General features: G+C 60.5%; 53 protein-coding genes (1 of these 53 running past the window's edge). 25 read left to right on the top strand and 28 right to left on the bottom strand.

Annotation, left to right across the window (positions count from 1 at the left end):
- On the top strand, positions 1 to 740 hold the 3' portion of the coding sequence (locus HYX42_RS18245; RefSeq protein WP_293405761.1) for a class I SAM-dependent methyltransferase. 190 nt of this gene lie to the left of the window's left edge; the window shows 740 of its 930 coding nt (coding positions 191-930); its start codon lies off the left edge, out of view; it ends in the stop codon at positions 738 to 740.
- 277 nt (positions 741 to 1,017) lie between these two features.
- Here HYX42_RS18245 and HYX42_RS18240 read toward each other — a convergent pair whose 3' ends face one another.
- Positions 1,018 to 2,205, bottom strand: coding sequence for an acyl-CoA dehydrogenase (locus HYX42_RS18240; RefSeq protein WP_293405759.1), 1,188 nt, complete (start codon positions 2,203 to 2,205; stop codon positions 1,018 to 1,020).
- 465 nt (positions 2,206 to 2,670) lie between these two features.
- Here HYX42_RS18240 and HYX42_RS18235 point away from each other — a divergent pair, with 465 nt between their 5' ends.
- From HYX42_RS18235 to HYX42_RS18220, 4 genes are all read left to right on the top strand, one after another.
- Positions 2,671 to 3,573 carry a LysR substrate-binding domain-containing protein gene (locus HYX42_RS18235; protein ID WP_293405756.1) on the top strand — a complete coding sequence of 301 codons (903 nt, stop codon included), beginning with the start codon at positions 2,671 to 2,673 and terminating at the stop codon, positions 3,571 to 3,573.
- A gap of 155 nt (positions 3,574 to 3,728) precedes the next feature.
- The gene (locus HYX42_RS18230; RefSeq protein WP_293405754.1) at positions 3,729 to 4,694 is read left to right on the top strand and encodes a tripartite tricarboxylate transporter substrate binding protein; all 966 of its coding nucleotides are present in this window, start codon (positions 3,729 to 3,731) and stop codon (positions 4,692 to 4,694) included.
- 192 nt (positions 4,695 to 4,886) lie between these two features.
- Entirely contained in the window at positions 4,887 to 5,048 is a 162-nt protein-coding gene (locus HYX42_RS18225) for a hypothetical protein (protein WP_293405752.1), read from the top strand.
- Positions 5,049 to 5,169: 121 nt separating this feature from the next.
- Positions 5,170 to 5,295, top strand: a complete 126-nt coding sequence (locus tag HYX42_RS18220; protein WP_293405750.1) for a hypothetical protein — start codon at positions 5,170 to 5,172, stop codon at positions 5,293 to 5,295.
- Positions 5,296 to 5,348: 53 nt separating this feature from the next.
- Here the strand turns inward: HYX42_RS18220 and HYX42_RS18215 are convergent, their stop codons facing one another.
- Both HYX42_RS18215 and HYX42_RS18210 read right to left on the bottom strand, forming a co-directional pair.
- Positions 5,349 to 6,152: a helix-turn-helix domain-containing protein gene (locus HYX42_RS18215; protein ID WP_293405748.1), complete on the bottom strand. Its 804-nt coding sequence runs from the start codon at positions 6,150 to 6,152 to the stop codon at positions 5,349 to 5,351.
- On the bottom strand, positions 6,152 to 6,982 hold the full coding sequence (locus HYX42_RS18210; protein WP_293405746.1) for an IclR family transcriptional regulator: 831 nt from the start codon (positions 6,980 to 6,982) through the stop codon (positions 6,152 to 6,154). Before HYX42_RS18210 ends, HYX42_RS18215 begins: the two co-directional genes overlap by 1 nt.
- Positions 6,983 to 7,243: 261 nt before the next feature.
- On the opposite strand from HYX42_RS18210, the gene HYX42_RS18205 reads away from it, so the two are divergent.
- The 8 genes from HYX42_RS18205 to HYX42_RS18170 all read left to right on the top strand — a co-directional run bounded on the left by HYX42_RS18205 (position 7,244) and on the right by HYX42_RS18170 (position 15,700).
- Entirely contained in the window at positions 7,244 to 7,726 is a 483-nt protein-coding gene (locus HYX42_RS18205) for a MaoC/PaaZ C-terminal domain-containing protein (protein WP_293405744.1), read from the top strand.
- A complete protein-coding gene (locus tag HYX42_RS18200; protein ID WP_293405742.1) occupies positions 7,723 to 8,862 on the top strand; it encodes an acyl-CoA dehydrogenase family protein in 1,140 nt (379 codons plus the stop codon). The genes HYX42_RS18205 and HYX42_RS18200 overlap by 4 nt, the downstream gene beginning before the upstream one ends.
- Entirely contained in the window at positions 8,862 to 10,109 is a 1,248-nt protein-coding gene (locus HYX42_RS18195) for a CaiB/BaiF CoA-transferase family protein (protein WP_293405739.1), read from the top strand. Before HYX42_RS18200 ends, HYX42_RS18195 begins: the two co-directional genes overlap by 1 nt.
- A 77-nt stretch (positions 10,110 to 10,186) precedes the next feature.
- Entirely contained in the window at positions 10,187 to 11,158 is a 972-nt protein-coding gene (locus tag HYX42_RS18190) for a tripartite tricarboxylate transporter substrate binding protein (RefSeq protein ID WP_293405736.1), read from the top strand.
- A gap of 10 nt (positions 11,159 to 11,168) precedes the next feature.
- The gene (locus tag HYX42_RS18185; protein ID WP_293405734.1) at positions 11,169 to 12,371 is read left to right on the top strand and encodes a thiolase; all 1,203 of its coding nucleotides are present in this window, start codon (positions 11,169 to 11,171) and stop codon (positions 12,369 to 12,371) included.
- Entirely contained in the window at positions 12,368 to 12,793 is a 426-nt protein-coding gene (locus HYX42_RS18180; protein ID WP_293405732.1) for a Zn-ribbon domain-containing OB-fold protein, read from the top strand. Before HYX42_RS18185 ends, HYX42_RS18180 begins: the two co-directional genes overlap by 4 nt.
- A 66-nt stretch (positions 12,794 to 12,859) precedes the next feature.
- Positions 12,860 to 13,663, top strand: coding sequence for an enoyl-CoA hydratase/isomerase family protein (locus HYX42_RS18175; RefSeq protein ID WP_293405730.1), 804 nt, complete (start codon positions 12,860 to 12,862; stop codon positions 13,661 to 13,663).
- A gap of 69 nt (positions 13,664 to 13,732) precedes the next feature.
- Positions 13,733 to 15,700, top strand: a complete 1,968-nt coding sequence (locus HYX42_RS18170) for an AMP-binding protein (RefSeq protein ID WP_293405728.1) — start codon at positions 13,733 to 13,735, stop codon at positions 15,698 to 15,700.
- Positions 15,701 to 15,882: 182 nt separating this feature from the next.
- Here HYX42_RS18170 and HYX42_RS18165 read toward each other — a convergent pair whose 3' ends face one another.
- Entirely contained in the window at positions 15,883 to 16,368 is a 486-nt protein-coding gene (locus tag HYX42_RS18165; RefSeq protein WP_293405726.1) for a ribonuclease HI family protein, read from the bottom strand.
- Between the two features lie 126 nt (positions 16,369 to 16,494).
- Between HYX42_RS18165 and HYX42_RS18160 the strand changes: the two genes are divergently transcribed.
- On the top strand, positions 16,495 to 16,974 hold the full coding sequence (locus tag HYX42_RS18160; RefSeq protein WP_293405724.1) for a toxin-activating lysine-acyltransferase: 480 nt from the start codon (positions 16,495 to 16,497) through the stop codon (positions 16,972 to 16,974).
- Positions 16,975 to 17,045: 71 nt separating this feature from the next.
- On the opposite strand, the gene icmF is transcribed toward HYX42_RS18160, so the two are convergent.
- From icmF to HYX42_RS18135, 5 genes are all read right to left on the bottom strand, one after another.
- Positions 17,046 to 20,369 (bottom strand): fused isobutyryl-CoA mutase/GTPase IcmF, encoded by a 3,324-nt coding sequence (icmF, locus tag HYX42_RS18155; protein ID WP_293405721.1) that lies wholly within the window; start codon positions 20,367 to 20,369, stop codon positions 17,046 to 17,048.
- Between the two features lie 166 nt (positions 20,370 to 20,535).
- Entirely contained in the window at positions 20,536 to 22,509 is a 1,974-nt protein-coding gene (locus HYX42_RS18150; protein WP_293405719.1) for a TRAP transporter large permease subunit, read from the bottom strand.
- Positions 22,506 to 23,132: a TRAP transporter small permease subunit gene (locus HYX42_RS18145; RefSeq protein WP_293405717.1), complete on the bottom strand. Its 627-nt coding sequence runs from the start codon at positions 23,130 to 23,132 to the stop codon at positions 22,506 to 22,508. The genes HYX42_RS18150 and HYX42_RS18145 overlap by 4 nt, the downstream gene beginning before the upstream one ends.
- Before the next feature lie 93 nt (positions 23,133 to 23,225).
- Positions 23,226 to 24,335 carry a TRAP transporter substrate-binding protein gene (locus HYX42_RS18140; RefSeq protein WP_293405715.1) on the bottom strand — a complete coding sequence of 370 codons (1,110 nt, stop codon included), beginning with the start codon at positions 24,333 to 24,335 and terminating at the stop codon, positions 23,226 to 23,228.
- 141 nt (positions 24,336 to 24,476) lie between these two features.
- The gene (locus HYX42_RS18135) at positions 24,477 to 25,337 is read right to left on the bottom strand and encodes a PPK2 family polyphosphate kinase (RefSeq protein ID WP_293405974.1); all 861 of its coding nucleotides are present in this window, start codon (positions 25,335 to 25,337) and stop codon (positions 24,477 to 24,479) included.
- 190 nt (positions 25,338 to 25,527) lie between these two features.
- On the opposite strand from HYX42_RS18135, the gene HYX42_RS18130 reads away from it, so the two are divergent.
- Both HYX42_RS18130 and cqsA read left to right on the top strand, forming a co-directional pair.
- Complete coding sequence (locus HYX42_RS18130) at positions 25,528 to 25,953, top strand: rhodanese-like domain-containing protein (protein WP_293405713.1); 426 nt, start codon at positions 25,528 to 25,530, stop codon at positions 25,951 to 25,953.
- Positions 25,954 to 26,148: 195 nt separating this feature from the next.
- Positions 26,149 to 27,408: an alpha-hydroxyketone-type quorum-sensing autoinducer synthase gene (gene cqsA, locus HYX42_RS18125; protein WP_293405711.1), complete on the top strand. Its 1,260-nt coding sequence runs from the start codon at positions 26,149 to 26,151 to the stop codon at positions 27,406 to 27,408.
- 12 nt (positions 27,409 to 27,420) lie between these two features.
- Here cqsA and HYX42_RS18120 read toward each other — a convergent pair whose 3' ends face one another.
- Positions 27,421 to 28,410 carry a response regulator gene (locus HYX42_RS18120; protein ID WP_293405709.1) on the bottom strand — a complete coding sequence of 330 codons (990 nt, stop codon included), beginning with the start codon at positions 28,408 to 28,410 and terminating at the stop codon, positions 27,421 to 27,423.
- A gap of 19 nt (positions 28,411 to 28,429) precedes the next feature.
- Positions 28,430 to 29,758 carry a HAMP domain-containing sensor histidine kinase gene (locus HYX42_RS18115; protein WP_293405707.1) on the bottom strand — a complete coding sequence of 443 codons (1,329 nt, stop codon included), beginning with the start codon at positions 29,756 to 29,758 and terminating at the stop codon, positions 28,430 to 28,432.
- An 89-nt stretch (positions 29,759 to 29,847) separates the two neighbouring features.
- On the opposite strand from HYX42_RS18115, the gene HYX42_RS18110 reads away from it, so the two are divergent.
- Together HYX42_RS18110 and HYX42_RS18105 are read left to right on the top strand one after the other, a co-directional pair.
- On the top strand, positions 29,848 to 30,516 hold the full coding sequence (locus tag HYX42_RS18110; RefSeq protein WP_293405705.1) for a helix-turn-helix transcriptional regulator: 669 nt from the start codon (positions 29,848 to 29,850) through the stop codon (positions 30,514 to 30,516).
- Positions 30,517 to 30,621: 105 nt separating this feature from the next.
- A complete protein-coding gene (locus HYX42_RS18105; protein WP_293405702.1) occupies positions 30,622 to 31,389 on the top strand; it encodes a type III pantothenate kinase in 768 nt (255 codons plus the stop codon).
- Positions 31,390 to 31,520: 131 nt separating this feature from the next.
- Here the strand turns inward: HYX42_RS18105 and HYX42_RS18100 are convergent, their stop codons facing one another.
- Complete coding sequence (locus tag HYX42_RS18100) at positions 31,521 to 33,071, bottom strand: wax ester/triacylglycerol synthase family O-acyltransferase (RefSeq protein WP_293405700.1); 1,551 nt, start codon at positions 33,069 to 33,071, stop codon at positions 31,521 to 31,523.
- 126 nt (positions 33,072 to 33,197) lie between these two features.
- Here HYX42_RS18100 and HYX42_RS18095 point away from each other — a divergent pair, with 126 nt between their 5' ends.
- Positions 33,198 to 33,452, top strand: coding sequence for an acyl-CoA-binding protein (locus HYX42_RS18095; protein ID WP_293405698.1), 255 nt, complete (start codon positions 33,198 to 33,200; stop codon positions 33,450 to 33,452).
- A 261-nt stretch (positions 33,453 to 33,713) separates the two neighbouring features.
- On the opposite strand, the gene HYX42_RS18090 is transcribed toward HYX42_RS18095, so the two are convergent.
- The 6 genes from HYX42_RS18090 to HYX42_RS18065 all read right to left on the bottom strand — a co-directional run bounded on the left by HYX42_RS18090 (position 33,714) and on the right by HYX42_RS18065 (position 40,492).
- A complete protein-coding gene (locus HYX42_RS18090) occupies positions 33,714 to 34,634 on the bottom strand; it encodes a hydroxymethylglutaryl-CoA lyase (protein ID WP_293405696.1) in 921 nt (306 codons plus the stop codon).
- Complete coding sequence (locus tag HYX42_RS18085; protein WP_293405694.1) at positions 34,631 to 35,881, bottom strand: CaiB/BaiF CoA-transferase family protein; 1,251 nt, start codon at positions 35,879 to 35,881, stop codon at positions 34,631 to 34,633. Before HYX42_RS18085 ends, HYX42_RS18090 begins: the two co-directional genes overlap by 4 nt.
- A gap of 36 nt (positions 35,882 to 35,917) precedes the next feature.
- Entirely contained in the window at positions 35,918 to 36,859 is a 942-nt protein-coding gene (locus HYX42_RS18080; RefSeq protein ID WP_293405692.1) for a LysR family transcriptional regulator, read from the bottom strand.
- 18 nt (positions 36,860 to 36,877) lie between these two features.
- Positions 36,878 to 37,222 carry a polyhydroxyalkanoic acid system family protein gene (locus tag HYX42_RS18075; protein WP_293405690.1) on the bottom strand — a complete coding sequence of 115 codons (345 nt, stop codon included), beginning with the start codon at positions 37,220 to 37,222 and terminating at the stop codon, positions 36,878 to 36,880.
- A gap of 115 nt (positions 37,223 to 37,337) precedes the next feature.
- Complete coding sequence (locus tag HYX42_RS18070) at positions 37,338 to 38,423, bottom strand: aminopeptidase (protein WP_293405688.1); 1,086 nt, start codon at positions 38,421 to 38,423, stop codon at positions 37,338 to 37,340.
- Between the two features lie 14 nt (positions 38,424 to 38,437).
- Positions 38,438 to 40,492: a molybdopterin oxidoreductase family protein gene (locus tag HYX42_RS18065; RefSeq protein ID WP_293405686.1), complete on the bottom strand. Its 2,055-nt coding sequence runs from the start codon at positions 40,490 to 40,492 to the stop codon at positions 38,438 to 38,440.
- A 398-nt stretch (positions 40,493 to 40,890) separates the two neighbouring features.
- On the opposite strand from HYX42_RS18065, the gene HYX42_RS18060 reads away from it, so the two are divergent.
- On the top strand, positions 40,891 to 42,024 hold the full coding sequence (locus HYX42_RS18060) for an ABC transporter substrate-binding protein (protein WP_293405684.1): 1,134 nt from the start codon (positions 40,891 to 40,893) through the stop codon (positions 42,022 to 42,024).
- Between the two features lie 220 nt (positions 42,025 to 42,244).
- Here the strand turns inward: HYX42_RS18060 and HYX42_RS18055 are convergent, their stop codons facing one another.
- The 8 genes from HYX42_RS18055 to HYX42_RS18020 form a co-directional block, all read right to left on the bottom strand.
- Positions 42,245 to 42,901: an HAD family hydrolase gene (locus HYX42_RS18055; RefSeq protein ID WP_293405682.1), complete on the bottom strand. Its 657-nt coding sequence runs from the start codon at positions 42,899 to 42,901 to the stop codon at positions 42,245 to 42,247.
- Positions 42,901 to 44,463: a glycosyltransferase family 39 protein gene (locus HYX42_RS18050; protein ID WP_293405680.1), complete on the bottom strand. Its 1,563-nt coding sequence runs from the start codon at positions 44,461 to 44,463 to the stop codon at positions 42,901 to 42,903. The genes HYX42_RS18055 and HYX42_RS18050 overlap by 1 nt, the downstream gene beginning before the upstream one ends.
- Complete coding sequence (locus tag HYX42_RS18045; protein WP_293405679.1) at positions 44,460 to 45,413, bottom strand: lysylphosphatidylglycerol synthase transmembrane domain-containing protein; 954 nt, start codon at positions 45,411 to 45,413, stop codon at positions 44,460 to 44,462. Before HYX42_RS18045 ends, HYX42_RS18050 begins: the two co-directional genes overlap by 4 nt.
- Positions 45,410 to 46,270 carry a decaprenyl-phosphate phosphoribosyltransferase gene (locus HYX42_RS18040; protein ID WP_293405678.1) on the bottom strand — a complete coding sequence of 287 codons (861 nt, stop codon included), beginning with the start codon at positions 46,268 to 46,270 and terminating at the stop codon, positions 45,410 to 45,412. Before HYX42_RS18040 ends, HYX42_RS18045 begins: the two co-directional genes overlap by 4 nt.
- A gap of 83 nt (positions 46,271 to 46,353) precedes the next feature.
- On the bottom strand, positions 46,354 to 47,127 hold the full coding sequence (locus HYX42_RS18035; RefSeq protein ID WP_293405677.1) for a hypothetical protein: 774 nt from the start codon (positions 47,125 to 47,127) through the stop codon (positions 46,354 to 46,356).
- A gap of 59 nt (positions 47,128 to 47,186) precedes the next feature.
- Complete coding sequence (locus HYX42_RS18030) at positions 47,187 to 47,855, bottom strand: TetR/AcrR family transcriptional regulator (RefSeq protein WP_293405675.1); 669 nt, start codon at positions 47,853 to 47,855, stop codon at positions 47,187 to 47,189.
- Between the two features lie 281 nt (positions 47,856 to 48,136).
- On the bottom strand, positions 48,137 to 49,480 hold the full coding sequence (locus tag HYX42_RS18025; protein WP_293405673.1) for a patatin-like phospholipase family protein: 1,344 nt from the start codon (positions 49,478 to 49,480) through the stop codon (positions 48,137 to 48,139).
- A gap of 135 nt (positions 49,481 to 49,615) precedes the next feature.
- Positions 49,616 to 50,131, bottom strand: coding sequence for a phasin family protein (locus tag HYX42_RS18020; protein WP_293405671.1), 516 nt, complete (start codon positions 50,129 to 50,131; stop codon positions 49,616 to 49,618).
- Positions 50,132 to 50,333: 202 nt separating this feature from the next.
- Here HYX42_RS18020 and HYX42_RS18015 point away from each other — a divergent pair, with 202 nt between their 5' ends.
- The 5 genes from HYX42_RS18015 (at position 50,334) to rfbC (ending at position 55,887) form a co-directional block, all read left to right on the top strand.
- Entirely contained in the window at positions 50,334 to 52,337 is a 2,004-nt protein-coding gene (locus HYX42_RS18015) for an SDR family oxidoreductase (protein ID WP_293405669.1), read from the top strand.
- A gap of 151 nt (positions 52,338 to 52,488) precedes the next feature.
- Positions 52,489 to 53,565: a dTDP-glucose 4,6-dehydratase gene (gene rfbB / locus HYX42_RS18010; RefSeq protein ID WP_293405667.1), complete on the top strand. Its 1,077-nt coding sequence runs from the start codon at positions 52,489 to 52,491 to the stop codon at positions 53,563 to 53,565.
- Positions 53,562 to 54,455 carry a dTDP-4-dehydrorhamnose reductase gene (gene rfbD / locus HYX42_RS18005; RefSeq protein ID WP_293405665.1) on the top strand — a complete coding sequence of 298 codons (894 nt, stop codon included), beginning with the start codon at positions 53,562 to 53,564 and terminating at the stop codon, positions 54,453 to 54,455. The genes rfbB and rfbD overlap by 4 nt, the downstream gene beginning before the upstream one ends.
- 8 nt (positions 54,456 to 54,463) lie before the next feature.
- Positions 54,464 to 55,351: a glucose-1-phosphate thymidylyltransferase RfbA gene (rfbA, locus tag HYX42_RS18000; RefSeq protein WP_293405663.1), complete on the top strand. Its 888-nt coding sequence runs from the start codon at positions 54,464 to 54,466 to the stop codon at positions 55,349 to 55,351.
- Positions 55,348 to 55,887 (top strand): dTDP-4-dehydrorhamnose 3,5-epimerase, encoded by a 540-nt coding sequence (gene rfbC, locus HYX42_RS17995; RefSeq protein WP_293405661.1) that lies wholly within the window; start codon positions 55,348 to 55,350, stop codon positions 55,885 to 55,887. The genes rfbA and rfbC overlap by 4 nt, the downstream gene beginning before the upstream one ends.
- A gap of 52 nt (positions 55,888 to 55,939) precedes the next feature.
- Here rfbC and HYX42_RS17990 read toward each other — a convergent pair whose 3' ends face one another.
- A complete protein-coding gene (locus HYX42_RS17990) occupies positions 55,940 to 56,500 on the bottom strand; it encodes a sugar transferase (protein ID WP_293405659.1) in 561 nt (186 codons plus the stop codon).
- Positions 56,501 to 56,588: 88 nt separating this feature from the next.
- The coding region (locus HYX42_RS23275) for an IS3 family transposase (protein ID WP_366931151.1) at positions 56,589 to 56,699 on the bottom strand (111 nt) is incomplete at its 5' end.

The following is a 56,699-nucleotide window of genomic DNA, read 5'->3' as shown; positions in this document are numbered from 1 at the left end:
GCATTGCCATGGCCCACCTTGGTGCTTCGGCGGTTGATGGAATCGACCTCAGCGAGTTGGGCATTGCTGACGCGAAACGCCGGGCCAACGACCTGGGCGCAGCTCACGTTAACTTCCAGGTGGGCTCGGTGGCCGCACTTCCCTATGCTGACTCCACCTTCGATTGCGTCATTGCCAGTGGTGTCCTCATGCACACCACGGATCCGGTAAAGGTCCTGTCTGAGCTTTGTCGGGTGATAAAACCCGGTGGCATTCTGTACATGTTGGTGTACGCCACCGAGGGTTTGCGCTGGCCCTTGGTTCAGATGCTGAGACCCATCGCCCAGTACATCGGTTTTGAAACCATCGATGCCGCAGTCGCAAAGGCGGGCATGCTCGCGCCGCGCCGCCGCACCTACCTTGACGATCTGTTTGTTCCCTGCATTGACTTCTACACATGGCAATGCCTCGAAGGCATGCTGAAAGCGAATGGCCTTGAAAATGCCACGCGGTGGACAAGAGGTCGACTGGATCAGGAGGAGACGCTGGGTACATATGTCAAAGACCTGAGCGGATTTCTTGAGGTGTTCCAGGCGGTGCCCGGGGACGCCGCGCGCACGGCGGCGGCCATCTGCCAGAGCGTTGGAGATCACGCGACCCGGATTGCCACGGATGTGAGCGCTGGCAGGCTGAGCGAGGCTGACGGGCGGACGCAAGCGATTGGGCAGGGCCATCATCGGTTTACGGCATCCAAGGCTTGAAGGCATTGATCAGTTCAGTTCTGCAAAAGCGTGGCGCGTGTCTGATCGATAACTTTCGACTTAATGCATCGCATACGATGCATTAAAGCCCTAACGCTTCATTTGTGATGCATTACGAATTTGATCGGCCCCGCAGGAGCAAATTTCAGCATCAAAAAACGAAAAATGACCCGAAAAAGGCCATTTTTGGGCATCATTTCGGGCTACAGCCCTTTAGATACGAGCGTGAGTAGCTACTGATTTAATAGCAATTAAGTGCCGGGACACCGCCGCAGGTTCAGGAGAAAGCCGCAATCCCGGTGATCGCACGCCCAAGGATGAGTGCATGCACATCGTGCGTGCCTTCATAGGTGTTGACCACTTCCAGGTTGACCAGGTGGCGGGCCACGCCAAACTCGTCGCTGATGCCGTTGCCGCCCAGCATGTCGCGCGCCATGCGGGCGATGTCCAGCGCCTTGCCGCAGGAGTTGCGTTTCATGATGGAGGTGACTTCAACCGCCGCCGTGCCTTCGTCCTTCATGCGGCCCAGGCGCAGGCAACCCTGCAGGCCGAGTGCGATTTCGGTTTCCATGTCGGCCAGCTTTTTCTGGATCAGCTGGTTGGCGGCCAGCGGGCGGCCGAACTGCTTGCGGTCCAGCGTGTACTGGCGCGCCTTGTGAAAGCAGTCTTCCGCCGCGCCCAGTGCACCCCAGGCGATGCCGTAGCGGGCAGAGTTCAGGCAGGTGAACGGGCCCTTGAGGCCGCGCACGTCGGGGAAGGCGTTTTCTTCGGGGCAGAAAACGGCGTCCATGACGATCTCGCCGGTAATCGACGCGCGCAGGCCGACCTTGCTGTGGATGGCCGGGGCGGAAAGGCCCTTGCTGCCTTTGTCGAGGATGAAGCCGCGAATCGCGCCTTCGTCGTCCTTGGCCCAGACCACAAACACATCGGCGATCGGGCTGTTGGTGATCCACATCTTGGCGCCGGTCAGTTCATAGCCGCCGGCGACCTTGCGGGCGCGGGTGATCATGCTGCCGGGGTCGGAGCCATGGTTGGGTTCGGTCAGGCCGAAGCAGCCTATCCATTCACCGGTGGCGAGCTTGGGCAGGTACTTCTGCTTTTGTTCTTCGGTGCCGAACTCGTTGATGGGCACCATCACCAGTGAAGATTGCACGCTCATCATCGAGCGGTAGCCGGAATCCACCCGCTCAACCTCGCGCGCCACCAGGCCGTAGCAGACGTAGTTCAGGCCGGCGCCGCCGTAGGCTTCGGGGATGGTCGCACCCAGCAGGCCGAGCGCGCCCATTTCGCGAAAGATCGCGGTGTCGGTTTTTTCATGGCGAAAGGCTTCGAGCACGCGCGGCGCGAGCTGCTCCTGGCAGTAGGCGGCAGCGCTTTCGCGCACCATGCGCTCGTCGTCAGTCAGCTGCTGGTCCAGCAAAAGAGGGTCGTCCCAGTGAAAGCTGGCTTTGGATTTGGTGCTCATTGAAGTCTCCGAATAATCTGGATGGGTGAACAGGGAGGTTACAGCCGGGAAGGTGTGCATAAATCGCAATTCATGCAAGGCGGTGCTGTAACGGAATGCTGGCAAGCATAAGGTGAAAGCGGCTTGCGGACAAACGCAGATTTGGCACATGACTGTGCAAAAATGGAACTCCGTCAACGCCGTGGAGGTTAGAACTTGTCCGTGAGTAATTTGGGGTCGCGTTGGGGGTGCAATCGGGATGAGTTGGCTGCCAACATCTCGCCACATGGGCTCATGCCCATGCAAGAGATTTGGTGGCCAAATCGCCCGATTTCACCCCAACCCGCAGGGCAAGCCGATTTTCCGGCGATCTGCGTTGTTGCAAAATCGGGCAATGCATGAGCATTGCCCTGGATTTTGCGCCTAGCAGCTCATCCCGAAAATCGATTTGCGCGACCCCAAATTACTCACGGACAAGTTCTTAACATGCGCCGCAAAATACCGTCCACCACCGCGCTGGCGCTGTTCGAATCGGCCGCCCGCCACCAGAGTTTTACCCATGCCGCGCAGGAGCACGCCGTCACGCAAAGTGCCGTCTGCCGGCAGATCGCGGGCCTGGAGGACTTTCTCGACGTCAAGCTTTTCAGGCGCACCAAGCGCGGCGTGCTGCTGACTGAAGCGGGCACCAACTACGCGCGCAATGTTCGGGCAAGGCTGGATGACGTCGAGCGCGACACGCTGGAGATGATGGCCAAAGGCGGCGCTGGCGGCGCGCTTGAGGTGGGCGTGGTGCCCACCTTTGCTGCGAAATGGCTGGTGCCGCGGCTGGGCAGCTTCCAGAAGCAGCACCCCGATATCGCAGTGCACCTGTCGTCGCGCACCCGGCCCTTTTTGTTTGCAGACACGGCGCTGGACGCCGCCATCCACGCCGGCGAGGCCAACTGGCCGGGCACCGAATCGGTCTTTCTGATGGATGAAAGCATAGTCGCCGTCGGCAGCCCGGAACTTGTCACGACCCGGCGGAAACTGAAGGCCGAAGACTTCGCCAACCTCCCGCTGCTGCAGATGAGCACGCGGCCTTATGCCTGGCGGCAGTGGTTTGCCTCGCTGGGGCTGGAGGTCGCCAACGACTTGGCTGGCGCGCGCATGGAATTGTTTTCAATGACGGCAGAAGCAGCCATCCACGGCCAGGGGCTGGCGCTGATCCCGCGCTTTCTGATTGAAGAAGACCTGGCCGCCGGCCGGCTGGTGCCCCTCGTCAAACACGAGTTTTTGAGTGACAGGCGTTATTACCTGATCTACCCCGAGCAGAAGTCGGGCAACGCCGCGCTGGCGCTGTTCAGGGCCTGGCTTGAAGCCGAGGCCGCGCTGTATCGTCTGAATGCCTGAGCGGCTCCGCTTGCCCCGCAAACGAGGCCGGGCATCTTGCAAGACGAGGGCCTGAAAACACCGGGCGAATAAAATGAAGGGCTTTCCCTTTCACGCCTGCCCTTTTCAGGACTGCCGCCAGAGCAGCTCCCGACCCGACATCCACTGGAGACAACATGTTCAAGAAAATCATCACTGCCAGCCTGATGGCGCTGGCCCTGGTCACGGCCGCGCAGGCCCAGCCTTACCCCAACAAGCCGATCCGCCTGGTCATTCCCTTCCCACCCGGCGGCGGCACCGACATCCTGTCGCGCCTGGTGGCCCAGAAGCTGACCGAAGCCAACAAGTGGAATGTTGTGCCCGACAACCGCGGCGGCGCCGGCGGCACCATAGGCATTGCAGAAGCTGCACGCGCAGCGCCCACCGGCTATGACATGGTCATGGGCCAGAAAGACAACCTCGTCGTCGCGCCCTGGCTCTACAAAAACCTCAGCTACGACCCGACCAAAGACCTGGTCGCTGTCGCCCATGTGGCTTACACGCCCGTTGTCATCGTCACCGGCGTGCAGTCGCGCTTCAAGACCCTGGCCGATGTGGTGGCTGCCGCCAAAGGCAAGCCCGACACCGTCACCTATGGCTCGCCCGGCAACGGCACCACCATTCACCTGGCAGGTGAAATCTTCAACACCGCCGCAGGCATCAAGCTGCGCCACATTCCGTACAAGGGTTCCAACCCCGCCATGATGGACGTGCTGGCCGGCAATGTCGATTTGATGGTTTCGTCGCTGCCATCAGCCATCAGCCAGATCAAGGCCGGCAAGCTGCGCGCGCTGGCCGTCACCTCGGCCAAACGCAGCACCTCCATGCCCGACATCCCGACCGTCGCCGAGCTCGGCTACAAGGACTTCGACGTCAGCACCTGGTATGGCCTGTTCATGCCCGCCGGCACGCCCAAAGAGATCGTCACCACCATGAACGCCGAGGTCAACAAGCTGCTGGCCACCAACGACATGAAGGCCGCCGTGCACGCCCAGGGCGCTGAAGTGCTGAACATGACGCCTGACCAGTTTTCGAACCTGTTGAAGACGGATTACGTCAAATGGAAAGACATCGTAAAGGCGTCTGGTGCAACGATTGAGTGAGCCCCCACGGTCGCTCACTTCGTGTAGCTTCCTGCCCCCCGAGGGGGCCGTCGCCTGCAGCCCGGCGAAGCCGGTTCTGCGGCTGGCTTATAGCCGCTAGCTGGGTTTTGCCCCCCCGTCTGAGGATGCCTTTGGCTCCTTTACAGGTAATAGCTTAAAATCCCCGGTTAGCCCTTTTATACGGAGTCCTCCATGTCCAAGAAAATTCGAGTCGAGGCCGACATCTGCGCCCCGAAACCAGTCCCTCCAAAGGGCTACACCATCACCACCGGCCGCGGCCAGAAGATCAGCCTTGAGCGCGGTTCACACACCCGCAGCAAGAAGAACCCAGGCAAGCGCCCCCATCAGGGTTGAGCCGGTTTGCTGATGCGGCCTGCGGGCTGCAGTCATTAGAAGAGCGCCTTTGAGGCGCTTTTTTTTGTGCCTGACCGGTTGGTTTGACCGCAGACCGGCGCGATAGTGGCTCAGTTTCGCGATGGCGGTGTTGTCGGCGATCCGCAAGGCCGGTATCAAGCCGCTGTTGCTGGCGCTGATTTTGTTTGCCTTGCTGGTGATTGGCGGGGCGGTGATGAATCGCTGGCCGTATCAGTGGCTGGGTTGAGTTGCGGGTGGTTGGCGTCGCTTGCCGAGTCTGGCCGCCTCCTTTGGAAAACGTCAGCGTCGCGTTCGTTGCATCGCATCACGGATCTCATCGGCCGCCTCGCGCAAGGCCGCGCAGCATTCTGGAGAGAAGGCTGCCTGTGCGGGTGCTGCGCCAGAAATCGTGAAACCAATCGACGCCGCTGAACCGTCGCGCATGATCAGCGGTGTGGCAATCATGGCCACGCCTCTACGCCAGTCATCCTGTGAGAAGCAGATGCCGCCTTTTTCAATGTCGTGAAAGGCTTGGTAGATTTTGGCTGCCTGTGAACTGCCCCCAGCTGCCGGCGCGTGCTGACGCAGCCGCGCTAGCCACTCGCCCTGTACTGCGGGCTGCTGGGTCCAGAGCCAGGCGCAACCCAATGCGGTTGTGGCGACAGGCAGCGACAGGCCCGCACCCAGGGGCAATGGGCTGGCCAAACTGCCCGCAGCGTGTTGCAGCACAAGCATGTCCTCTCGCTCGGAAACGCAAAGCAGCGCGTGCACCTTGAAGCGGTCGGCAATGGTCTGCAGTACCGAACCTGACCTGCGCACAAGCTGTGAGCTCCCTAGAAAGGCCTGGCCCACAAACAGGCACTCGACATCGAGGCTGAAGTCGTCAGTGCCCTGCACCCGGCGCAAAAAACCATGCATCTCCAGTGTCTGCAGCAGGCGCAGCGTGGTGTTGCGCGGCAAATCAAGTCTGGAGGCGAGTTCTCCTGCGCCCAGGATGTCTTCGCTGGGGCGGAAACAGCGCAGCGCCTCCAGCCCGCGCTGCAGTGAGTCAACTGCGGCAGCCGGGGCGGGACGCGTAGCGGCGGGACTGGTGCGGCGGCGCATCAGGCGGTATTCCCGGACGTTGTTGCCAATGCGGCCGGCTGCGAGGCGTCATCCTCAAGCTGCTGCCGCAATGCCATCAACTTTGGACCAAGCTCCGTTTCACAGCGTTCGCGCGGATATCGGAAAGCAGGCACCGCAATACCCAGCACATATAGGCCTTGCGCACGCGGGAGTTTGACAATGGTGGCGACGCCCAGCAGATCAGGTTCCAGCTCGCTGATCGTCATGCAAAAACCTGACTGGCGAATCTGGGCCGCAGCCTCCTCCATGTCTGCGAAGAAGTTCTGCCTCGGGTAATGCTGGTTGATCTCTTCAAGTACCGCCGCCCGCACCGGGGGCTCGAGCGATGCTGCCCATGCACGGCCCATGGCGGAGTAGGGCAGTGCGACGCGCGAGCCAACTTCGAGTCGGACTGTGAGCGCGCCCCGCCCACGGCAGAGCACTTGGCAGACCATGACCATGGCGTCGCGCACCGACAGCACGACCATCAGGTCTTCCTGGTCTGCAAAAAGCTGCATGCGTTCGCGTGCGCGCAGACGCACGTCCAATGTCGACAGCGTCCCGAAGCCAAGACCGAGTGCGCCGGTACCCAACTGGTACTGGGTTTTTTCGGGCAGATAGTCTAGGTAGCCAAGCCGCATGAGTGTGGCTGTGATGCGGGAAACCGTAGGTTTGGGCAGACCCGTGGATTCGGCGAGCTCGCTGTTGGTAAGTGGCGCATTGCGCGGGCAGAACGCTTTCAGCAAGGCCAGACCGCGCGACAACACCCGTACCGCATCGGCGCCTGCGGCATTGTTTTTACGGTCAATTTCAGGGTTTGCAGCGCGCATTGGGGTAAGTCCCAGTATGTGTTAATTTAAAACGAAATTAGAAAAAATAAAAAGAAATGAAATTAGAAATTTGGCAGCAGTAGTACGGCTCATGCTAGCACGAGAGCAAGTTTTCACTTGTGAAATTTCGTTGAGTTTCAAAATTTCGGCGTTGATAAATTCGAACTTACGGCGCTATTAAATGAAATTTATGTTTACAAAACGGAATAAAAGCCTAGGATGCAGGACGGATTTCAGTGTTTTTTTGGAGTGTTCACAGACATGTTTAACCTGCCATTCAATGAACTCGCGCTGGGACAGCGCACCCGCTCAAGAGGGCGCACGATCACCGAGACCGACGTGGTTAATTTCTGCAGCCTGACCGGCAACTGGCTGGATATTCATGCCGACGCCGAGTTCTCCAAAAAGAGCAAGTTCGGCCAGCGCGTGGTGCAGGGCGGGCTTGTGTTCGTTATCAGCAATGCCCTGTTCGGCTATGACGGCGGCATCATCGAAGCCTTCTACGGCGTCAACAACCTGCGGTTCCTCAAACCGACCTTTATCGGCGACACGCTTCACTCAGAGGCGGAGATCACGGGCTTGCGTGACAAGGGCGACAAACACGGCGTTGCGACGGCGTTGCTCAAGGCGGTGAACCAGCACGGTGACGTGGTGATGAGCTGCGACTTCAGCGTGCTTGTGCATCGGGAACGCGTGCCGGGCTCCATCCCCGTGACCGGTGCATTTACCGGAGTGCCAGCATGAACTTCCTGAGCGAAGAGCAGCAGTACTGGCAGGAAACGGTTGCCCGTTTCATGGAAAAGGAAATCGGGGCCGACTATGTGCTGCGCTGCGACACCGCCCGTGAGTATCCCTATGAAGCTTATGAGAAAGTGGCCAAAGCGGGCTGGCTCAAGCTCCTGATCCCGGAAGACCAGGGCGGTGATGGCGGCTCGATTTTTGAGTACGCACTGATGTGTGAAGGTCTGGCGCGCTACGGCTTTGACTTTGCAACAGCTTTCATGGTGTCGACCTTTACCGCCATGAATATCGTCAAGTTTGGAACGAAGGCGCAGCAGGAAAAATACCTGCCTGCCTACATGCGCGGCGAGATCCGTTTTTCAATTTCCATCTCCGAGCCTTCTGCCGGATCTGATGCTGCCAGTACCCGCACGCGTGCCGAACTGCGTGACGATGGCTGGGCCATCACCGGGCAGAAGCTCTGGTGTTCGGGTGCGGCAGCCAAAAATGCCGTCATCGCCATGCTTGTACGCACCGACGCAGCAGCTGCCAAACACAAGGGGTTGTCAGTGCTGCTGGTGCCCAATGACACACCCAAGGTCGACATCCGCAAGTTGCCCACGATGGCAAGGCGCGCAACGGGCACGACCGAAATTTTTCTCGATGGAGCCGTGGTGCCGGCGGGAAATATTCTTGGCGAAGCGGGCGGTGGCTGGAAGATCATCACCGACCATCTTGAGCTGGAGCGCATTGCCGTTGCCGCTGCCTATGTGGGCAACGCCCAGCAGGCCGTCAGCGATGCGCTGCGTTATGCGCACGAACGTATCCAGTTCGACCGGCCCATCTTCGAGTTCCAGTCGATACGTCACATGCTGGCCGACATGCAAACCGCCGTAGATGCGGCGCGCCTGATGGTGTACCGCGGCGCCGACATGGCCTCGCGCCATGAGCCTTGTACACGGGAAGTCAGCATGGCCAAGCTGCTGGCCTCTGAAACCCTGCAGACGGTGACCCGCCAGGGCATGCAGATTCTGGGTGGCCACAGCATGCTGCCCGAGTCACACATGGAGCGTTACTTCCGTGAAGGCATGCAGGCCACGATAGGCGGGGGCACCTCGCAGATACAGCGCACCATCATTTCCAAGGCCATGGGTATCTGATGCCTGCTGCCGCAACGACCGCTTTCACCGGTCCGCTGGCTGGCGTGCGGGTGCTCGACCTGTCCCGTGTCCTGGCCGGGCCCTGGGCCACCCAGGCGCTGGCCGACATGGGCGCCGAGATCATCAAGATCGAGCAGCCTGGCAGCGGCGACGACACGCGCCGCATGGGGCCACCGTTTATCCGTGACAAGGACTCGGGCAGGGACACGGACGCCGCCTACTTCCTTGCCTGCAATCGGGGAAAACAATCGGTCGCGATAGATATCGCCACGCCGCAAGGCCAGCAGCTGGTGCGCGCGCTTGCGGCAAAGTGTGATGTGCTGGTGGAAAACTTCAAGGTCGGGGGCCTGAAGAAGTACGGGCTCGACTATGAATCACTGAAGGCCGAGCTGCCGGGCCTCGTGTACTGCTCGATCACAGGCTTTGGCCAGACCGGCCCCTACCGTAAACGAGCCGGCTACGACTTTCTGATACAGGGCATGGGCGGCCTGATGAGTGTCACCGGTGAGCGTGACGGCCAGCCCGGCGGCGGGCCGCAAAAGGCCGGGGTTGCGCTCGCCGACATCATGTCCGGCATGTATGCGGCGCTGGCCATCGTGTCGGCACTGCGTCACCGCGACAGTGGCGGCGGCGGCCAGCAGATAGACATCGGCCTGCTTGACGTGCAGGTGGCCGTGCTTGCCAACCAGGCGATGAATTACCTGACGACGGGCGTGGCGCCCGGGCGAACCGGCAACGGCCACCCGAACATTGCGCCCTACCAGAGCTTTCCCGCATCCGACGGCCACCTGATCCTGGCGATTGGCAACGACGGGCAGTTTCGCCGCATGGCTCAGGCCATGGGCAGGCCCGACATGGCAGAAGACCCGCGCTTTCGCACCGTTGCCCTGCGGCTTGAAAACTCGGCTGCGTTGCTACCGGTACTGGAGGCTATCACGGCCACCCGCAGCATCGACGAATGGGTAGCGGTGATGGAGGCGGTTGATGTGCCCTGTGGGCCCATCAACACCATAGACCGCGTCTTTGCCGACCCCCAGGTCAAGGCCCGCGGTATACAGATGGCGTTGCCGCACCGCAGCGCCGGCAGCGTTCCGTCGGTGGCCAATCCGATACGTTTTTCAGCCACGCCCGTCACTTACCGCAATGGCCCGCCCACCCTGGGTGAGCACACCAGCGAGGTACTGGGCCGCATCCTCGGCGACGACCATGAAGCGGTACGCGCCTGGACACAGGCGCAGCCGCCCTGACCGGCCTGGCCCTGCCGTGTCGCTACCGTTTCCCCTGTCAACGATACATCCCTTCTTCATTCAGCCGAAAGAACACCATGAAAACATTGAGACAAATCGGATGCGTTTTCCTCGGGCTTGCTGCGCTGGCCTGGAACCCTGCGCACAGCCAGGCGTGGCCCGCTGCGAAGCCCATATCGATGATCGTGCCGGCGGGCGCCGGTGGCGTCACGGACGGTGTTGCGCGGGTAATCGCGCAATGGCTGACCGAGCGCCTCGGCCAGTCGGTGGTGGTTGAAAACCGCGCCGGTGCCGGTGGCATGCTGGGGGTCACCGTCGCATCCAAGGCCAAAGCCGACGGCTACACGCTCATGATTGGCACCAACACCACCATGGCTGCCAATGTGCACCTGTATAAAAGCCATCCGGTCGATCCGCTCAAGGACTTCACACCGTTGGCGCTGGTCGTCGACACCCCATTTGTTCTGTTGGTGCCGGCCAACTCTCCGTACAAAAGCGTCGGCGACCTGGTGGCTGCGGCCAAGGCTGCGCCCGGCAAGCTCAACTACGGCTCTGGTACCAGTTCGGCGCTGCTGTGCACCGAACTGCTCAAGTCCATCGCCGGCGTCGATCTCGTCAAGGTGCCTTACAAGGCATCACCGCAGGCCCTCACCGACATCATGGGAGGCCAACTCGATGTCCTGTGCGAACCCCTGGCCAGCAGCCAGGGCAATATGAGCACGGGCCGTGTGCGGGCTCTCGCGCTGACGGGTGCCAAACGTTCCGGACTGGCACCTGATCTTGAAACCGTCGCTGAAGCAGGTTTTCCCGGTATGGACTACACCGCATGGATAGGCTTCTGGGCGCCTGCCGGTTTGCCCAAGGAGATTGCCACTCGCTTGTCTGATGAAATCCTCGCTAGCCTCAAGGATCCGGAAGTGCTGAAAAAGATGCGCGCGCTGGGCTCCGACCCGCGTCCGACCGGTCCCGAGGCTTTCACCGCCTTGCAGCGTGCCGAGATGGTGAAGGTCGGCAACGTGGTCAAAGCTGCGCGCATCGCTGCCGAATAGAACTCAGGCCATGGCAGCGACACAAGCTCCGCAGGTCGGCTCCACCATCCGTGGCAAGACCGCGATCGTGGGCGCGGGCCGCTCTGATGTGGGGCGGGTGCCGGGCAAGAGCGTGATGGCGCTGGCCGCACAGGCGGCAAAGGCCGCGCTGGCCGATGCGGGCATGGTGCGCGGCAATATCGACGGTGTGCTGTGCAGTGCTGCCTTTGCAGCGTCCTTTCACCGTTTCAGTGTGGCCTTCAGCGAATACATGGGCATTGTGCCAACGTTCTCAAACACGTTGCAGGTGTCCGGCGCGACGGCGGCGACGATGTTCAATGTGGCGGCTGCAGCGATAGCCGGGGGGCTGGCCAGAAATATTCTGGTTGTCGGCGCCGATAGTCTGCTCACGGGCCTGTCGCCAGACCTCGCCCTGCGTGCGATGACCGAAAGCCGTGACCAGCAGTACGAAATGCCCTTCGGCATTCCGGTAGCCAACACTTTCGCGATGACAGCGCACCGCCACATGAAGGAGTTCGGCACGACCGCCGAACAGTTCGCAAAGGTTGCCGTCATACACCGCGAGCACGCACGCCGCACACCGGGTGCGCAGATGACGACGCCTATTACGGTCGACGACGTATTGAACTCCGGCATGGTCACAACGCCGTACCACAAGCTGGATTGCTCGCTGATCTCCGACGGGGCTGCAGCTTTTGTCATCACGTCTGCAGACCACGCCCGAAGCGGAACACTCAAGCCGCCGGTCTATATCCTGGGCGCGGGTGAATGCTACACACACGAGCATGTTTTCCTGATGCCTTCGCTGACCACCACGGGCGCGGTGCAGTCCGCGCAAAAGGCCTATGCGATGGCCGGGTACTCTGCAAGGGACATTGACGTGGCCGGCATTTACGACTGCTTTACCGGTACTGTGATCATGATGCTGGAGGACTTGGGCTTTTGCCCCAAGGGCGAGGGCGGGCGTTTTGTAGATGACGGGCAGATCACCTATGGTGGCACTATCCCCTGCAACACGCATGGTGGGCTGCTGTCCTTTGCACATCCGGGCATGCCTGGGTCGCTGTTTCACTTTCTGGAGGTCGTTCAGCAACTGCGTGGTGAGTGCGGTGAACGGCAGGTCGCCGGTGCCCGGCTGGCGCTGGTGCACAGCTTGGGCGCAGGTTTTGCCACGCAAGCCACCACGATTCTCGGAACGGAGGTAACGTTGTGAACCGTATCGATCCCGCAGATGCCCACGTCAAGTCTCTTCCCGTCCCTGACGCGGACACCGCCGCATACTGGCAGGGCCTGAAGGAAGGGCGATTATTGCTGCAGCACTGCCTGGACTGCGGCCACATCCAGTTTTACCAGCAGGCCATTTGCCGTCAGTGTGGCAGAGAGAGTCTGGAGCATAGACCCGCCAGCGGCTTGGGCAAGGTGCATTCATTCAGCGTGGTGCACCGCGCACCAGGCCCGGCCTTCAAGCAGGACGTGCCCTATGCGGTGTTGCTGGTCGAGCTTGACGAAGGTCCGCGCATGATCAGTTCCCTGGTAAAGGCGCCTGTAGACAGTGTGAACTTTGACATGCGCGTGCAATTGGTATGCGAAGACGCCGGCGGTGGCATCACGCTGCCGCGTTTCAGACCCGTATGAGGTTGCTGGACTCTTGTTGATGCCGGCTTGCCATTTTCTTAAAAGACCGACCGCCAAGGATATGCAATGACTTTTGATGATTTCCAGTTCCTGAAATTCGAGCGCAAACCCCAGGGCGTCTTGCTCATCACCATCAACCGGCCCGAGGTGTTCAATGCCACCAATGCGCGGTTGCACTGGGAGCTGACCAAGGTCTGGGCGGCCGTCACGGACGATGCCGAGACCAAGGTCGCGGTCATCACCGGCGCCGGCGATCAGGCATTTTCTGCAGGCGGCGACCTGGAGTGGGTCTCCACCATGGTTGGCAACCCGGCGGTTGTGGCCACAACGCTGACTGAGGCATCGGAAGTGGTCTACAACATGATGGCCTGCGACAAGCCCATCATCTCGGCCATCAATGGAGTCGCCGTGGGCGCAGGGCTGGCTGTTGCCTTTCTGGCTGACATCAGCATCATGGCGGAAGAGGCCAGGGTTACAGACGGCCACGTCAAGATAGGCGTTGCCGCCGGCGACCATGCCGCGATCTGCTGGCCACTGCTGTGCGGGCTTGCCAAGGCCAAGTACTACCTGCTGACCGGCGACTTCATCAATGGCAAGGAGGCTGAGCGCATTGGCCTCGTCAGCCTGTGCGTGCCGCGCGCCGAGCTGATGGACAAGGCGATGGCAGTGGCCAACAAGCTGGCCATGGGAAGCCAGCAGGCGATACGCCTGACAAAACGCTCGCTGAACGGGTGGATGAACATGGCACGCCCGATATTTGAAAGCTCGCTGGCCATGGAGATGCTGTGCTTCCTGGGTGAGGACGCGGCAGAGGGCGTGGCCGCCGTGCGCGAAAAACGCGCGCCCAACTTCCCTTCGGCCCGGCGGTGATGTACGCGCCGGCCGGCAACAAGGGTGGCAAGGAAGCGCGACAGCAATGACCAGGCAAAGAGGACATCGGTGAGCTTCACAAAACCCCCGTTTGAATGGCTGCCGTCGGCCGAAGGCATGGCTGGCTCCAACCTCGGCGCCTTCCTTGAAAAAACCGGCGAGGCAGACCTGGCGTCCCTCAGTGAACACGCCGATGCCGATCCAGCCTGGTTGATGCAGCAGGTGATGGATTTTTGCGACTTCCGTTTCTACAAACCTTGGACGCAGATGCTGGACACCTCCGCCGGCATAGAGCGGGCCAGCTGGTGCGTGGGCGGCACGACCAACATCGTGCTCAACTGCCTCGACAGGCACCGTGGAACGCCAACCTGGGACCAGACCTACCTGGTATGGGAGGGCGAAGACCCGCAGGCGCAGCGCACTCTGACTTACCGCGAATTTGACGCAGAAGTCTGCCGGCTGGCGGGAGCGCTTCAGGCCCTGGGCATAGGCAGGGGCGACCGCGTGGGCCTCTTCATGCCCAACCTGCCGGAGACCTTTATCGCCTTTTTTGCCGTGTTGAAGATAGGCGCCATCGTGATGCCGCTGTTCTCGGGCTTCGGACCGCAGCCGCTGATTGCACGCCTGAACGACGGCGAGGCCAAAGCCGTGCTGACGGTCGATGGAACCTGGCGGCGCGGCTCGCCCGCGTTGATGAAACCCGTGCTGGACGAAGCCTTGCTGTCCGTGTCTAGCGTCAGGACTGTGCTGGTGCTTCGCCACCTGGGTGATGCAGCGGAGTGCGCGATGAACGCCGGGCGCGATCATGACTGGTCCACCGCCGTGCGACCACAGCCGACCGACATGGTCACGGCCGAGATGGATGCGGAAGCGCCGTCGGTGCTGCTCTACACATCGGGCACGACCGGAAAACCCAAGGGTTGTGTGTGGACCCATGTGGGCTTTCTGGCGTCTATGGTGACGCGCGACATGCACATCTGTGCCGACTTCAGGGCCAGCGACCGCTTCTTTTTCATGAGTGACATGGGCTGGATGGTGGGCGCGATGTGCGCATGCATACCGGCCTATTTCGGCGGCAGCCTGCTGGTGGCCGAGGGCACGCCCGATTACCCCGACAGCGGCCGCTTCTGGCGCCTGCTGCAGAACCACAAGGTGACCTACGTAGGCGTTGCACCCACCCTGATACGCAGCCTGATGCGCAACGGTGACGAGGAAGTCGGGCGCTACGACCTGTCTGCCCTGCGCGTCACGGTGTCGGCCGGTGAGGTCTGGACACACGCCCCCTGGCACTGGTTTTTCGAGCATGTCTGCAAGCGCAAGCTGCCCTTCCTCAACATCGTGGGCGGCACCGAAGTCGGTGGCTGCAACTTCGTCGGCACCCTGCATGGGCCGCTACGGCCCGGCTCTTTCGACCTGCGCGGGCTGGGGGCCGGCGTGGCTATTGTCGACAGCAGCGGCAAACCGGTGGTGGACGGACAGATAGGTGAACTTGCCCTGTTCAATCCCAACATCGGAATGACCAAGAGCCTGTGGCGCGATGAAGAGCGTTACCTTGACAGCTACTGGCGCACCATTCCCGGCCTGTGGGTCCACGGTGACCTGGCCATGCGCGATGCGGACGGCCTTTATTACATCCTTGGCCGCAGCGACGACACCATCAAGATATCCGGCAAGCGCACCGGCCCTTCGGAAATAGAGACTCTGCTGACCGCCACCGGAAAGATCTCGGAAGCCGCCGTCATCGGCGTGCCGGATGAGCTCAAGGGCTCCGCCATCGTCTGCGTCTGCGTGCCCATGCCGGGCGTGCCGGCGGACGCTGCGCTGGAGCGGGAACTGGCTGAGGCGGTGGTGCAAGGCATGGGCAGTTCCTACCGGCCCCGGCAGGTCTTGCTGGTTGGCGACCTGCCCAAGACACGCAACATGAAGATCATGCGCCGTGTCGTTCGTGCGCTGGTGTGCGGCGACAGCCCCGGTGACCTCTCATCACTGTCCAATCCTGAGGCAGTCAGGGCCCTGCAGCTTGTGCTGGACAACTGACATGACGCTGGAGATGCTATCGTATTTGTAGCTGCTCATGCTCGTATTTATTGGTCTACAGCCTGTTTTGACCCATGAAAATGGTCAAAAAAGGCTTGTGACGGCTTTTTTGAAGGCCTTCGGTTACGGCGGCATCTGAAAATGTAAAGTTGACTTTACATTTGCGCTTGATCCCGCAGGGTTCAGCCCTTGCGCTTGCGGCCCTTGCCGGGTTTGGCGATGGGCCGGGGCGGCAGGCCCGCTGCGTTGCGCGCCAGCGCGTCGGCCTCGCTGTTGCGGTGCTGGGGTATCCACTTCACGGTGCTGCCGCTGAACGCTGCCAGCTGCGCGCGCATTTCCGTGAACAGGGCATCCAGCCGCTCAATCGGCTGCCCGCCATCGCCGGTGAGCTGGTCCACCACCACGCGGCTGTCGCTGTGGATGCGCACGCAGTCCGCGCCCAGGCGTTTCGCCTCATGCAGCGCCGCCATCATGGCGCGCGCTTCGGCTTCGTTATTGCAGCCCTTGCCGGTGGCTGTCTCCGACAGCGTGTGGCGTGTGCCATCAGGCCCAATCAGGATTGCACCCAAACCCATATTGCCCGGATTCGGGAACGCACTGCCGTCGCAATGCAAGAGCCAGGCGTTGCTGACGGCTGGTGCTGGCGGGTCGGGTTTGTCACTGTCCATAGTGTCGAATTGTTGCGTGACGCTGCTCCTGAGCTGAAGCAAATTCTCCGATGAGTTGTTTGGGCCAGAATTGGTTAATTCCTTACTCCCGGTTCGGATAACTCAATAACGAAATACGCAGTAAATATGACAGATAAAAACGCCGAAGCTCTGGCGGCACTAGACCAGGCCAAAGACGCATTAGCCAAGCTGCCCATTCTTGGCCCGGCCATGTGGCTATATGCCAGAGACCCTGTCAAGAAGTTCATGTTGGTCGGAGACATTGATTGGGCCTTGCTCCCGCCCGTCGTGCTGGATCAGTACCGGCTTTATACCAAGGGTGGCTTGCCCTATGCTTTTGTCACCTGGGCTTTGGTCAGTCCGGAGGTCGCACAACGGTTGCGCTCAACACAATCCAAAATAGCGCCTCACGAATGGAGGTCTGGTGAGGAAGTCTGGCTGATCGATGCAATCGCGCCTTTCGGCCAGCTTGAAGAAACGGTCAAGGAAGTGGTCGAGAAGAACTTCGCAGGCAAAACGGTCTATGCGCATTTGCCTGATCCGGCGCATCCAGGCACCTACGTGTTACGCGAGTGGCCAGCGGTGCCAGGCTCAACGCTTCATTGACGGGGAACCAGGATAACTATCTCGGCCCCTCTGAGAGTACTCCCTTGACACTACCCGGCTGCCCCACAAAGTCACATATTTCGCCGATACTGCCCACCGACTTCAAACAGCGCATTGGTGATCTGGCCCAGTGAGCAGACGCGCACCGCGTCCATCAGTACTTCAAACACGTTGAGGTTTTCAATCACGGCCTGCTGCAGGCGCTTGAGCATGGCAGGTGATTCCTTCGCATGCAGGGCGTGGAAGGCATCCAGGCGCTTGAGCTGGTTCTGTTTTTCTTCGTCGGTCGAACGGGCCAGTTCCAGCTTGTCCTGCACCGCGTCGCCGTGCGGGTTGCGGAAGGTGTTGACGCCAATGATGGGCAGTTCGCCCGTGTGTTTCAGCATCTCGTAGTGCATGGACTCGTCCTGGATGCGGCCGCGCTGGTAGCCGGTCTCCATCGCCCCCAGCACGCCGCCGCGTTCGGCAATGCGCTCGAACTCCAGCAGTACGGCTTCCTCGAGGAGTTCGGTCAGTTCTTCAATGATGAAGGCGCCCTGTGAGGGGTTTTCGTTTTTGGCCAGGCCCCATTCACGGTTGATGATGAGCTGGATGGCCATGGCGCGACGCACCGATTCTTCGGTCGGCGTGGTGATGGCTTCATCAAATGCGTTGGTGTGCAGCGAGTTGCAGTTGTCGTAAATCGCGATCAACGCCTGCAGCGTGGTGCGGATGTCGTTGAACTGGATTTCTTGCGCGTGCAGGCTGCGACCTGATGTCTGGATGTGGTATTTCAGCTTCTGGCTGCGCTCGTTGGCGCCGTATTTCTCCTTCATCGCCACGGCCCAGATGCGGCGCGCCACGCGGCCCATCACGGTGTATTCGGGGTCCATGCCGTTGCTGAAGAAGAAGGAGAGGTTGGGCGCGAAGTCGTCGATGTGCATGCCGCGCGCCAGGTAGGCTTCGACGAAGGTGAAGCCGTTGGACAGCGTGAAGGCCAGTTGCGATATCGGGTTGGCACCTGCTTCTGCAATGTGGTAACCGCTGATCGAGACGCTGTAGAAATTGCGCACCTTGTTGTGCACAAAGTACTGGGCGATGTCGCCCATCACCTTGAGGCTGAACTCGGTCGAGAAGATGCAGGTGTTCTGGCCCTGGTCTTCTTTCAGGATGTCGGCCTGCACGGTGCCGCGCACGTTCTCCTGCACCCATTCGCGGATCTTTGCGGCCTCGGTCGCCGTCGGGTCGCGGCCGTTGTCTTTTTTGAACTTGTCCAGGTTCTGGTCGATGGCAGTGTTCATGAACATCGCCAGGATGGACGGCGCCGGGCCGTTGATGGTCATGGACACCGAGGTCGACGGGTTGCACAAATCAAAACCGTCGTACAGCACCTTCATGTCGTCCAGCGTGGCGATGGACACGCCCGAGTTGCCGACCTTGCCGTAGATGTCGGGCCGCAGGTGCGGGTCGTTGCCGTAGAGCGTGACCGAGTCGAAGGCGGTGGACAGGCGCTTGGCGGCCATGCCTTCGCTGAGCAGCTTGAAGCGGGTGTTGGTGCGGAAAGGGTCGCCCTCACCGGCGAACATGCGGGTCGGGTCTTCGCCTTCGCGCTTGAAGGCGAAGGTGCCGGCGGTGTAGGGGTAGCTGCCGGGCACGTTGTCCAGCATCAGCCACTTGAGGATTTCGCCGTGGTCTTCGTACTGGGGCAGGGCCACCTTGCGTATGGTGGTGCCCGAGAGTGATTTGGTGGTCAGCGCGGTGCGGATTTCCTTGTCGCGGATCTTCACCACGTATTCATCACCGGCGTAGGCGGCCTGCATGTCGGGCCACTGGGCCAGCAGCGCTTTGGCGTCGCCGTCCATGCGGTTCTTGCGCGTGACTGCGAGGTCGAGCGTGGCCTCGGCTGCAGGGGCGCGTTCGGGCTTGTCTGCCTTGAGCATGACTGCAGCAGATTCAAGCTGTTGCACTTCGCGCGCCAGCTTGGCTTGGGCCCTGGCGCGCTTTTTGTAGCCGCGTACCGTGTCGCTGATCTCGGCCAGATAGCGGGTGCGCGCGGCGGGTACCACGGGCGTCTGGTTGGTGCTGTGGCGCACATTCACCTGTGGCAGGGCGCTGTCGCCGAGCTTGAGGCCGAGTTCTGCCAGCCGGGGCTTGAGCGCCTGGTAGAGGGCCGTCACGCCGTCGTCGTTGAAGCGTGCGGCCATGGTGCCGAAGACCGGCATTTTTTCGGTCGGCGTGGTCCAGGCTTCCTTGTTGCGCTGCACCTGCTTGGCGACATCGCGCAATGCATCGAGCGAGCCCTTGCGGTCAAATTTGTTGATGGCGATGAACTCGGCAAAGTCCAGCATGTCGATTTTTTCAAGCTGGCTGGCGGCACCGAACTCGGGCGTCATGACATACATGGGCACATCGACGTGCGGCACGATGGCGGCGTCGCCCTGGCCTATGCCTGAGGTCTCCACCACGATCAGGTCAAACGCTGCGCACTTGCAGGCGGCAATCACATCAGGCAGGGCCTGGCTGATTTCGGAGCCGAAATCGCGCGTGGCCAGCGAACGCATGAAGACGCGTTGACCAGTGTCAGCATTTTTCTTGCCTGCCTGGGGAACAGTCCATGGGTTGATGGCGTTCATGCGGATGCGGTCGCCCAGCAATGCGCCGCCGCTCTTGCGGCGTGACGGGTCTATGCTGATGATGGCGATGCGCAGCTTGTCGTTCTGGTCCAGGCGGAAGCGGCGGATCAGCTCGTCTGTAAGTGAGGACTTGCCTGCGCCGCCGGTGCCCGTGATGCCGAGCACGGGGATGTTTTTGGTGGCGGCCTGGGTGCGGATTTTTTCAACCAGCCCGGCGTCGGCTTTATCGTTTTCAAGCGCGGTGATCATCTGCGCCAGTGCGCGCCAGTTCATCTCGCCATGGCCTTCGATGGCCTTGATGTCCTTGGGTGCGAAACCGGTGAGGTCCTTGTCGCAGCGCATGACCATCTCGCCGATCATGCCGGCCAGGCCCATCTTTTGGCCGTCTTCAGGACTGAAGATGCGGGCCACGCCATAGGCCTGCAGTTCGCGTATTTCGGGCGGCACGATGACGCCGCCGCCGCCGCCAAACACCTGGATGTGCTCGCCGCCGCGGCTTTTGAGCAGGTCAACCATGTATTTGAAGTATTCGACATGCCCGCCCTGGTAGGAGCTGATGGCAATGCCCTGCGCGTCTTCCTGCAGCGCAGCCGTGACAACCTCGTCAACGCTGCGGTTGTGGCCCAGGTGAATGACCTCTGCGCCCATGCTCTGCAGTATGCGGCGCATGATGTTGATGGCGGCGTCGTGGCCGTCAAACAGGGATGCGGCGGTGACAAAACGCACCTTGTGCGTGGGGCGATAGTTGGCGAGTGCCTTGTATTCGGCGGACAGGTCGGTCATGTCTTTGTCTCCGGAGAGGGGTGCCCGGGGTGGCGGGCGCGTTTTTTGGGCGTGAATAATCCGTATCGGATCATGTTGACGTTTACGTAAACGTCAATCTTACACTTTTCGCCATAAAAAAGGGCGCTTTACGCGCCCTGAAAAGAAATAATCTTGCATACCTTGTTTATCCATACAGGTATTTTGGCAGCCACAGCGTCAGGCCCGGCCAGATGTACATGAACACCATGCACAGGATGACGATGAGCATGTAAGGCATCATCCCGGCGAATATCTGGTTGATCGTCACATGCGGCGGCGACACCCCTTTCAGGTAGAAGGCCGACATGGCCACAGGTGGTGACAGGAAGGCGGCCTGCAGGTTGACGAAGACCAGCACGCCCCACAGGATGGGGTCGATCTGGAAGTGCGCCAGCAGCGGCAGGAAGATGGGCACAAAAATCACGATGATTTCCGTCCACTCCAGTGGCCAGCCAAGAATGAAGATGATGGCTTGCGACAGCAGCAAAAACTGCAGCGGCGTGAGGTTCATGGACAGCACCCATTCCTCCACCACACGCTGCCCGCCCAGCAGGGCGAACACGGCCGAGAACAGGGCAGAGCCCACAAACAGCCAGCACACCATGGAGGTTGTTTTGGCTGTCAGGAACACGGCTTCCTTGATGCGCTGGAAGTTCAGCGTGCCGGCGTGCCATGCCATCAGGAAGGCACCTGCCGCGCCAACCGCAGCGGACTCGGTGGCCGTGGTGATGCCGAACAAAATCACCGCCAGCACCATGAAGGTCAGGATGGCCAGCGGCATGACGGACGAGATCAGCATGCGCAGGATTTCAAACTGTTCGGCGTCGAAGCGCCAGTAATACCAGGCCAGCAGCAGCAGGGCCAGACCACAGGCTATCCAGAAGCCGGTGTAGAAGACTTCAGGCACGGCCGCCGTTTGCGGACCTTTTTGCGAAGGGTCGCCCAGTTGCTCCATGGGCTCGTTCGCGGTCTGGGCTGCGGCGGGCTCCGGCACGTCGGCGGAACCTGGCGGCGCCTGCAGCCCGCCGTCAGAAGAGGGTGGTTCGCTGACCCCGGATTGAGCAGGCGGCTCCTGCAATCCTGACGCTGCGGCGGGTTCCTGCACGCCACTGGCAGGTGGTTCCTGCACACTGTTGCCCGGCGCGGCGGGCTGGGCTGCAGTTGTGCCGGGGGCGATGGTGGATTTGGCCTGCAGGCTAACCTGGGGCGCATTGTTGTCTTCCTGCGAGTGGATCACGACATACCACCAGACGGCACCGAGCGTCACGGCTGTCAGCGCCACGGGTACCAGCGAGGTTGACAGGCTGCGCAGCAGCAGGCCGCGGGTGATGGGCTTGCCGGTGGACTGACCCTGCAGGGCCCGGCCTGGTGAGGCAACTGCCATTGCCAGGGCGGGAAGCATGCGCTGTGAGTAGGCCGATGAAATGTGGGCAAGCCAGGGCGGGACCGGCACACGTTGCTGTTCTGGTGGTAGTTTCGGCGCAATTTTGGGGTTGATGAGCACCCAGCCGATGATGTAGATGAGGTAGAGCAGCGCCAGGAAGAAGCCTGGAAACATGGCCGCCGCATACAGCTTGACGACCGACTGGCCCGCGACGGCGGCGTAAACGATGATCATCACCGAGGGCGGGATGAGTATGCCCAGCGTGCCGCCAGCGGTGATCACACCTGCGGCGAGGCGCGTGTCATAGCCGGCATTGAGCATGGGGCGCATGGCAATCACGCCCATCAGCACCACCACCGCACCGACCAGGCCGCTTGCAATGCCCCAGAAGGTGCAGATGATCAGGGTGGTCACGGCGAGCGAGCCTGGCACGCTGCGGAAGGCAAGCTGAACACTGTGGAACATCTTGTCCACCAGTGCGCCTCGTTCCATGATGTAACCCATCAGGACAAAAAGCGGTATTGATAAAAGAGTCTCGTTCGTCATGGCGCCGAAAGCGCGCTGCACCATCAGGTCAAAAATCCTGTTGTCCAGCCATGGTGTGGCAGGGTCGTAAAACGCGACATAACCAAACAGCATGCCCAGGCCCATCAGCGTGAACGCCGTGGGGAAACCCATCATGATGACGACGACGATGAGGCAGAGCATCGTCATGCCGAGTGCGGCGTTGCTCATGACTTGAGGCTTTCTGATTGACGGATGGCCAGTTGCCGGGCTTCTTCATCGACAAATTCGCTGCCGGCCAGTTGCTGGGCCACGACATCCGATTCCTGTGCATCTTTCAGGCGCGGCGTCCAGGCGCCAGTGCGTATGCACACCAGGCAGCGCAGCATTTCAGACAGGCCCTGCATCAGCACGATGGCGCCGGCCACCGGGATCACGAACTTGAACGGGTAGACCGGTATCGGCTCGGCGTTGAAGGTTTGTTCATGTATGGCGAGCGAATCCTGGAAATAGGTCCAGCCCGCCCAGGTGAGTGCCGCAATACCTGGAATGAAAAACACCAGGTAGAGCACAAGGTCCAGGGTGGCCTGCGTGCGCGGCTTCATGCTGCCGTAAAAAAAGTCGCCGCGCACATGGCCGTCATGCGCCAGCGTGTAGGCACCGCCCAGCATGAAAAGGGTGCCGTAGAGCATGTTGTTGGCGTCGTAAATCCAGGCGGTCGGTGCATTCAGCGCATAGCGCTTGAAAACCTCGGCACACACAAGAAGCATCAGCGCCACGATGAGCCAGGCGGCGGCCTTGCCGACCCAGGTGCTGATCTGGTCAGCAGTGTGAAGAATTTTTTGCACGGTCATGAAAGCACCTGTTGCCCACGGCGGGCCACCCCAAAACAAAACCAGCCACCCATGAACTGGATGGCTGGTAACCAGCTGCTGCGAGGCCCTGGCTCAGGCCTTCTTGCGGTTGAAGTAGTGGTTGTAGGCCATCTTGAAATCAACGGTGTAGTCGTTGTGCCACTGGCCCGTGCGCTGTGCGAAAGCGCGCTGGGAGTCCAGCACCTTCTTGAAAAGCGGGTTCTCGCCAGCCTTCTTGGCAATGGTCGCATCCCACGCGGCCAGCTGCGCACGCAGCACGGCATCAGGCGTCTTGTAAAACTTGACGCCCTGCTTCTTCATCTCTTCATAGTCCTTGGAGTTGCGGTCTATGGCTTTCCAGCTCATGTCAGCGCTGGCTGCCTGTACGGCGTAATCAATGATGGACCGCAGCTCTGGTGCGAGGGCACTGAGCTTGGCCTTGTTGAACAGGATTTCAAACTGCTCGCCGCTCTGGTGGAAGCTTTGCAGCATGCAGTTCTTGACGACGTCGGGGAAACCCAGCACCCGGTCGCTGGAGGCATTGTTGAACTCTGCCGCATCGATCAGGCCGCGGTCCAGTGCCGGCACGATCTCGCCGCCGGGCAGCGGATTCACCGCTGTGCCCATCAGGGTGAACATGTCGACCGCCAGGCCGACGGTACGGAACTTCAGGCCCTTCATGTCCTCGACTTTGGAAACCGGTTTCTTGAACCATCCCAGTGGCTGCGTCGTCATGGGGCCGTAGAGGTATGACACCACATCCATGTTGATGGACTTGTAGATCTCTTCAAGCAGCACCTTGCCGCCGCCGTAGTTGTGCCATGACAGGACCATGTTGGCATCCATGCCGTAACCGGGGCCTGAGCCCCACAGGGCCAGTGCCGAGTTTTTGCCATAGTGGTAGGCCACCACGCCGTGGCCGCCGTCCAGCGTGCCCTTGTTGACGGCTTCGAGCAACTGGAATGCAGGCACCACGGCGCCGGCTGGCAACACCTCTATCTTGAGCTTGCCGCCTGCCATGTCGTTGACCTTTTTGGCAAAGTCATTGGCGTATTCGTGGAAGATGTCCTTGGCCGGCCAGGTACTCTGAAAGCGCAGCGAAGTGGTCTGTGCCGTGGCAATCATGGGTGCCGACATGGCGCCCGCTGCAACTGCTGCGCCCTTCAGTAAACCGCGCCTGCGTGGGCTCTTGGTCTCGATCATGCTTGTCTCCTGTGTGTAATTTTTAACCGTAAGAACACACATCATTTGACATTCCGAAGACCTCACACAGAGGGTTTTTACCGATGGGTCGCTCAGAATTACCCTTGGGTCCGGCGGCGCCCGGTTGCAGTCGCGACGGGCTCAGCTGACCTTCAGACCCTTGAGCGCAGGGTCGGGCGGCGGGTAGCGGAGGCCAAGTTTTTGCAGGGCCTGTCGGAGCAGCAGTGCAACCATCAGGTTGCGGTGTGTTTTGGAGTCGGCCGGTACCACCGTCCACGGCGCCCAGGGCGTGCTGGTGGCGTTCAGCAGGTCTTCGTAGGCCTGCTGGTACTGCTTCCATTGTTTGCGCGCGTCCAGGTCGCCCATGCTGAACTTCCAGTTTTTGGTGACATCGTCTACGCGCTCCTGCAGTCTTTCACGCTGCTCTTCGAAGCTGATGTGCAGCATGAATTTCAGGATGACCGTGCCCGTTTCGGTGAGCATGCGCTCAAAATCATTGATGTGCGCATAGCGCTGTGCGGTTTGCTCCGGCGTGATCCACCCATTGACGGGTGGCACCAGCACGTCTTCGTAGTGGCTGCGGTTGAACAGCATGATTTCGCCTGCGGCCGGCATCTGCTGGTGAATGCGCCAGAGATAGTCGTGTGCACGTTCGTTTTCGGTAGGCGCTTTCCAGCCCACGGTGTGTACGCCCAGCGGGCTCATGCGGCTGAAGACGCCGCGCAGGGTTCCGTCCTTGCCGGAAGTATCGGTGCCTTGAAGTATGACCAGGAGCTTGTAGCGCCTGTCGGCATAAAAAAGATTTTGCAGCTCGTCGAGCTCGGCAGCCAGGGTCTCTGTGGCTGCTATGTCCTTCATTTTGTCCCCGGTGGAAAAGGGTTTGGCTGAGGGGTCAAGCTTTGCCAGGTTCAGGGTATTGCGTTTTTTTTCTGTGCCTGTGGCGGGAGGACGCCAGGCCGCTGCCAGCCTGTCGAGCGCCCTGGTCTGGTCCTGCAGCAGCATGTCCCCGGTCGTTGGAGCTGCGTCGTTGGATGATTTCTGGCCAGACTGCTTTTTGGATGCCATGGGTTTACCTGCGAGGTCGTTGTGACTGCCCCATTCTGCATCCATGGCTGACAGACCGATGGCGAACGTCATAAACTGCACTTTCCAGATTTGCCTGCAAAATTTTTTAACAACAATGGAGATTGCAATGACGACATCCACGCCACCCGGCGTCAAGCCAGCCGACGGCTATGCGGGCGACGTTTCACCGGCCCTCGCATTTGAATGGGTGCAGTCGGGTGAGGCTGTACTTGTTGACGTGCGCACTGATGCAGAACGCGAATGGGTGGGCTATGTACCGGGGGCGGTGGCGCTGGCCTGGAAGCAGTGGCCTGGCATGGCCATGAACCCGTCGTTCGAAGCGGGCCTCACGGCTGCCGTGCCGGCGGGGAAAAAAGTTGTGCTCCTGTGCCGCAGCGGGGTGCGGTCTGTGGCTGCTGCCCGATGTGCGGCATTGCTGGGTTTGGCCGCTTACAACATTCTCGAAGGATTCGAGGGTGACCCTGACAACATAGGGCAGCGCGGGCATCTGGGCGGCTGGCGTTTTCATGGTCTGCCCTGGCGTCAGAACTAGTTCACCGCAGGCACTTTTAGTAACATTTTTAGCCTCGGCGGAGGCATTGCCAGGCGTCATGGCTGTGAGTCTTTAGTTTGCGTTTTCTTGAAAATATGTAATTGCTGGGCCATACCCCTGTCAGATCTAACAGGGTGGCAACTGTTCCAATTTGTACGAAAGCTTTCAATGGAGTTCCTAACACTGGAGCTCCATATGAAAGTCATAGAACGCAAATTTCCCGAAGCCCAAAAGGCTTTTTTCAATCCCGCTCTTGGCAGGACACTGTCGGCGCGTATCGCCCGCGAATTTTCGCCGCGGTGGAGCGAGCAATGGGGGGGCAAGTTCGTCCTTCACGGCCGCGCTCCCGGAAGCGGTGCTGTGCGGCTGGACGGGAACGACTACCTTGGCGTCACCGGGCATGCCGATATCGTGAGGGCGCAGGTTACAGCGCTCACGCAAAACAATGAAAGCGTGGTGCAGTCGGGGGTGTTCCTGCTTGACGCCCACCCTGCGCATCAGCTTGAAAAAAACCTCGCAAACTGGGTCGGGAAGGAAGATGGTTTCCTGTGTCAGTCGGGCTACGCCGCCAACATGGGGCTGTTGCAGATCATTGCCGATGCACAGACACCCATCTACCTTGACTCGCTCGCCCACGCATCGCTTTGGGAAGGCGCTCACGCGGCCCGTGCGCCCGCGTACGCTTTTCGCCACAACGACCCGGAGCATCTGGCGCGCATGATGAAAACACACGGACCCGGCGTCGTTGTAGTGGATTCCGTTTACAGCACGACAGGCGCGGTCTGTCGGCTGCCCGAAATACTCGACGTGACTGAAAAACATGAGAGCATGATCGTGGTTGATGAGTCGCATTCGCTGGGCTCGCATGGGCCCCAGGGAGCCGGACTCTGCGCAGCGTTGGGTGTGACAGACAGGGTGCACTTCATCACGGCCAGCCTTGCCAAGGCGGTGGCCGGACGGGCGGGGTTTTTTACTGCACCGGCAAGCATGCGGTATTACATCCTGATATCGAGTTTCCCCAATATCTTCAGTTCCTCATTGCTGCCGCACGAAATTGCCGGCCTTGCGGCTACGGTCGAGGTGCTCAAGGCCAGCGAGCTGCAAAGAAAGCAATTGCACGCGAATACACGCCGCCTGCGTGCCAGCCTCACGGACAGCGGTTTCCCGATTCACCAGGGCACCGAGCAGATCATTTCGCTGGAAGCCGGGTCGGAGCCCGCTGCGATGGTTCTGCGCGATGCGCTGGAAGCACGCGACGTGATCGGGTCCATTTTCTGCGCGCCGGCGACGAGCAAAAACAGGGCCATGGTCAGGCTCACCCTCAACTCCTCCCTGACTGACACCGAGATGAGTCATGTGGAGGCCGTGGGCAGGGAAATTGCGCCTCTGCTCAAGCCCTGGGACTGGCCTATTGCCAGGCGTGCCCGGAATGTCCGCCTGGGCGGCGCCGCCTGAGCCGCACGGCATTCAGCCCTGTACCTGGCGCTTGCCCGCGCTGGCAACGAAATGGGCGTGACCAAGCGCCGCACCCGGGCAGTCACTCTGGGGGATGGTGAACAGCGCACTGTAAAGCGGGGCCGTGCTTTCAGAGACCAGGGCGGTCGCCGCCTGCGGCATTGCCTTGCGCTCTCCGCCCAGTGCCTGCCTGAGTTCCATGTCTATCACTTTCCTGCCATCGGCAACATCTGCAACAGTGGCCGGATCCCATCCTTCTGCACTCGCCATTTCTGCGAGTTCGGCCAGTTTTTGCAGGGGCTCAAGCTGCAGCCACACGGCCTGTCCTTTGCCGTCCAGTGCCAGTACGCCAAAGGGAGCGCCTATGACAACGTGCTCTACCCAGCCATGTCTGATTGCAAGATCTTCCAGTTGCGCTGAGACCGCCGGGTCGCACAAGGTCGCATGCTGCTCGCGCGACAGGCTTGCACGCCAGATTTGTTCGCTGCGGGGGTCCGGTTTCTGCAGCATGACCTGGATGGCATTGACCAGGTGCTGCCGGATATCGGGGGACTGCTTGGGAATGAACTGATCTATAAGCCCGCGGTTGAAAGCCGATACTGCAAGTTGTTCATCGGCCCGCCCTGTGAGCAATATGCGCGAGCCGGACCATGCCGTCAATTCGCTCAATACCCTCAGCCCGCTCATCGCCGGCATTGAATAGTCGACGACACAGACTTTCGTCAGCGCAAATCGGGCCGTGCCGTCGTTGCGCCAGTACTGCAGGATTTGCGGTATCAGCGCAGCGCCCTCGCGCCAGCGGTTGATGATCTCCTGCTGCCTCCATGCATCGGTCTCCCATCCGGAGGGTTCTGCCAGCAGGGTTTCAATGCAGGATACCGGTCGCATGAAAAGCCGGACATACCATTCCTCCGGCATTACCTCCGCGAGGGTTTCGAGGTAGTCGGGGTCATCATCGAGGAAAATCACGCCGCCCGGGCGGCGATAAAGTGCAAAAGACATTTTTGTCGCCAGGTAAGTTTCAGGAAGATCCGGAAGCACTTTTGACCGCCAACGGCAGATCAATTGAAAAAATGGCGCCAGCAGCAGGCCCGGATTTCACGCGAATGTGGCCTCCCGCACTTTGCACCACCTGCTGGCAAAAAGCCAGACCAAGGCCGTGTCCGGTTCCGCGGTTGCTGGAAAAAAAGGGCTTGAAAATTTGCGCCAGCATCAGTGGCGCTATGCCTGTGCCATCGTCTTCCACGCAAATCAATCCGCGTCCTTCGCTTTTGTTCACGACTATGCGAATTGCGCCCACAGGGTAGCGCGAGTCCGCAGCCATCAGCGAGTGGAAGGCATTTTTCATGAGGTTATCCAGTACTTGCGAAAATTGGGTAAATGAAGAGTGAAACACGAATTCTTCGTGTAAAAACACGCAAACACAGTCGCGTTGCCGGGCTGATGAATAGGGGTAATTGGCCACAACGCCCTGCACCAGGGCGGTTGCCGAAATTTCTTCCGTGTGGTGCGGCAATTGAAGCAACCTGGCATTCGCAATCTGCATGTCTATCTGGTGATTCATGTTTCGTACGAGCGTATGAAGGCGGGTCGCCAGTTTGTTCAGTTGCGGCGCACGTGGATTGTCGGGCTGACGCTGCACCTCGAGTTCAATGGCGTCGCCGATCAGTGCTGCAGTCGACAACGGCGTACGCAGCTCGTGCGCCATGATCCCCATGGTCGTCAGCGTATTGTTGAGCTGCTCGCGCCGCAGGTTCGCAGCAGAAATCCCCAGCAGCAGTCCCATGCTCGCACTGAATGAAATCACCACTGCGTTGATGAGTGCCTGATGGTCTGTCAGAAGTGGGGCGGCTGGCCCTGCAAACTGGAAAAGCAGGCGGGCCAGTACCGCGCCGAGAACCAGTCCCACCGTGGCAATACGCCAGTCGGTGACGTAGTAGTAGATGGAAATCATGCTGCAGACACTCGCCAGCCAGACCATGTTGCCGCCGTTGCACAAATACATCCAGCTGAACAGGAAGGGCAATTCAAACCAGAACACCGCAGTGAAAACGTAAGCGGCCCATTCTCCGGAGGGCTGGCCGCTTACCCGTTTGCTGATCAGCAGGCAACCTAGAAGGCCTGTAAAGCAGCGCAGCCACAGATTCTCATAGGGTTGCGGCAACCATATGGCCCAGATAAAGTAAAACAGCGGATGGCCGGCCAGGGTGAATAGTCCAAGCCCCCGCATGCGCAGGGGTGAGGGGTGCAGGACGGGCGTGAGCGGCGCCGTCACCACTTCTTTCCTGACCCACTCCACGATGCCGTCCAACGCGCTCATGACGTATGCCACTTCGCGTGCGGCCAGCATGCGGTGAGAAAGGGTTTGTGTGGCATGGTCATGTGAAGAGGGTTAAGGGGCCATACTACTTACCTTTCAAATTCTGCCTCAAACGATCAATGCTTTTACCTGCCAACTTTGACAGTGTCAGCCTCGACGGGGTCCTGGAGGACTGGCTGTCTGCATTGCGGGAGTTCTCGGTGGAGGCATTGATGGTCCTCGGCCCCGACCCCTTTGGCGGTCAGGACGACCGGCTGGTGCTGGCGATTCATCCGCCCCGTCTGCTGGAAGCTGCTGAAGCTTTGGCCGAAAGCCGTGACTTTGGCGCGCCCTGGCGGGACTCCGACGCGCCGCTGGTCGCGTGGCAGGACATTTCGAAAACTGCGTTTGAAAACCTCGGGCGCTGGCGGCGGCTCTGGCTGGCGCATGGCTACCAGAGCGTCGTCCGGATTGCCTTCCCCCTGACTGTGGGACGGGCCTTCGAGTGCTATCTCTTCAGCCCTCGACAATGGCATGATCGTAGCGAAGCAGCGTTGCTGGCATGGTCGGCGCTCAATATCTGGCCTTTGCTCAAGCGTGTGCTGGCCGAAGCGCGAAGTCCGCTGAGCCCCCGGGAGCTTGAATGCCTGAGCCTCGCGTTCCAGGGAAAGACCGCGCGTGAGACGGGAGAGGTCCTTGAGTGCAGCGAGCGCACCATCAACTTTCATCTGGCCAACGCCATGAGCAAACTCAAGGTCGACAACAAACTGGCTGCAATACAGCGGGCCTGCTGGTTCGGACTGATTTGACGGCAACAGCACGCCATCCTGCAGTTTGCTGCTACTGGAAAACCTCTAGCTGCGTGTTCTGCAAACTTCGTTCCTGCACGTCAAACCTGTTCATAATGCAGCCCCATGACCTTCCTGGCTCTTGATGTGGGCAATACCCGCCTGAAGTGGGCCCAGTACGACTCTGTCGCAGCTGGCGCAAAACCGTTGGCGCATGGTGCGGTGTTTCTTGAAAACATCGACAGGCTGGCTGAAGAAGAATGGCGCAGCATTGCAGCGCCGTCCAAAATCCTGGGCTGCATCGTTGCCGGCGATGCCATCAAACGTCGGGTGGCCGAGCAGATCGAACTTTGGGATGTGGCGCCGCAGTGGGTGGTGTCCAGCCCACAGGAGGCTGGTCTTACCAATGGCTACGACCATCCAGCACGTCTGGGCGCAGACCGCTGGGTAGCCATAATCGGTGCTCGCCATCGCCTGCTGCGGCGCGGCATCAACAAGCCCTGCATTGTCGTGATGGTGGGCACAGCTGTGACCGTCGAGGCGATTGACGCGACGGGCAAATTCCTCGGCGGCATCATCCTGCCGGGCCACGGCATCATGTTGCGTGCGCTGGAGTCCGGCACGGCGGGCCTGCACGTGCCGACCGGGGAGGTGTGTGACTTCCCGACCAATACCAGCGACGCACTGACCAGCGGGGGGACATTTGCCATTGCGGGCGCCGTTCAGCGCATGGTTGAAAACCTCACTGCCCATTGTGGCGAAGCCCCTGAATGCATCATGACCGGTGGCGCCGGATGGAAGATGGCGCCCAGCATGTCAGTGAAGGTCGAGCTGGTCGAAAGCCTGATTTTTGACGGGTTGCTCGAGATCGCCTCGCGACGTTTCGCGGCCTAGTATCTGCGAGGCGCAGCACACTGGCATCCTTTCCAGCAGGGGCCGCGGAACTGGCTTCGCCAGGCCGCAGGCGCCGTCCCCTGCAAGGGGAGAGGAGGCTCACGAAGTGAGCCTCAACAGGGGTGAGCTATTCACTCTCCCCAGGGCAGCATCAGCGTGACGATGGAGAGTTTGGCGAATTCGGGCACGAACTCGCCGATGATGCGCTGCGGGTCCGGGCACAGGGTGCTGTCTGTGATGACACCGAACTGCACACCGCCGCCGTAGCTCAGAATTGATACGCCCAGGCCGACATCGCCAGACTGCGGCACCCAGAACATGCTTTGCTCCAGCGTTGATCCGCAGAACTTGAGCTTTTCACGCGGCCCCGGCACGTTGGTCATGACGGCGGTGGTCTTCCTGGCGAATAGGTTGAGCATCACATCCTGCGCCGGTTTGATCAGCAGGCCCGCTACCGCCAGCAGGCTGAATGCCAGCAGCGGCTGGTAGCTGCCCTTGAGTGCGGCCATGCGACGGCGTACTTCATACACACGTTCAATCGGGTTTTCGACGCCGATGGGCAGCACCAGCGGCACCAGGCCGAAGCGGTTGCCGAGTTTGTAGGCCTGCTCCATGGGTCGCAGGTTGACCGGCACCATGGCGCGGATTTCCTGGCCAGTGACATCGTCGCCATGCGACTTCAGGTATTCGCCCAGCGCGCCTGCCACGCAGCTCAGCAGCACGTCGTTGATGGAGCAGTTGAGCGCCTTGCCGACAGCCTTGACCTCGTCCAGCGGTATTGGCTGGCACCAGGCCACCTTTTTGGCGCCGCCTGGTTTGCCCTTGAGCCGTGTTTTTGAATCATCCGGCATCAGCGCCATGGCGGCTGTATCTGACAGCACCTGAAACAGCACCTTGGCCATGTCCATGGAGCCACTCACGCCTTTTTCCATGCCTTTTTTCGGGTCACCCAGCATGCCCAGCGAACGCGCCGCGCCCTCGCCGACGGCACCCAGCGCCTTGACTGTGATGTCGGTGAAAGGCTTGAGCAGAGTGTCTGTGATCCAGTCTTCGGCACCTGGTGCCGTCGCCGTCTTTTTGCGGCGTTCGGGCGGCGGTGCACCACCATCAACCAGCGACATCGTGACCGAAATCAATGCGATGCCATCGGCAATGCAATGATGAATGCGCACAATCATGGCGCTCCCCTTGACGCCATCAGGGCCGGTATAGTCCTCGACCAGATGAATTTGCCATAGCGGGCGTTTCGGGTCCAGCCGCTGGGTGGCCAGTGCGGCCACGCGGTCCTGCAGGGCTTCCTGCTGGTTGCCGCTGGCGGGTTTGGGCAGTTTCTCCACCACCACATGGTTGGCCAGGTCGAAATTGCGGTCAAACACCCAGGTTGCGCCTGCGGCATCTTCCATCACGCGCTGCCTGAAACGGTCGTATTTCAGCAGGCTGTTTTCAATGCGCTCGCACACTGCCGCGTGCTTGACGCCGGGCGCCAGCTGCCAGACGCCAACGATCATCATCAGGTTGGCGTCGCTGTCCATGCGCAGCCAGGCAGTGTCGACCTTGCTCATGCGTTCGCCCGAAATGCCCAGCGTGCCCGAGACGGCGCGCGCAACATTTTTCTGAACGCTTTTTGCAACTTTTTGTGCAGCCTGTTTGCCGGCTGTTTTCGCGCTGACGCGTGTGACCATGGAGTGACCCCTAAAAATTCGCCCTGACGGGTAATCTCTCTATTTTGGGGGCAAGTGTCTGGCTAAGATACCGGGCAGTTACCCCAAGCACTTTGACCGGTGCGCAACCATCAAACGGAGCATTCCATGGCAGACCTGAAAGCCGCTTTTGACAAGGCGATGGCCGATTCCAAAAACCTCAGCGAGCGTCCCGACAACGCGACCCTGCTGAAGATTTATGCCCTGTACAAGCAGGGCAGCCAGGGCGACAACACCGACAAGAAACCCGGCTTTGGCGACATGGTCGCGCGCGCCAAGTGGGACGCATGGAACAGCCTCAAGGGCACGTCGCAGGACGATGCCATGCAGCAATACATAGACCTGATCGCAGACCTCAGCTGATCAGCCAGTTTCCCAGTCAGTACTTCTCGCGCGGCTAAGCGTGAGGTGTTATTCCGGGGCGTGAACGTAGCGGTGCCTGTGCAAGCAGGGGCCGCAGAACCGGCTTCGCCGGGCTGCAGGCGCAGCGCCCCCTTGGGGGGCAGTCGGTTATTGGGGTCAGACGCCAATTTCGCCGCGGTGCTGAGCACCGTCCCTCCAGGGAAGCCGCAGGCTTGGCGAATTTGGACTCTGACCCCAAAAACCGGCCTGGGGGCTATTTTTTTAGACTGGCGCCGGATGCAGGTCGGTGATGCGTCCGGCCTTGGCCACCTGGCCCGGCACGTCGTGGCCGACGATTCCAGGCATTTGCCGCGCGACACCCAACAGCCTGTCGAGGTCAATGCCGGTGTCGTAGCCCATGGCTTCGAGCATGTGGATGGCGTCTTCGCTGCTGATATTGCCGCTGGCGCCGGGTGCGTAGGTACAGCCGCCCAGGCCCGCCAGGGAACCGTCGAACCGCACCACCCCACCCTGCACACCGGCCAGTACATTGGCCAGGCCCATGCCGCGGGTATTGTGGAAGTGCAGGGTCAGCTGCAATTCCGGACGGGTTTTCACGACTTCGTTCTGCAGCGCCTCCACCATGCGGCTGACCTGCGCGGGGTGGCCCATGCCGGTGGTGTCGCATATGCTGAGTCCACGTGCGCCCAGATCGGCGAAACGCTTAGCCCACTCGATGATGCTTTGCTGCGGAACGTCCCCCTCGATCGGGCATCCGAACGCGCATGAGAGTGACATGTTGATGGGCGTGCGCCCATCCACCAGTTTGAACACGTCCTGCAGGGCGGCAAAACTTTCCGCCATGGACATGCGCAGGTTGGCCCGATTGAGGGATTCAGAAATCGACATGACCAGGTTCAACTCGTCGGCTTTGGCTTCCAGCGCCCTTTCTGCGCCGCGCCTGTTGGGCACAAGCACGGTGTATTCGACACCCGGCACGCGGCGTATGCGGCCCATGACCTCATCAGCATCGCGCAGCATCGGGATCGCCCTGGGTGATGTGAACGATGTGACTTCGATTTTTGCGTAACCGCATTCGCTCAGTGCATCGATCAGCGCTACTTTTGTATCGGTGGGAACGAATTCCGGCTCGATCTGGAAACCGTCGCGGGTCGCGACCTCATTGAAATAAATACGTGTCATATCTGTGCTCCAGCCACAATTCCCCTGTCTTTCAATCCCTGAATCTGCGTTGCAGTCAGGCCCAGTTCCTTCAGCACGGCGTCCGTGTCCTGGCCCAGCGCGGGCGCGTTACGTCTGTGCCCGCCCGGTGTCAGCGACAGCTTGGGCACGATACCGGGCAGTGCCAGTGTGCTGCCATCGTCCATCTGCGTTTGTGCCAGCATGCCGCGCGCCTTGTAGTGGGGGTCCGCGGCGATGTCTGCTATCGAATAAATGCGACCTGCCGGCACCGAAGCCGCGTCCAGCACGGCCAGTACTTCGCCGACGGTGCGTGTGGCCGTCCACTGGCCTATGGCTTCGTCGATCTCTGCGACGCGCAGCACGCGGCCCGCGTTGTCTGACAGCGCCGGGTCGTTGCCCAGATCCTCGCGCCCTATGGCCTTCATCAGACGTTTGTATATGCTGTCGCCGTTCCCGGCAACAAGGGCGTATCCGCCATCGCTGCAGCGGTACGCATTAGTGGGGGCGATGCCGGGCAGGGCGCTGCCTGCCGCTTCGCGTACCGCGCCAAACGCGTCATATTCGGGCAGCAGGCTTTCCATGCAGTTGAAGACGGCTTCGTACAGTGCGACGTCTATGACCTGGCCCACACCCTGGGTGTTGCGGTGATGCAGCGCCATCAGGATGCCGATCACGCCGTGCAGCGAGGCCAGCGTGTCGCCTATGCTGACGCCGACCCGCACCGGCACGCGGCCGGGTTCTGCGGTCAGGTGGCGCAGGCCGCTCATGGCTTCAGCCACCACGCCGAAGCCTGGCCGGTCGCGGTAGGGGCCAGTCTGGCCGTAACCACTGATGCGCAGCATGATGAGGCGCGGGTTGAGCTTGTGCAACTCGTCCGGCCCCAGGCCCCAGCCTTCCATGGCGCCCGGCCTGAAGTTCTCTATCAGCACATCCGATTCAGTGGCCAGCTTGCGCACAATGTCCTGCGCCTCCGGCTGCCTGAGGTCCAGCGCCAGCGAGCGCTTGTTGCGCGACTGCACCTGCCACCAGACAGACGTGCCGTCTTTCAATAACCGCCATTTGCGCAGCGGGTCGCCCACGCCGGGTGGCTCTATCTTGACGACGTCAGCGCCAAAGTCTGACAGGGTTTTGGCCGCAAAGGGGCCGGCGATCAGCTGGCCAAGTTCAATGACCTTGAGCCCGACAAGAGGGCCGCCGCGATTTGATGAGGATGAGGGCAGGGAGGTCGCTTGAGCGGAAACAGTCATGCCCTGAAGTTTGCCCTGTCCCCCTGCTACCGTCCATTACTGCTTACGACCTCCAGGTTTCGCATTTTGCGAAGGCGTCACCAGAAAATCAACCAGTGATGCAATGGCGGCGTCGCGCTGGCCTTCAGCGGTAGCGACCAGCAGGCAGCGCTGTGCCCAGCTGTCAGCCAGTGGCCGTCGGCACAGTTGGCCCGATTGCTGTGTGGACAGGCCCGCACCTTTGGGCAATATGGCGATGCCCAGCCCCGAGGCCACCAGGTTGCACACCGCATCGAAACTGCGTACCTGCATGCGCAACTTGAGCGGGCGTTTGGCCGCCAGCGCGGCTTCCTGCTGTTTCTGCAGCACGGCGGCGCCTGTTGTGAGGCTGATCCATTCCTCGTCGAGCAGGTCGGCAAATAACAGCGGTTTTTTGCCTTTGGCAAGGCGATGCGTCACAGGCATGAGGACCACCAGCTCATCATGGCGAAATACCTGGGTCTGCAGGCCCGTGGTGTCGGGGCCTTCAACAAACACGGCCACATCGGCCCGGCCCTCTTTGAGGGTGGACACCACCAGGTGCGATACCTGTTCTTCCAGATCCAGCCTTATTTGCGGGTGCAGTGCGCCGTAACTCACCAGCAGGGGCGGCAAGAACTCGCTGATGGCTGCGCTGCTGGCGCACAGGCGTATATGGCGTGCAATGCCCAGTCGCAGGTCGGAAAGCTCTCCGCCCAGCTGGTCCATGGTCTGGAGCAGGTTGATGCCATGCTTGGCAAACACGCGGCCTGCCTGTGTTGGCAGAAGCCCGCGCGGATGGCGCTCAAACAGCGCATCGCCGAGCGCGCTTTCAAGTTCGCGTATGCGCCGGCTCGCGGCGGCCAGCGCCAGGTTGGAATCGTGGGCTGCCGCCGTCAGGCTGCCGGTACGTACGCAGTCCACTGCCAGCCGGATGGACACCAGGTCGAACCTGGCGAGGTTGTACGGATTCGGGGCCACTGTCGTCGCAGTGTGAAATCAGGTTTTTTTTGCCACGGGTTTATGGACGGGTGTTTTTTTGGCTGCAGGTGCTTTTTTTGCAATCAGCGCATCCAGGTTCTTGACGATCTCGCTTTCTATCTTGTCCTTGAAGGCACCGAGCAGAAAGCCGAGCTTGGCCTGCAGTTCAAAGCTGTCTTTGGTGACGGTCAGGGTGCCGTTGACACCCGAGCGGGAGAAGCTCACCTCGTCGGAGGTCTTGCCTTCTTCGTAAGTGCATTCCATGTCGAACTTCTCTTCGGCCTGCTCTGCCCATTTAAAGGCGGCCTTGCGGGCATCTGCCATGCTCATGCCGTGTTCGCGGTGGATATTGATGTCAGCCATGAAGTCTCCTTATTCCAGTTTCCATTAAAAACGATAACTGCGTTGCTTCGTCTTGCCGTGCCGCAGCACTGTCTGCGCCTTCGCGCCTTGTTCTCGCTTCCAATGGAAACTGGAACTATAAATTTGTTTTCAAAGCCTTGCGGCGTTCATCTTTTGGCAACGTGGCCAGCCGTTTGACTGCATCATAAAACCGCTGCCAGTCGCGGCCTTCGCGTTCGAACAGGGCTTCAAAACCGGGTACCAGTTCATCATAGGCGGCCTGTGCGCCCAGCGAGGCGTTGTTGGCGTTGGCTATCCAGTTGTCGTAGCCTGAATAGCCACCCCACGATATTTTGAGTTTTGCATAGTTGTCGCGAAGGCGCTGCATGGCCGCTGCCTTGGCTTCGAGTTGAAAGGCAGTTGCTGCAGGTTTGCCATTTTTTTCCCCGCTGTCGGTATCTTCCTTGTAGATAGCCTCAAGTTCGCGGCGTGTGGCCAGCGTCAGCGCCCGAAAGTCCTGACGGCGTTTTTCAAAAGCGGCGTACTCCACCCGCGCTGCATCACCGGCCCATGTCTGCAGCCAGCGCTGGCTGCCCAGGCGCTCGACGGTGGTCGCAAAGGACTCGTTGAACATGGTGTCGCCGCTGGCATAGACGACCTGGTGGGCCAGTTCATGAAAAATGAGGCGCGCCAGTTCGCCTTCGGGGTAATTGATGAAGGTGTTGAGCAGCGGGTCGCCGCCTGCCCAGTTCATCCAGCCCAGGGTGGAGTAGGCGGGAATGCCGAACACGCCGACCTCGAGACCATCGGCCTTCAGCCTGGCGCCTTCGGTCCGGGCCTCGGCTTCGTTGAAATAACCACGATAGCCCACGCAGCCGGCAACTGGAAAGCAGAAGGTTTTGAGTGTCAGCGACAGTTCAGGCGCTGCCATCACGCTCCACACCACAGCGCTGCGCTTCAGGTCGGCGTAGCGGTGGTAGCTGGCGTTGTCGGGCAGCTTCAAATCCGTCACCGCAAATTGCCGGATGCGCTGGCTCAGTGCCAGCCGCGTCTTCAGGCGTTCGGGCGTCTGTGCATCGCCTATCCACTCTTCGACCGGGCGGGCGGCGTTGACCATCTTCATATGGCCGCTGACCGATTGCCAGTAGTAGCCAACCGTCGAGCAGCCACCCAGCAGCATGATGCAGGCGCCAAGGGCCAGCAAGGTTCTCGCAACTGACATGGAAGAAGTGCGCATCACTGTGACGCTACAGCTGCCTGTGGCGCAAGTGCGACCTCCACAAGGCAGTCATAAAAGACCGGGCCGCGCCCCAGGTCGGTCAGGTGCTGGCTGGTCAACTGGTTGACGTTGGTTCCGTCCATGCCCAGCTTGCGCCACCAGATGCCCATGCCGTTGACCACGCCGGGTCTTGCGCGTGCTGACACCTCGGCCCTGACAAGGTAATCGCCGCGCTGGTTGAACACCTTCACCACGTCACCATTCACAATGCCGCGCGCAGCAGCATCGGCTGCGTGTATTTCAAGCACCGGTTCGATCTCGATGTCGCGCAGGCTTTTGACGTTGACAAAGGTCGAGTTGAGAAAGTTGCGTGCCGGTGGCGAGATCATCGCCAGCGGGAAGTCTTTCGATGTGCCAAAGGTCTCGTAATTCGGCACATGGTCTGGCAAGCCGTCCAGTCCCTGAGCGGCCAGCCGTTCGCTGAAGAACTCGCACTTGCCCGATGTCGTCGGGAAGTTGCCGTTTGCGTATGGCGCTTCGGGCAGACCCAGCGGCGCAAAGCCCTTGACCAGCAATTCATTGAAATCGACCTTGTCGCCAAAGGCCGTGCGGCACAGGCTTTCATCGCTTTCAAGAAAGCAGGGCTCATCAAAGCCCATGTGCGCCGCCAGTTCGCGAAAAATTTGCGCATTGGATTTTGATTCGCCCACAGGGGCGATGGCGGGCCGGTTAAGCAGTACATCCGTGTGCCCGTAGGCGCTGTGTACGTCCCAGTGCTCCAGCTGCGTGGTGGCAGGCAACACGTAGTCGGCATAGTCGGCGGTGTCGGTCTGGAAGTGCTCCAGCACCACGGTGAACAGGTCTTCGCGCGCAAAACCCTCCACCACCCTGCCCGATTCGGGCGCCACCGCAACGGGGTTGCTGTTGTAGACGATGAGCGCTTCTACCTTCGGTCCGAACGAATCCGAGCTTTCAGCCAGCAGGTCATTGCCGATGGTGATCATATTGATGGTGCGCGGCCATCGGCCTGCAAGCAGGTCTGGCCTGTGCAGCGCGGCCCGGTCGACGGGGAAGAGGCCTGAGCTGCTCAGCAGCACGCCGCCGGCGCGATGCCGCCATGCGCCGGTGAGCGCTGGCAGGCAGGCAATCGCACGCGCGGCATTGCCGCCGCCACGCACCCGTTGCATGCCGTAGTTCATGCGGATGGCCGCAGGTTGCCGGTCGATGAAACACTGGCCGTAGTCGCGTGCGAGGTTTTTGATCTGTTCCACCGGCACCGCGCAGATGGTTGCAGTGCGCTCGGGGCTCCACTGCAGCGCGCGTTCACGCAGTTCGGGCCAGCCCACGGTGTGGCTTGTGATGTAGTCGTGGTCCAGCCAGTTGTTTCTGATCAGCTCATGCATCACGGCCAGCGCAAGCGCAGCGTCTGTGCCCGGCAGCAGCGCGATGTGGTCGTGGCATTTCTCGGCGGTTTCGCTTCGGCGCGGGTCTATGCAGATGAGCTTCGCGCCGTTGCGTTTGGCCTGCTGTGCATAGCGCCAGAAGTGCAGGTTGCTGCCTATGGAGTTGCTGCCCCAGATGATGATGAGTTTTGACTCGGCAAAAAACTCGACCCGCATGCCGACCTTGCCGCCCAGCGTGTGCGTCAGCCCTTCACCCCCTGCGGTCGAGCAGATGGTGCGGTCAAGAAACGAGGCGCCCAGGCGGTTGAAAAATCGCGCCGCCATGCCTTCGCTTTGCACCTGGCCCATGGTGCCGGCGTAGCTGTAAGGGACTATGGCCTCGGGGTTGCGCGCTGCGATCGTCTTCAAGCGTGCGGCAATGTCTGTTAGCGCTGCATCCCAGCTGACAGCTTCAAACCGGCCAGAGCCTTTGGGCCCTGTGCGTTTGAGCGGTTGCGTCAGGCGTTCCGGATGGTAGGTGCGCTCTGTGTAATGTGAAACCTTGTTGCACAGCACGCCGCCGGTTTGCGGATGCGCGGGATTACCCTGCACTTTGGTGGCGAGGCCGTTTTCTACCGTGGTGACCAGCGAGCAGGTGTCGGGGCAGTCATGTGGACAGGCGCCGAGCACGCGAGCAGATGAAGATGGAGAAGTCGCGCCACCTTGCACCAAACTGACGATAGGGGAGATGCCGATGGTATTCAGAACTCGTCCGTGAATAATTTGGAGTCGCGCAAGTCGATTTTCAGGATGAGCTGCTAGGCGCGAAATCCAGGGCAATGCTTATGCATTGCCCGATTTTGCAACAACGCAGATCGCCTGAAAATCGGCTTGCCCTTCGGGTTGGGGTGAAATCGGGTGATTTGGCCACCAAATCTCTTGCATGGGCATGAGCCCATGTGGCGAGATATTGGCAGCCAACTCATCCCGATTGCACCCCAACGCGATGCCAAATTACTCGCGGACGAGTTCTTGGCATCGGCCAACTTTATATTGATTGGCATCAAATCAAAAACAGTGGAGACAACATGACCACCAGAACAAAAGACAAAGCGGCTTTCCTGCCCGCGCTGGCGAAAGCCTTCATGGTAGCGGTGCTTTCCCTGTCGGGTGCGGCCGTGTGGAGCCAGGACGGTGTCAGCAAGAGCGCCATCGTCATTGGGCAATCCGTTGCGTTGACCGGGCCTTCTGCCGCGCTGGGTGTGCCATTTTCGCTCGGCGCCAAACTGTTTTTTGACAGACTCAATGCCGGCGGGGGCGTCAATGGACGCAAGGTTGAGCTGGTGACGCTGGACGATGCCGGCAACCCGGCCACCGCGCTGGCCAATACCCAAAAGCTGCTGGCCCAGGGGGCGTTTTCGCTTTTTGGTTATTACGGCTCGCCGCAGGTCACTGCGGCTTATCCGGCCATCAAGGACGGCGAGGTCATCATGTTCGCGCCCATGTCGGGTGCGGACGAGTTTCGCGGTGCGGTCTACCCCAACATCTACACCATGCGGCCGGGCTACTCGGAAGAAGCCGCCGCCATCATGCGGCACGCTGAAACCCTGGGCGCCAAAAAGCTGGCCATCCTGCATGCGGCCGACAGCGAGTCGATGGCCGCGCTGGATTCGTCCGAACGCACCATGCAGGGCGGCGCCAATCTGGTGGCCAAGGCGCCGCTGGCTGACGTTGCCAAAGTCATCGCCGCCAGGCCCGAATCAGTGCTGGTGATTGCCGATGCGCGCAGTGCCGCAGCGGCAATACGCGAGTTGCGCGCCAAAAATTTCCGCGGTCCGGTGTACGGCTATTCCAACACCGGCGAAAGCCTGCTGGCCGAACAGCTCGGTGCGGCGGGCGCGGGCGTGGTGGTGATGCGTGTGGTGCCGCGCAGCGACAACCAGAAGCTGGCCGTGGTGCGCGACCTGCAGGCCGACGCCATCGAAGCCAAGGCCGGCAAACCCAATGTCTACATGCTGGAGGGCTACATCGCCGCCCGCACCTACACAGAGGCCCTGCGCCGCATCCCCAAGGAGCCCACGCGCGCCAAGCTGCGCAAGTCCATCGACGGGCTGGATGAAGTCAGCGTGGGCGGCTTCCGCGTGCACTTCGTGCAGGACCGGGTGGCTTCCAAGCTGGTGGAGCTCAGCCTGATCGACTCCCAGGGGAAGATCCGGGAGTAATTCTGCTATTTAAATCATAGCTGGTGACGTGCGTATTTAAAGGGCTACAGCCGATTTATGCCTCAAAAACGGCCTTTTTTGGGCTGTTTTCAGGTCGAAAACCTTCGGGGCAAGGCTTCAAGCGGACAAATGTTAATACCTATATTAACTTTTGCCTGATTTTTAACGTATACGTTAATTTTTTTGCTGTAGGCATTAAAAACCAGCCCAGAGCCCCCGATCAGCCGCGGGAAGAACCCTCTTTCCACGGTTTCCCCCGATACCAGGCCAAGCCCTCCCCAGCCATCCGCAGCATGGGAAAGTCCCCGGCAGTATCCCCATAGGCATAAATGGTCAGGCCATCCGTGTCCGGGCCAAAGCGCTCGGCCAGCCAGGCTTTGAGCCTGAGGACTTTCTGCTCCCCATGGCAGTTGGGTGTGTGCATCAGCCCGGTCAGGCGTCCGCCCTGAACCGCCATTTCTGTACAGAGCAGACCTTCAAAGCCCAGTTGCCGGGCGACGCGCTGCAGGTAGATGTCGGGGGATGCGCTCACCATCACGCAGCAATGGCCCTGCTCAAGATGCCAGTCCAGGCGGCTCATGGCGTCAGGTCGAAGACTGGGGGTGAAGTCCTTGTCCAGCCAGCGCGTGGTCCATTCATCCATTTCCAGCAGGCTGCGCCCCCCCAGTGTGGCCAACAGCAGGCGCTGTTTGGCGACATGGTTGGGCACCAGGCGCAGCGCGTAGCCAGCCAGCCAGGGGGCGCATTTGAGCAGGGCCGGCAACAATGGGGGCCAGCCGAGACCGCGCGCAAGAAAGGGCAGCAGGCTGTCGCCCGTGGTCAGCGTGCCGTCAAAGTCGAACGCGGCGACGACCTGGCTGTCAGGGCCTGTCATCATCAAGGGCAGCGCACCTGGCCGCAATAACGCTCGCAAAACGGGCAGCCCGTCATCGGCAGCGCCTTGGGAATTTTGAAAAAGCGCTGGAAGATTTCGCCCAGGACGCCCTGGCGGTAGGCCTGGTAGTTGAAACCCACACCCTCCACGGCATAAAAGGGCACACCGTTTTGGGTGAATGTGAGCACGCGCACCGACTCGAAGTAAGGCCTGAAATCTTCAAGCGCAGGCGGCCCGCCCGTGATGACGCGTATCGTCTTGCCCTGGTACAGCGAGAAGTCCACCAGCATGTCGTCCTGCCGCGCATGGAAGCGGCCCACACCGAAGACCGGCATGTACTGACGGCGCTCAAAGCCGTAAATCGAGGCGGCGGTGTAGGCATCGGCCATCAGCACCACGCCGGGGCTGGCAACCTGTTTGAGGATCTCTGCCGTCTTGTAGCTGCGTATGACCTGCGGATAGAGCTTTGACAGCGGCGCGGTGCTGCGCCAGGTGTCGAGGTTCGTCATGTAGAGCCCGGCAACGACCAGCACATGCAGGCCGGCAAACACGGCCAGGCCTTTGGCACAGCTTTTCAGTTTGTCTGCCGGCAGGGCAAAGGCCAGAAAGGCAAAACCAAAAGGGTAAAACGACAGCACCCAGTGCAGACCAATCACTTTTTTGGCCGACAGCAATGCAAAAAAGAGCAAAGGCACCACCACCAGGCAGGTCAGCAGCCTGAGAACGGGTGAAGCAGAGCGCGCGGTCGCCTTCAGGGCCTTGCGGTACTTGATAGCCATCCACAATGCTGCGGGCGTGATGAGGTAGGCCATCATCACCACATACAGCAGTGGCTTGCGCAGTTCAAACAGCTCCGCCTCGTTGCGGTTGTAGACGTTGAACATGATGTTGGACCAGCCGTGCGACATGTTGTAGGCGATGTTGATCGCCGGGCCGGGCAGGGCGCAGAGTACGAGCAGTGCAAGCCCCACGAGGCGGTCACGGCGGTACAGGCCGAAATACACCAGGTAGGCCAGGCCCAGCACCACCGAAAAGTATTTGGACAAAAACGCGCAGCCAATGAACACGCCCGACAGCGCATACAGCCCGTAAGTGCGGCCATCAAGCTGCGCCCGACGCTCCGCCCGCATCAGCGCCGCCACGGACAGCGCCGACCAGAAAATCAGCGGTGTGTCGGTGGTGATCAGCGTGTTCAGCCAGTTCAGCGGCGCCAGCCAGAAAAACAGCACGCCCCAGGCGGCACGGTTTCTGTCGATGTCTTTCAGGCCCCACCACAGGGCGGCACCCAGCCCTAGCGGCAGCAGCACCACAGGCAGGCGTATGGACCAGAGGCTGTCGCCGAAGGTCGCGCGCATCAGGGCGATCAACCAGCCCACCATGGGCGGATGGTCTGAATAGCCCCAGTCGGGGTACACGCCCCACCAGTAGAAGAAGGCCTCGTCACCGGTGATGGGAAAGGTCACGGCTATCCAGAAGCGAAGCAACAGCGATGCGACGCCTGCACACAGCAGCCAACGGGGCAGGGCAGGGGCGAAAGAATCGGAAGAACGGGAAGCGGGGGTCATGAAAAACTGATGTCTTTGCGAATGGCGGCACTATAAAGCAGGGCAATCACGCCTATGGCCACCGCCAGCCAGAGCGTGAGCAGCCTGGCCAGCACCGTGATGACCATGGCATAACCCGGCAGCGCGCCGTGAAGGGTCAGCAGGCCCGCCAGCACCGCTTCCATGCCGCCCAGACCTGCAGGCAAGGCCGATAGTGCGCCGGCCACCATGGCCACGGCGTAAAAGCCCATTGCGGTGAGCAGGTCCAGCTTCAGGTCAAGCAGGCCGCACAGCAGCCACAGCGCGGTACCCTGGGCTGCCCAGGCGACGAGCGTCAGCACAAACCAGTGCAGCGGCTGCACGCTCAGGCAGTGCCAGGCCTCGCCTGTCCAGGTGAATCGTCTCATCAGACGTGCGCGGTAGTGCGCAAATACCGCAGCTGCAAGGCAGAGCACCAGCACCATGGCAGCGATGGCACCCCAGAGAAGCGCGGGCCTTGCCTTGACCGCGCCGTGGGACAGTGCCCAGATGAGCGCAGGTATCGCCAGCAGCGCCAGGCACAACAGGTCAGCCAGCCGCTCGGCACCAAAAATCGCCAGGCTTTGCGCGTTGCCCAGAGGGTTTTTTGCCAGCATCAGGCCACGAACAGCTTCGCCGACATTTCCGGGGGTCGGGGTGAAGGCGTATCCCGCCAGGTAAAGCCGCAAGCCCTGCCGCCAGCCGAAATCCCGTCCGTAGTGAGCCATCCAGAGGCGCCAGCGTGTGCCGCGTAGCACATAGTTGAGCAGGCAAAGGGCAGCGGCCTGCAGGCCGGTCCAGGACCACAGCAGCGACAGGGCTGTGCGCGGGCTGCCGCTGAGCACCAGCAGGGCGACGGCGTACACAGTGGCTACCACGCCCAGCACCAGCAGCAACTGCTTGAAGGGCAGGCGGCGCGAAGGGGGGGGAGCCGGGGCGGCCTCGGGCGTCACAGCCAGCGGCTTGCAAAGATGGCCACCCAGCAGATGCCGGCGGCCAGTATCCAGGGGTCGCGCAGCAGGTCGCGGGCCACATCCTCGCCTTTGCCCTTGTGAACCTCATAGGCGTAGCGCAGCATGCCGAAAATCACCACGGGCACGGTGTACAGCAGGGTTTCGCCATGCTGCAACTGGGTTTCGGGGCTGGTGGCGTACAGGCTGTAGGTGGTCAGGGTGGCTGTGAGCGTCACGCCGATAAAGGTATCCAGCAACGCCGGCGGGTACAGCGCGAGCACCGTGCGCTGGCTGCCAGCAGCATGAAAGCTTTCGGCCTTTCGTTTTGAAAATCCCAGGAAAAGCGCTACAAAAAGGCCGGTCAGCAACAGCCAGCGTGACGGCGGTATGCCGACCGCCCAGGTCCCGGCCATCAGCCTGAGCATGAAGCCCGAGGCGATGATGGATACATCGACCACCGGCACCCGCTTGAGCCGCCATGAATAGGCCATGTTGAGCAGCACATACCAGCCCAGCAAGAACAGCAGCGCCCGGCTGTCCCTGGCAAGCCAGATGCCCCCCGCCAGTAACAGTGCCGCCAGTGCGATGCCCTGTGGCACCGGGACGGCGCCGCTGGCCAGCGGACGGCTTTTCTTGGTCGGGTGCTGGGCATCAGCCGCACGGTCGTGCCAGTCGTTGAGGATGTAGACCATGCTGGAGACGCAGCAGAACGCGGCAAACGCGATCAAAACCCGCTCCAGCACGCTGGGGTCACGCCAGCTCTGGCTGAACACCAGGCCGGCGAGGACAAAGACGTTTTTCAGCCATTGGTGCGGCCGCATGAGGCGGATCAGCGCTGGCAGGGAGATGGGCTTCATAAAGCTTGAGGGGGAGGACAGCCTTCAAGCATAACTGCTGGAGCTCTCGCGGCCAGGCCCCGCTTTACAGCCGGACGCGAACTTCAGTCTTCCAGCTCGGCTTTGGCCATTTCAACATCCAGCCGCTCGGTGGCATCGGCGGGCTTGCTGGCGGCGGCCTGTTCGTAAAGTTTGGTCGCTTCCTTCATCTTTTTATCGCCTTCCAGCATGACCATGCCATTGGCATATTCGATCATCGCAATGGCCGAGCCGGGGTTGAGCTTGATGGCTTCCCTGAACAGCGTCAGGCCGGTGTCCTTTTTGGCGCCATAGGTCATGCCGCCAATCAGCGAGCCGACCTTGTCGATCACTTCGGCATGGAAAGCTCCCAGCGCGATGTGGGCGTCGGCATGTTTAGGCTGCAGCTTGATGGCCTGCTCCAGCGAGTTCTTGACCTTGGTGCCCAGTCCCTGCGCCAGCGCCTTGGCCACGCTGATGCCCTGCCCATAGCGGCCCAGCGCATAGGCCTGCCAGTAGTACGCGTTGGCGTTTTTGGGCTGGTCTTTTTGCTGGGCTTCGGCGCGCTCGGCGACTTCCATGAACAGGTCGAGCTTGGCCTTTTCTTTTGTTTCGAGGTAATTGGCGTAAATGCACGTCGCCTTGTTGGCGACCGTGATGCCGTCGCCGCCTGCTTTCAGTCCGGCTTCTGTGGCCTTCTGGAAGTCGCCGTTGTGAAACAGCACCCAGGCGCCCAGCACGTCTGCATCCTTGGGCAGCGGCTCGCAGTCGCCCTGGTGCAGCTTGGCCCAGGCCCTCTTCAGGCTGGCGGCGTCGAATGTGTAGTCGCCCGCGTGGGGGAATGTGCTCCATTTGGCCATTTTTGTCTCCTTCGTTTTTAACTTTTCTGGTGCCCGGTACCAGGATTTTGCCTGCCCGGCTATTTTGGAGCTGACGGCGTGCTGTAAGCCCCCACCAGCGATTGCAGGTGCATGCGCTGGCCCTGTTCAAGATAGGGAATGAGCAGGTTCAGCACGTGGTGCGCACCGCGGAGCAGGGCAGCCTGTGCGTTTTCGGGCTCCAGCGCATTGCGCGGGTCACGCACGTATTCAAAACTCAGCCAGTAGGTCAGCACGACCACCATGCTGGTGGCGGTGGCTTCGACCTCGCGTGAATCAATCGCCATCGCACCTGATCGGCTCATGCCGTCAAGCAGGGCCCTGACCGAGCGGGTCTTGGTCTTCAAAACCGACTGGAAGTGGGTCTCAAGGCGGCGGTTTTTGCTCAGCAGATCGTTCAGGTCACGGTACAAAAAGCGGTACTGCCAGATCAGCTCAAACAGCGTGTGCATGAAGAACCAGGCGTCTTCAACATCACGAACGCCGTCGCTGGCGTTGAGCAGTTCGGTCAGCGCGCGTTCATAGCGGTCGAACAGCGAGTTGATCAGCTCGTCTTTGGCGGGGTAGTGGTAGTAGAGGTTGCCGGGGCTGATGCCCAGCTCGGCTGAAATCAGTGTGGTCGAGACGTTGGGCTCGCCAAAGCGGTTGAACAGGTCCAGCGTGACCTCCAGAATCCGCTCCGCCGTGCGCCTGGGCGCTTTTTTCGCCATGTTGTCTGCCCTCTGATGTGCAACTACTCTAACCGAGGGCAGGGATTTCCGGCACTAGGGAAGTCCAGCAGCGAGTCGGCTTCAGGCGAAATGCCGCGCGGCCGGGTAAGGGCCTGCTCACCTGATTTGCGGGAGATGCGTTGTGAGTCAAAAAGGCCGTGCACAAGGCGCAAAACGCAGACGGGGTAGACCCCGGCAAGGCTTTGCAACGCCGCGCACGGCCTTTTTGATCACAACCCGCAGGGAACGGGGTGAAAACAGCGCCACTCAGCGTTGCACTCCTAGGCAAGGCAGGGGCCTTGCCGTCGTCGCGCGCCTTGATTGGCACTGTTTTCACCGCGTTCGCACTCCCGAAAATCAAGTGGGCAGGCCCTGATGGCGTGGCTGAGGTCTTCCATGACTTCTTCGAGCGAGGCGATGGCCCGGCCCACGCGCGTGGGCGCCGGGCGGGCGCTGACAAGGTGGCGCCTGGGGTCGTCCAGCACCTCCATGTTCAGCGATATGCCATGCCGTGCCAGTTTGGCCGACAGTGAAGTTTTGCGTGAACGCAGCATCTGGCGTGTCTGCTGGAAGGCGTGTTCGGCCATTTCGCGGCGCTGGCCGTAACTGAAAGTGTTGGCGAGGAACATGTCGGTGTCGCGGTGGTCCGGCTCCAGCAGCACGATGTCGGTGTCGGGGTAAGCGTGTTGGTAGTGCTTCATGCCGAGCTCCAGCCGGGAGTGGATCATGGCCCGGAAGGTCTGGCTCATGACGGCTGGTAGGCCCCCGTTGACGATGCGCGGAATGCGCTGCCGGTCAGGCGGCAGTCCGCGCCGCATCACCCGCTGGGTCATGGCCAGTTCGGGCGCAAGGGTGGAATTGAACGGCACCAGCGGGTTCAGGCAGAACATCAGGTCCATGCCCTCATCCATCGCCACGCCGGCATGCATGGTCTTTTTGAGTGCGCCATCGACAAAGTACTGATTGTCGATCTCTACCGGCGGAAACAGCCCCGGTAATGCAGAGCTCGCCTGCACGGCTCTGGAAATCGGAACATGGTCCCAGCCGGGCTGGCCGAAAGGTGCGGCGTCGCCTGTGTCGAGGTTGGTGGCGACCAGGGTCAGGCGGCTGGGGAGCTCGCGGAAGTCGTTGGTGCGGCCAGGTTTTGAAAAAAGTTTTGTCAACCGGACGTCGATCTCGTCATTGCTGAAAATGCCGGTCGGCAATGCAGATCCGAGCGCCTCTATGGCGTTGAGCAGCGATTTGCCGCCCAGCGTGGCGCGCCACAGGGCCGATAACACCAGACCGGGCAGGGCAATGCCGCGGCGCAAAAATTCGCCGTAGGCGGGCACCATCAACCACGCCGGGTCGAACACCTCGGATATCTCGTGATCGTTTTCAATAAACGAGGCGCACAGTTCGCGTGGCGTCATCCCATTGGCCAGGCCGGCCGCAATAAAACCGCCTGCAGATACACCGACGTAGTGGTCCAGCTTTGTAAAAGAAAGCCCCCGCAACGATTCGTCAAGCGCGCACAGGGCGCCTATTTCATAACTGGCACCGAGCGGACCTCCCCCCGCCAGTGCCAGCCCAATGCGGGGCTGCTTGCGGGTGCGGCTGGTTTTCAGGGACTTTGCAGGGCTCATGCTCGGAGTTCAGGGTTGGGGTCAACACAGCTTTGCTGCAATGCAGCAAGGATCGCGGAAAGTTTGGGGGCGTGGCTCAGGACCGGCAGGGCGAAAAAAAGGGGACAGAAGTCCCCCTTTTACAAACACCCTGACTCAGGGGGTTTTGCGCGCTGCGGGGCGCTTGGCCGCAGCTTTTTTGGCTGCAGGCTTGGCCGCTGTTTTTGCAGGGGCTTTGGCTGCTGGCTTCGTGGGCGCTTTGGCACCCATCTTTTGCACATTGCGGTTGAGCTCATCAATGCGTGCGATCAGCGCGTCCACATCCTTGGCAGAAGGCACGCCCAGCTTGTTCAGGGCTTTGGCAACGCGGTCTTCAAAAATGGTTTCCAGCTTGTCCCACTGGTTGCCTGCCTTGGACTGGATGTCTGTGGCCATGCTCGCCATGCGGCTGGTAGCCACCGAGATTTTCTCTTCTGCAACCGCCTGGGTCTTGCGCTGTATGGACAGGCCTTCCTTGACCAGAGTCTCAAAAACCTTGCCGCCTTCTTCCTGCGCTTTTGAGAAAGCCCCCAGGCCGGCCAGCCAGATTTGCTGCGCGGATTCCTTGACGGCACCCGACAGCTGTGGGCCGGATTTTTTGTCGGCGCTCATTTTTTGCAGTTTCTTGACCATGGGTTTGCTCCTGAAGAATGGTGAAATGACATTGCGCGGCAGTGTCGCCATGCACATCCCAAAATATAAGCCCTGTGCGCGCCATCATTTAGGTGCCGGGTTCTAGAAGTGACAGGGCGCGGGTTTTTGCTGAATAGGAGGGGCAGGGCTTTCGGCAAGAATCGGGCTTTGATTTGCCCTTCAGCGGAAAGACACCATCACCATGACAACGCACTATTTCGTCACCGGGGCCACCGGCTTTATCGGTAAACGCCTGGTGAAAAAATTGCTGGACCGCAAGGGGGCCACGGTTTCTTTCCTGATTCGCAAGGAGAGCGCCGGCAAGGTTGCCGACCTGCGTGAGTATTGGGGGGTGAGCGCGACAAGGGCCATCGCCGTTCATGGCGACCTGACCAGCAAAAAACTGGGTGTAAGTGCTGAAGACATCAAAAAGCTCAAGGGGCAGGTGGATCATTTCTATCACCTGGCCGCCGTCTATGACCTGAGTGCCGATGAGGAAAGCCAGGTTGCCGTCAATATTGACGGGACGCGCAACACGGTTGAATTTGCCAAGGCCATAGAGGCGGGGCACTTCCATCACGTGTCCTCCATCGCTGCGGCCGGCCTGTATGAAGGTGTGTTCCGCGAGGACATGTTCGAGGAGGCCGAGAACTACGAGCATCCCTATTTCATGACCAAGCACGAGAGCGAAAAAATCGTGCGCAAGGAATGCAAGGTACCCTGGACGGTCTTCCGTCCGGCGATGGTGGTGGGTGACAGCACCACCGGCGAAATGGACAAGATTGACGGCCCGTATTACTTTTTCAAACTGATCCAGCGCATGCGCCAGTTGTTGCCGCCATGGATGCCGGCTGTGGGGCTGGAAGGTGGTCGCGTCAACATCGTGCCGGTCGATTTCGTCGTCGACGCGCTTGACCACATCAGCCACAAGGCTGGCATCAGCAAAAAATGCTTTCACCTGGTTGACCCGGTGGGCTATCGAGTGGGCGATGTGCTGGATATCTTCAGCCGCGCAGCCCACGCGCCCAAGATGAACCTGTTTGTGAACGCCGCCTTGTTGGGCTTCATTCCGCGCGGCGTCAAGAAGAGCCTGATGGCTCTGGCCCCGGTGCGCCGGGTGCGCAATGCCGTGCTGGCAGACCTGGGCCTGCCAGAAGACATGCTCACTTTTGTAAACTACCCGACCCGTTTTGACAGCCGGGAGATGACTGCGGCGCTCAAAGGCTCTGGTATTGCCGTGCCCAACCTCAAGGACTACGCCTGGCGCCTGTGGGATTACTGGGAGCGTCACCTGGACCCCGACCTGCACATCGACCGCTCATTGCGCGGCACGGTTAACGGCAAGGTGGTGCTGGTCACAGGCGGATCATCGGGCATCGGCCTGGCTGCAGCACACAAGTTCGCAGATGCGGGCGCCATCACCATCATTTGCGGCCGCGATCAGGACAAGCTCGACGAGGCCTGCAAGGAAGCCAAGGCCAAGGGCTACAACTTCGTGGCTTACGCGGCCGACATTGCCGACATGGCCGACTGCGACCGCTTCATCAAGGAGTTGGTCGCCAACCATGGCGGTGTCGATTTCCTGATCAATAACGCCGGCCGTTCGATTCGCCGGGCGATTGAGGCCAGCTACGACCGTTTTCACGACTACGAGCGCACCATGCAGCTCAATTACTTCGGCTGCCTGCGCGTGACCATGGGCCTGTTGCCGGGCATGACAGCCAAACGCAAGGGTCACGTGGTCAATATCAGCTCGATTGGCGTGCTGACCAATGCGCCGCGCTTTTCGGCTTATGTCGCATCCAAGGCCGCACTTGATGCGTGGACGCGCTGTGCGTCGAGCGAGTTTGCCGATGTGGGTATCAGCTTTACCACCATCAACATGCCGCTGGTGCGCACGCCCATGATTGCGCCAACCAATCTCTACAACAACGTACCGACCCTGTCGCCTGAAGAGGCGGCAGACATGATTGCCGACGCCTGCATCAGCAAGCCGGTACGCATTGCCACCCGTCTTGGCATCACCGGCCAGGTCATGCACGCCCTGGTGCCGCGCATTGCGCAGATCGCCATGAACACCAGCTTCCGCATGTTCCCGGATTCATCTGCAGCCAAGGGGGCAAAACATGGCGACAAAGCCGCCAAACCGCAGCTGTCAGCCGAGGCGGTAGCCATGCAGCAGATGATGCGCGGAATTCACTTCTGACCGCCCATGCCGCGCCCGGCCCGGCCGGGTCGCAAAGTTGCGTGGGATAATTTCCGGCGGCTAACCGGGAGTGTTCATCAGGACTGTGCAGGCATGTCATTGCCGCCTGACGGACAATTCCGGTTCAACTGCATCGTCAACAAGGATTCCCATGCTTCTCGTTACCGGTGGCGCCGGTTTTATAGGTGCCAATTTTGTGCTGGACTGGCTTGCCCAGTCTGACGAGCCAGTGGTCAACCTCGACAAACTGACCTATGCCGGCAATCTGGAAACCCTGGCGCCACTCAATGGCAACCCGCGGCATGTCTTTGTCAAAGGTGATATCGGCGATGCTGCGCTGGTCGGAGAGTTGCTGCGGACCCACAAGCCACGGGCCATCATCAATTTTGCAGCGGAATCCCATGTCGACCGTTCGATTCACGGGCCGGAAGATTTCATCCAGACCAATATCGTGGGCACGTTTCACCTGCTTGAGGCGGTGCGGGCGTATTGGGGTGGATTGATCGGGGACGCAAAAAAAGATTTCCGTTTTTTGCATGTCTCAACGGACGAGGTCTATGGGTCGCTTGGCGGCGATGATGCCGCCTTCACCGAGACACACCGCTATGAGCCGAACAGCCCCTATTCGGCCAGCAAGGCCGCCAGCGACCACCTTGTACGCGCCTACCACCACACTTACGGCCTGCCGGTTCTGACAACCAACTGCAGCAACAACTACGGCCCCTACCATTTCCCTGAAAAACTCATACCGCTGATGATCGTCAATGCGCTGGCCGGCAAGGCGCTGCCTGTCTACGGCGATGGCATGCAGGTGCGTGACTGGCTTTATGTGAAAGACCATTGCAGCGCGATCCGGCGGGTGCTGGAAGCTGGTCGGCCCGGTGAGGTTTACAACGTGGGCGGCTGGAACGAGAAGCCCAACATCGATATCGTGCACACGGTCTGTTCGCTGCTCGACGAGATGCGGCCCAGGACTGATGGCATCAGCTACAAGGCGCAGATCGCGCATGTCACTGACAGGCCAGGGCATGACCGGCGTTATGCCATCGACGCGGGGAAAATCCAGCGAGAACTGGGCTGGCAGCCAGCCGAGACTTTTGACAGCGGGATACGAAAAACCGTCGATTGGTATCTCCGGAATGCCGATTGGGTCACTCATGTGCAAAGTGGCGCTTACCGGGAGTGGACGGACCTGCACTACGGCAAGGTTGAAGGGGCGGTTGCGTGAAGATACTGTTGCTGGGGTCTGCGGGGCAGGTCGGCTGGGAGTTGCAGCGCAGTCTGGTGCCACTGGGGCAGGTCCTCGCGCTGGACAGGCGCAGCACTGATTTTTGTGGAGACCTTTCCAACCTGACCGGGATTGCCGAAACCGTCCGTGCGGTGAGCCCCGACGTCATCGTCAACGCCGCCGCATATACGGCTGTCGACAAGGCCGAGAGTGATGCGGCCGCTGCACACACTGTCAATGCCGAGGCGCCCGGCGTACTGGCCGAAGCTGCCAGGGCGACAGGCGCATTGCTGGTTCACTACTCGACGGACTATGTTTTTGACGGGAGTGGTGACCGGCCATGGAGCGAGACCGACCCGACGGGCCCCCTCGGCGTGTATGGCAGGACCAAGCTGGAAGGCGAAAGGCGAATTGCCGAAAATTGCGACAACTACCTCATCCTGCGCACCAGTTGGGTTTATGCGGCGAGGGGCGGCAACTTTGCAAAGACCATGCTGAGGCTGGCGGGTGAACGTGAACGGTTGTCTGTGGTCAATGACCAGTTTGGCGCGCCGACGGGTGCGGATCTGCTGGCTGATGTGACTGCCCACATGGTGCGCTCAGTGCGTGGTGGTTCGGGCCAGCCCGGTGGCATTTACCATGTCGCGGCGGCGGGAGAAACCTCATGGCATGGTTACGCCCGATTCGTGGTGGCGCAGGCCCAAAAAATCGGATGTGCTTTGAAAGCCGCGCCCGAGACCGTTGACCCCGTACCATCCACGGCTTTCCCCACACCCGCAGTGCGCCCGCACAACTCGCGTTTGTGCACAGCTAAACTCGGCGCTGACTTCGGTTTGCAGCTTCCCGGCTGGCAGGTGGGTGTCGCCCGCATGCTGACTGAAATTAACTGAATCCTTACATGACACAACGCAAAGGCATAGTCCTCGCAGGCGGGTCGGGCACCCGCCTGCATCCTGCCACCCTGGCCATCAGCAAGCAGTTGCTCCCGGTATATGACAAGCCCATGGTGTATTACCCACTCAGCACGCTGATGGTTGCGGGCATACGCGAAGTCCTCATCATCAGTACGCCGCAGGATACGCCCCGTTTCGAGCAATTGCTGGGCGATGGCTCACAGTGGGGCATGAAGCTCCAGTATGCAGTGCAGGCCAGCCCGGACGGCCTCGCACAGGCTTTCATCATTGGGGAGAAATTTCTTGATGGGGCTCCAAGCGCCCTTGTGCTTGGCGACAACATTTTTTACGGGCATGACCTGCAAAAGCTGTTGATGCAAGCCGATGCCAGTGACAAAGGGGCGACGGTTTTTGCCTATCACGTTCACGACCCCGAGCGTTATGGTGTCGTTGCCTTTGATGCGGCGGGCAAGGCCAGCAGCATCGAGGAAAAACCCGCACAGCCTAAAAGCAGCTATGCCGTGACTGGCCTGTATTTTTATGACAACCAGGTCGTTGACATCGCCAAATCCATCAAGCCGAGTGCCCGTGGTGAGTTTGAAATCACGACCGTCAATCAGGTTTACCTGGAGCGTGGCCAGCTCAGCGTACAGATCATGCAGCGCGGCTATGCATGGCTGGACACGGGAACCCATGACAGCTTGCTGGAAGCCGGGCAGTTCATCGCGACGCTTGAGCATCGCCAGGGGCTGAAAATTGCGTGTCCTGAAGAAATAGCGTGGCGCAACGGATTCATCACCGATGCCCAACTGGAGAAGTTGGCCCGGCCACTGGCCAAAAGCGGTTACGGACAATACCTGTTGCGCCTGCTCAATGAACGCGGATATCCATGAACGTTACCTCTACCGCCATTGCCGATGTGTTGATCGTCGAACCACGTGTGTTCGGAGATCAGCGCGGGTTCTTTTTCGAGAGTTTTAACCAGCAGGCATTCAACGCCGCAACCGGTACAAACTTCACCTTTGTGCAGGATAACCACAGCAGGTCTTCCAAAGGCGTACTGAGGGGGCTGCATTATCAGCTGGGGCAGCCTCAGGGCAAGCTGGTGCGTGTAGTGCGGGGGGCTGTATTTGATGTTGCCGTGGACATCAGGGTGTCGTCACCGACATTCGGGAAATGGGTAGGCGTTGAACTGAGTGAGGGCAACCAGAAGCAGCTATGGGTTCCTCCGGGACTGGCGCACGGCTTTCTGGTACTGAGTGAAACGGCTGATTTTTTATACAAGACGACGGACTATTACGCCCCCTCCCAGGAGCGTTGCATCGCCTGGAACGATCCTGATCTGGGAATCAGCTGGCCTACTGAGGGTGTGCCCAGTCTTTCGGCAAAAGACAGCGCCGGGTCGAGGTTCAGGGATGTGATGTTGTAAACAGGGCGGACTGGCCCTGGCTCACCGCCGTTTGGGCGGTGCGGGGCAGGCCCTAGTGGACTACGCCATGTCCGAGTAAGACCTTGAGTCCTGTCAGCCAGAGGATGCGCAAATCGAACCAGAACGATTGCTTATGGAGGTATTCGGCGTCCAAGGCCACCTTTTCAGGTATGGGAAGTTCGTCCCTCCCGTTAATCTGCGCCCATCCGGTCAATCCTGGAACCAGTTCGTGAACCCCCATGCTGGTGCGGAGCTGTGTGAGGTCATCCTGGTTGAACAGCGCAGGCCGTGGCCCCACAAAACTCATATCACCCGTGAGGATGCTCCAGAGCTGTGGCAGTTCATCAAGGCTGCTCTTCCGCAGAAACGGGCCAATCGGGGTGAGGTGGGCGGAGGGGTTGGCCAGAAGGTGGGTTGCTACCTCAGGCGTTCCTATACGCATGCTTCTGAACTTCGGCATGCTGAAAATCCTGTTATGGCGTCCGACGCGGTCGGACCAGTACAGCACGGGCCCCGGCGACGTAAAGCGCACCAGCAATGCAACGACCACCAGCGGTACGGCCAGCACCAGCAACAGCAACAGGGCCAGGACCAAATCAAATAGACGCTTCAAAAACCGACCTCATGCTTCATCGATAGTTTTATTCGAGGAGTTTCTTGCAGGCGCCGGGTTGGACTTGACCCGTTTTCGTAGACACATTTCAGCTTCCAGTACGAAGCTGCTCGAATGCCAGCGGGCTCAGAAGGTCAAGATGACTGTGCCTGCGGACTCGATTGTAGAAACCCTCGATGTAATCGAACACGTCTGACCT

Origin of the sequence: Polaromonas sp. (assembly GCF_016185115.1) — a bacterium.
Classification (GTDB): Bacteria; Pseudomonadota; Gammaproteobacteria; order Burkholderiales; family Burkholderiaceae_C; genus Polaromonas.
This window is presented reverse-complemented; position numbering and strand designations above follow the sequence as displayed.

Bases quoted from the DNA above. Each gene is read 5' to 3' on its own strand.
- HYX42_RS18240 (WP_293405759.1), bottom strand. From the start codon at position 2,205: ATGAGCACCAAATCCAAAGCCAGCTTTCACTGGGACGACCCTCTTTTG.
- HYX42_RS18235 (WP_293405756.1), top strand. From the start codon at position 2,671: ATGCGCCGCAAAATACCGTCCACCACCGCGCTGGCGCTGTTCGAATCG.
- HYX42_RS18230 (WP_293405754.1), top strand. From the start codon at position 3,729: ATGTTCAAGAAAATCATCACTGCCAGCCTGATGGCGCTGGCCCTGGTC.
- HYX42_RS18225 (WP_293405752.1), top strand. From the start codon at position 4,887: ATGTCCAAGAAAATTCGAGTCGAGGCCGACATCTGCGCCCCGAAACCA.
- HYX42_RS18220 (WP_293405750.1), top strand. From the start codon at position 5,170: ATGGCGGTGTTGTCGGCGATCCGCAAGGCCGGTATCAAGCCGCTGTTG.
- HYX42_RS18215 (WP_293405748.1), bottom strand. From the start codon at position 6,152: ATGCGCCGCCGCACCAGTCCCGCCGCTACGCGTCCCGCCCCGGCTGCC.
- HYX42_RS18210 (WP_293405746.1), bottom strand. From the start codon at position 6,982: ATGCGCGCTGCAAACCCTGAAATTGACCGTAAAAACAATGCCGCAGGC.
- HYX42_RS18205 (WP_293405744.1), top strand. From the start codon at position 7,244: ATGTTTAACCTGCCATTCAATGAACTCGCGCTGGGACAGCGCACCCGC.
- HYX42_RS18200 (WP_293405742.1), top strand. From the start codon at position 7,723: ATGAACTTCCTGAGCGAAGAGCAGCAGTACTGGCAGGAAACGGTTGCC.
- HYX42_RS18195 (WP_293405739.1), top strand. From the start codon at position 8,862: ATGCCTGCTGCCGCAACGACCGCTTTCACCGGTCCGCTGGCTGGCGTG.
- HYX42_RS18190 (WP_293405736.1), top strand. From the start codon at position 10,187: ATGAAAACATTGAGACAAATCGGATGCGTTTTCCTCGGGCTTGCTGCG.
- HYX42_RS18185 (WP_293405734.1), top strand. From the start codon at position 11,169: ATGGCAGCGACACAAGCTCCGCAGGTCGGCTCCACCATCCGTGGCAAG.
- HYX42_RS18175 (WP_293405730.1), top strand. From the start codon at position 12,860: ATGACTTTTGATGATTTCCAGTTCCTGAAATTCGAGCGCAAACCCCAG.
- HYX42_RS18165 (WP_293405726.1), bottom strand. From the start codon at position 16,368: ATGGACAGTGACAAACCCGACCCGCCAGCACCAGCCGTCAGCAACGCC.
- HYX42_RS18160 (WP_293405724.1), top strand. From the start codon at position 16,495: ATGACAGATAAAAACGCCGAAGCTCTGGCGGCACTAGACCAGGCCAAA.
- icmF (WP_293405721.1), bottom strand. From the start codon at position 20,369: ATGACCGACCTGTCCGCCGAATACAAGGCACTCGCCAACTATCGCCCC.
- HYX42_RS18150 (WP_293405719.1), bottom strand. From the start codon at position 22,509: ATGAGCAACGCCGCACTCGGCATGACGATGCTCTGCCTCATCGTCGTC.
- HYX42_RS18145 (WP_293405717.1), bottom strand. From the start codon at position 23,132: ATGACCGTGCAAAAAATTCTTCACACTGCTGACCAGATCAGCACCTGG.
- HYX42_RS18140 (WP_293405715.1), bottom strand. From the start codon at position 24,335: ATGATCGAGACCAAGAGCCCACGCAGGCGCGGTTTACTGAAGGGCGCA.
- HYX42_RS18135 (WP_293405974.1), bottom strand. From the start codon at position 25,337: ATGCTGCTGCAGGACCAGACCAGGGCGCTCGACAGGCTGGCAGCGGCC.
- HYX42_RS18130 (WP_293405713.1), top strand. From the start codon at position 25,528: ATGACGACATCCACGCCACCCGGCGTCAAGCCAGCCGACGGCTATGCG.
- cqsA (WP_293405711.1), top strand. From the start codon at position 26,149: ATGAAAGTCATAGAACGCAAATTTCCCGAAGCCCAAAAGGCTTTTTTC.
- HYX42_RS18120 (WP_293405709.1), bottom strand. From the start codon at position 28,410: ATGTCTTTTGCACTTTATCGCCGCCCGGGCGGCGTGATTTTCCTCGAT.
- HYX42_RS18115 (WP_293405707.1), bottom strand. From the start codon at position 29,758: ATGCTGGCCGCACGCGAAGTGGCATACGTCATGAGCGCGTTGGACGGC.
- HYX42_RS18110 (WP_293405705.1), top strand. From the start codon at position 29,848: ATGCTTTTACCTGCCAACTTTGACAGTGTCAGCCTCGACGGGGTCCTG.
- HYX42_RS18105 (WP_293405702.1), top strand. From the start codon at position 30,622: ATGACCTTCCTGGCTCTTGATGTGGGCAATACCCGCCTGAAGTGGGCC.
- HYX42_RS18100 (WP_293405700.1), bottom strand. From the start codon at position 33,071: ATGGTCACACGCGTCAGCGCGAAAACAGCCGGCAAACAGGCTGCACAA.
- HYX42_RS18095 (WP_293405698.1), top strand. From the start codon at position 33,198: ATGGCAGACCTGAAAGCCGCTTTTGACAAGGCGATGGCCGATTCCAAA.
- HYX42_RS18090 (WP_293405696.1), bottom strand. From the start codon at position 34,634: ATGACACGTATTTATTTCAATGAGGTCGCGACCCGCGACGGTTTCCAG.
- HYX42_RS18085 (WP_293405694.1), bottom strand. From the start codon at position 35,881: ATGACTGTTTCCGCTCAAGCGACCTCCCTGCCCTCATCCTCATCAAAT.
- HYX42_RS18075 (WP_293405690.1), bottom strand. From the start codon at position 37,222: ATGGCTGACATCAATATCCACCGCGAACACGGCATGAGCATGGCAGAT.
- HYX42_RS18070 (WP_293405688.1), bottom strand. From the start codon at position 38,423: ATGTCAGTTGCGAGAACCTTGCTGGCCCTTGGCGCCTGCATCATGCTG.
- HYX42_RS18060 (WP_293405684.1), top strand. From the start codon at position 40,891: ATGACCACCAGAACAAAAGACAAAGCGGCTTTCCTGCCCGCGCTGGCG.
- HYX42_RS18055 (WP_293405682.1), bottom strand. From the start codon at position 42,901: ATGATGACAGGCCCTGACAGCCAGGTCGTCGCCGCGTTCGACTTTGAC.
- HYX42_RS18050 (WP_293405680.1), bottom strand. From the start codon at position 44,463: ATGACCCCCGCTTCCCGTTCTTCCGATTCTTTCGCCCCTGCCCTGCCC.
- HYX42_RS18040 (WP_293405678.1), bottom strand. From the start codon at position 46,270: ATGAAGCCCATCTCCCTGCCAGCGCTGATCCGCCTCATGCGGCCGCAC.
- HYX42_RS18035 (WP_293405677.1), bottom strand. From the start codon at position 47,127: ATGGCCAAATGGAGCACATTCCCCCACGCGGGCGACTACACATTCGAC.
- HYX42_RS18030 (WP_293405675.1), bottom strand. From the start codon at position 47,855: ATGGCGAAAAAAGCGCCCAGGCGCACGGCGGAGCGGATTCTGGAGGTC.
- HYX42_RS18025 (WP_293405673.1), bottom strand. From the start codon at position 49,480: ATGAGCCCTGCAAAGTCCCTGAAAACCAGCCGCACCCGCAAGCAGCCC.
- HYX42_RS18020 (WP_293405671.1), bottom strand. From the start codon at position 50,131: ATGGTCAAGAAACTGCAAAAAATGAGCGCCGACAAAAAATCCGGCCCA.
- HYX42_RS18015 (WP_293405669.1), top strand. From the start codon at position 50,334: ATGACAACGCACTATTTCGTCACCGGGGCCACCGGCTTTATCGGTAAA.
- rfbB (WP_293405667.1), top strand. From the start codon at position 52,489: ATGCTTCTCGTTACCGGTGGCGCCGGTTTTATAGGTGCCAATTTTGTG.
- rfbA (WP_293405663.1), top strand. From the start codon at position 54,464: ATGACACAACGCAAAGGCATAGTCCTCGCAGGCGGGTCGGGCACCCGC.
- rfbC (WP_293405661.1), top strand. From the start codon at position 55,348: ATGAACGTTACCTCTACCGCCATTGCCGATGTGTTGATCGTCGAACCA.